The 41,294-nt window shown below is 63.3% G+C and carries 33 protein-coding genes; 14 read left to right on the forward strand and 19 right to left on the reverse strand.

The window, feature by feature from the left end; translation table 11 throughout:
• Window positions 1-148 precede the first annotated feature (148 nt).
• From P1U55_RS10640 to P1U55_RS10665, 6 genes are all read right to left on the reverse strand, one after another.
• Window positions 149-1,054: a DMT family transporter gene (locus tag P1U55_RS10640; RefSeq protein WP_301047556.1), complete on the reverse strand. Its 906-nt coding sequence runs from the start codon at window positions 1,052-1,054 to the stop codon at window positions 149-151.
• Between the two features lie 139 nt (window positions 1,055-1,193).
• Window positions 1,194-1,535 carry a hypothetical protein gene (locus tag P1U55_RS10645; protein ID WP_301047557.1) on the reverse strand — a complete coding sequence of 114 codons (342 nt, stop codon included), beginning with the start codon at window positions 1,533-1,535 and terminating at the stop codon, window positions 1,194-1,196.
• Between the two features lie 92 nt (window positions 1,536-1,627).
• On the reverse strand, window positions 1,628-2,494 hold the full coding sequence (locus tag P1U55_RS10650) for a 50S ribosomal protein L11 methyltransferase (protein ID WP_301047558.1): 867 nt from the start codon (window positions 2,492-2,494) through the stop codon (window positions 1,628-1,630).
• Between the two features lie 122 nt (window positions 2,495-2,616).
• The gene (locus tag P1U55_RS10655) at window positions 2,617-3,159 is read right to left on the reverse strand and encodes a sugar O-acetyltransferase (RefSeq protein WP_301047559.1); all 543 of its coding nucleotides are present in this window, start codon (window positions 3,157-3,159) and stop codon (window positions 2,617-2,619) included.
• Between the two features lie 10 nt (window positions 3,160-3,169).
• Complete coding sequence (gene msrA, locus P1U55_RS10660) at window positions 3,170-3,817, reverse strand: peptide-methionine (S)-S-oxide reductase MsrA (RefSeq protein ID WP_301047560.1); 648 nt, start codon at window positions 3,815-3,817, stop codon at window positions 3,170-3,172.
• Window positions 3,818-3,907: 90 nt separating this feature from the next.
• Window positions 3,908-5,137 (reverse strand): MFS transporter, encoded by a 1,230-nt coding sequence (locus P1U55_RS10665; RefSeq protein ID WP_301047561.1) that lies wholly within the window; start codon window positions 5,135-5,137, stop codon window positions 3,908-3,910.
• Window positions 5,138-5,430: 293 nt separating this feature from the next.
• Here P1U55_RS10665 and P1U55_RS10670 point away from each other — a divergent pair, with 293 nt between their 5' ends.
• From P1U55_RS10670 to cobA, 11 genes are all read left to right on the forward strand, one after another.
• Complete coding sequence (locus P1U55_RS10670; protein WP_301047562.1) at window positions 5,431-6,015, forward strand: ANTAR domain-containing protein; 585 nt, start codon at window positions 5,431-5,433, stop codon at window positions 6,013-6,015.
• The gene (locus tag P1U55_RS10675; protein ID WP_301047563.1) at window positions 6,012-7,196 is read left to right on the forward strand and encodes an ABC transporter substrate-binding protein; all 1,185 of its coding nucleotides are present in this window, start codon (window positions 6,012-6,014) and stop codon (window positions 7,194-7,196) included. The genes P1U55_RS10670 and P1U55_RS10675 overlap by 4 nt, the downstream gene beginning before the upstream one ends.
• A 241-nt stretch (window positions 7,197-7,437) precedes the next feature.
• A complete protein-coding gene (locus tag P1U55_RS10680) occupies window positions 7,438-8,805 on the forward strand; it encodes a CmpA/NrtA family ABC transporter substrate-binding protein (RefSeq protein WP_301047564.1) in 1,368 nt (455 codons plus the stop codon).
• A 57-nt stretch (window positions 8,806-8,862) separates the two neighbouring features.
• Window positions 8,863-9,939, forward strand: a complete 1,077-nt coding sequence (locus tag P1U55_RS10685) for an ABC transporter permease (RefSeq protein ID WP_301047565.1) — start codon at window positions 8,863-8,865, stop codon at window positions 9,937-9,939.
• A gap of 5 nt (window positions 9,940-9,944) precedes the next feature.
• Entirely contained in the window at window positions 9,945-11,645 is a 1,701-nt protein-coding gene (locus tag P1U55_RS10690) for a nitrate ABC transporter ATP-binding protein (protein ID WP_301047566.1), read from the forward strand.
• Window positions 11,645-12,583, forward strand: a complete 939-nt coding sequence (locus P1U55_RS10695; RefSeq protein WP_301047567.1) for a GAF domain-containing protein — start codon at window positions 11,645-11,647, stop codon at window positions 12,581-12,583. The genes P1U55_RS10690 and P1U55_RS10695 overlap by 1 nt, the downstream gene beginning before the upstream one ends.
• 11 nt (window positions 12,584-12,594) lie before the next feature.
• Window positions 12,595-15,024: a nitrite reductase large subunit NirB gene (gene nirB, locus P1U55_RS10700; RefSeq protein WP_301047568.1), complete on the forward strand. Its 2,430-nt coding sequence runs from the start codon at window positions 12,595-12,597 to the stop codon at window positions 15,022-15,024.
• Window positions 15,021-15,362 (forward strand): nitrite reductase small subunit NirD, encoded by a 342-nt coding sequence (gene nirD / locus P1U55_RS10705; RefSeq protein ID WP_301047569.1) that lies wholly within the window; start codon window positions 15,021-15,023, stop codon window positions 15,360-15,362. The genes nirB and nirD overlap by 4 nt, the downstream gene beginning before the upstream one ends.
• Window positions 15,362-17,992, forward strand: coding sequence for a nitrate reductase (locus P1U55_RS10710; RefSeq protein WP_301047570.1), 2,631 nt, complete (start codon window positions 15,362-15,364; stop codon window positions 17,990-17,992). The genes nirD and P1U55_RS10710 overlap by 1 nt, the downstream gene beginning before the upstream one ends.
• Complete coding sequence (locus P1U55_RS10715; protein WP_301047571.1) at window positions 17,989-18,903, forward strand: glycosyl transferase family protein; 915 nt, start codon at window positions 17,989-17,991, stop codon at window positions 18,901-18,903. Before P1U55_RS10710 ends, P1U55_RS10715 begins: the two co-directional genes overlap by 4 nt.
• A 15-nt stretch (window positions 18,904-18,918) precedes the next feature.
• The gene (gene cobA, locus P1U55_RS10720) at window positions 18,919-19,950 is read left to right on the forward strand and encodes a uroporphyrinogen-III C-methyltransferase (RefSeq protein WP_301047572.1); all 1,032 of its coding nucleotides are present in this window, start codon (window positions 18,919-18,921) and stop codon (window positions 19,948-19,950) included.
• 10 nt (window positions 19,951-19,960) lie between these two features.
• Here the strand turns inward: cobA and P1U55_RS10725 are convergent, their stop codons facing one another.
• The 12 genes from P1U55_RS10725 to P1U55_RS10780 form a co-directional block, all read right to left on the reverse strand.
• Window positions 19,961-21,748, reverse strand: coding sequence for an SLC13 family permease (locus P1U55_RS10725; protein ID WP_301047573.1), 1,788 nt, complete (start codon window positions 21,746-21,748; stop codon window positions 19,961-19,963).
• A 118-nt stretch (window positions 21,749-21,866) separates the two neighbouring features.
• The gene (locus tag P1U55_RS10730) at window positions 21,867-22,688 is read right to left on the reverse strand and encodes a TIGR00282 family metallophosphoesterase (protein WP_301047574.1); all 822 of its coding nucleotides are present in this window, start codon (window positions 22,686-22,688) and stop codon (window positions 21,867-21,869) included.
• A 199-nt stretch (window positions 22,689-22,887) separates the two neighbouring features.
• Entirely contained in the window at window positions 22,888-23,679 is a 792-nt protein-coding gene (locus P1U55_RS10735) for a methyltransferase domain-containing protein (RefSeq protein WP_301047575.1), read from the reverse strand.
• 213 nt (window positions 23,680-23,892) lie between these two features.
• Entirely contained in the window at window positions 23,893-24,513 is a 621-nt protein-coding gene (locus P1U55_RS10740; protein ID WP_301047576.1) for an SDR family NAD(P)-dependent oxidoreductase, read from the reverse strand.
• On the reverse strand, window positions 24,510-25,622 hold the full coding sequence (gene mraY, locus P1U55_RS10745) for a phospho-N-acetylmuramoyl-pentapeptide-transferase (protein ID WP_301047577.1): 1,113 nt from the start codon (window positions 25,620-25,622) through the stop codon (window positions 24,510-24,512). Before mraY ends, P1U55_RS10740 begins: the two co-directional genes overlap by 4 nt.
• A 16-nt stretch (window positions 25,623-25,638) precedes the next feature.
• Window positions 25,639-27,069 carry a UDP-N-acetylmuramoyl-tripeptide--D-alanyl-D-alanine ligase gene (gene murF / locus P1U55_RS10750; protein WP_301047578.1) on the reverse strand — a complete coding sequence of 477 codons (1,431 nt, stop codon included), beginning with the start codon at window positions 27,067-27,069 and terminating at the stop codon, window positions 25,639-25,641.
• The gene (locus P1U55_RS10755) at window positions 27,066-28,550 is read right to left on the reverse strand and encodes a UDP-N-acetylmuramoyl-L-alanyl-D-glutamate--2,6-diaminopimelate ligase (RefSeq protein WP_301047579.1); all 1,485 of its coding nucleotides are present in this window, start codon (window positions 28,548-28,550) and stop codon (window positions 27,066-27,068) included. The genes murF and P1U55_RS10755 overlap by 4 nt, the downstream gene beginning before the upstream one ends.
• Before the next feature lie 27 nt (window positions 28,551-28,577).
• A complete protein-coding gene (locus P1U55_RS10760; protein ID WP_301047580.1) occupies window positions 28,578-30,359 on the reverse strand; it encodes a penicillin-binding protein 2 in 1,782 nt (593 codons plus the stop codon).
• Window positions 30,356-30,709 (reverse strand): cell division protein FtsL, encoded by a 354-nt coding sequence (locus P1U55_RS10765; RefSeq protein ID WP_301047581.1) that lies wholly within the window; start codon window positions 30,707-30,709, stop codon window positions 30,356-30,358. The genes P1U55_RS10760 and P1U55_RS10765 overlap by 4 nt, the downstream gene beginning before the upstream one ends.
• Before the next feature lie 6 nt (window positions 30,710-30,715).
• Window positions 30,716-31,720 (reverse strand): 16S rRNA (cytosine(1402)-N(4))-methyltransferase RsmH, encoded by a 1,005-nt coding sequence (rsmH, locus tag P1U55_RS10770; RefSeq protein ID WP_301047582.1) that lies wholly within the window; start codon window positions 31,718-31,720, stop codon window positions 30,716-30,718.
• Window positions 31,721-31,723: 3 nt separating this feature from the next.
• Window positions 31,724-32,230 carry a division/cell wall cluster transcriptional repressor MraZ gene (gene mraZ, locus P1U55_RS10775; RefSeq protein WP_301047583.1) on the reverse strand — a complete coding sequence of 169 codons (507 nt, stop codon included), beginning with the start codon at window positions 32,228-32,230 and terminating at the stop codon, window positions 31,724-31,726.
• Window positions 32,231-33,295: 1,065 nt separating this feature from the next.
• On the reverse strand, window positions 33,296-34,408 hold the full coding sequence (locus P1U55_RS10780) for an Mrp/NBP35 family ATP-binding protein (RefSeq protein ID WP_301047584.1): 1,113 nt from the start codon (window positions 34,406-34,408) through the stop codon (window positions 33,296-33,298).
• Between the two features lie 88 nt (window positions 34,409-34,496).
• Between P1U55_RS10780 and P1U55_RS10785 the strand changes: the two genes are divergently transcribed.
• Complete coding sequence (locus P1U55_RS10785) at window positions 34,497-34,859, forward strand: DUF1127 domain-containing protein (protein ID WP_301047585.1); 363 nt, start codon at window positions 34,497-34,499, stop codon at window positions 34,857-34,859.
• Window positions 34,860-35,304: 445 nt separating this feature from the next.
• The gene (locus P1U55_RS10790) at window positions 35,305-36,195 is read left to right on the forward strand and encodes an NAD(P)-dependent oxidoreductase (RefSeq protein WP_301047586.1); all 891 of its coding nucleotides are present in this window, start codon (window positions 35,305-35,307) and stop codon (window positions 36,193-36,195) included.
• 145 nt (window positions 36,196-36,340) lie between these two features.
• Here the strand turns inward: P1U55_RS10790 and P1U55_RS10795 are convergent, their stop codons facing one another.
• On the reverse strand, window positions 36,341-38,716 hold the full coding sequence (locus tag P1U55_RS10795; protein WP_301047587.1) for an ATP-dependent helicase: 2,376 nt from the start codon (window positions 38,714-38,716) through the stop codon (window positions 36,341-36,343).
• Between the two features lie 294 nt (window positions 38,717-39,010).
• Between P1U55_RS10795 and P1U55_RS10800 the strand changes: the two genes are divergently transcribed.
• Window positions 39,011-41,294, forward strand: a 2,284-nt coding sequence (locus P1U55_RS10800; protein WP_301047588.1) for a pyruvate carboxylase, incomplete at its 3' end; no start/stop codon positions are given.

Genomic DNA, 41,294 nt, shown 5'->3' on the forward strand with positions numbered 1-41,294 from the left:
ATGGGGGGCCAGCCCCCCACACCGCGCCATCCATGGGGGGCCAGCCCCCCACACCGCGCCATCCATGGGGGGCCAGCCCCCCACACCCCCCGGGATATTTCTGGAGCATTGAGAGACAAAATAGGCGCGCCCCTTTTGGGGCGGTGTGTCAGGCTGCCGCGACGAGGGTGATGATTGAGGCGATCAACAGGGCGATGCCTGTGAGTTCGCGCCGGGTGAGATGCTCGGAGAAGATCCGTGCGCCGATGATCATGGAAAACAGAACTTCGATCTGGCCCAAGGCGAAGACGATGGCGGCGGTTTGGAGTGCGAAGGCCGCGAACCAACAAAAGCTGCCGCCAAAGGAGGTGACGCCAACCAGCAGTCCGGGGCGCCATGCGGCGAGCACCCGGCGGATTTCCTGCCGGTCGCGCAGGGTGAGCCAGACCAGCATCAGCAGCGCTTGCAGCGTGACCACGAAGGCCAGCGCGACACCGGCGCGCAGCAGCACATCGTTGCTTTCAAGCTGGAGGGTGGCACCGCGGTAGCCCACACCGGAGATGGCAAAAAAGAGGCCCGAGGCGAGGCCCAGCCCGATAGAGCGGCTATCAAACTTCAGCCCGGATTGGGCAGGTGCGGAGAGCAGCAGGATCGCCGCCATCCCCACCACCATGGCCGCAAACCCGGCCCAACCCGGCACCTCGCCAAGCACCAGCCAGCCAACGGCGGCGGTGAGCAGCACTTCCGATTTCTTCAGCGTGATGCCCACGGCGAAATTGCGGCGGGCAAAGAGCTTCACCACGTAGACGGTGGCAAGGATCTGGCTCGCCCCGCCGATTGCGGCATAGGCCCAGAAGGCGGGCGTGGTGGCGGGCAGCGTGAGGCCACGCAGGGTGATATATCCGGCCAGCGCCACCGCGACCATTGGCCATGAGTAGATGAACCGCGCCCAAGTGGCGCCGGTGGCGGTGAGCCCGGCCTGGGCCATTTGCTTTTGCACCATGAAGCGCACCGCTTGGATAAGAGCGGCGGTGAGGGCGAACGCGATCCAGAGCCAGGAGGGGTAGGTTTCCATTGCGGGACTGGAGCATGGGACGGCGGCAAAGGGAAGCCCGGCAGCGCAGGCCCGGCCACAAAGGTAGAACGGGCGCTCGGGAAAGCCCGAACGCCCGTCACCTGGAACCGGTTGGAGGAAAGCTGGTTTTAAGGTGGTTTTAGCGCAGCAGCGGTTTGATCCCTGCGGCGGCGGCATCGGTGATTGGATCAATCGCCATGAAATGCGCGCCAATTTTCTGCACGGTGCCGCCGGTTTGCAGCGCCTCAAGGCGGGCGGTGTAATCGGCGGTGCCGAGATGGGCCAGGGTGAGCGCCTTGAAGCAGATGAACAGCACCAGCGCCGTCAGCGCGGGGCGCAGGATCGGGCGGCGGGTTTTGGTGCGGCGGGTGTAATAGCTTTGGCCGAGCGTGCCGCTGGCTTCAAACCCGCCACCACGGCGATGGGTTTTGGCGATGCGGCGCAGGCGTCCGTCAAATTCTTTGTAGGATGTATCGGCCACGGGTCGTCTCCACGCGTTTCTGTCGTTTTTACGGCACCCCTACCAAGGCCTAATTTGCGCCTTGATTGAGGCGAATTTTAGGCGACCTTTCCCTATTTTTGGAGACAAAGCGTTGTCCATTCGCCGATTTCGGCGGAACTGACAACAGTAAGGCCCGCCGCAACGTAAGCCGACGCCACATCAAGGCTTTGTTCGTTCAAAAGCCCCGACAGAATCGCATAGCCCCTGGGGGCGAGCGCACCGGCGATATCGGGGGCCAGATCGATCAGCGGGCCCATCAGGATATTGGCGAAGATCAGGCCATATGGCGCGGCCTCGGCCAGCACCGGGTGATCAAACCCGGTGGCCTCGATGCAGCGCACCTGCCCGGTGAGACCGTTGGCCGCCAGATTGGCCTCGGCCACCTCAACGGCGACCGGATCAATATCGGAGGCAATGATATCGGTGTCCCAGACCCGTGCCGCCGCCATGGCCAGCACCGCCGTGCCGCAGCCGATATCGGCCACCGGGCAAGGGGTGAGGCCCTCGTTCAGCAGGGCGTCAAACATTTGCAGGCAGCCAAGCGTGGTGCCGTGGTGGCCGGTGCCAAAGGCCATCGCGGCCTCGATCAGCAACGGCTCCACATCGGTGGGCACCTTGTCGGCATCATGTGAGCCATAGACAAAGAAGCGCCCGGCGACGACGGGCGACAGCTCGCGGCGCACCTTGGCAACCCAATCGGTTTCGGGCAGTTCCGACACGGTGAAGGGCTTGGCCGCAAAGGCCACAGCGAGCAGCGCAAGGCCCGCCTCATCCGGTGCTTCGATGAAATAGGCGCCCACTTCCCAGAGCCCGCTGTCATCCTCAACCTCAAATACGCCAATGCCGGTTGGCTCGGGGGTGAGCCGCTCAAGCGCTTCGCCAAGCGCCTCGGCGGGGGCTTTTCCGGTGAGGGTTGTGAGGGCGGTATAGGTGGGCATGGCGGGCGCTCCGGGGCTGATGTGCGTGCTCCCCGCGCCTAGGCGGTTCGGCTGCGAGGGTCAAGGGAGCCACGCAGGCCCGGGGAGTGGTGGCACGGGGGGGCACTGGCACGGCGCGCGCGCTAGATCACCCGCGCGGGCACCCCGGCCACCTTTGCCCCGGCGGGCACATCATGGCGCACCACCGCGCCAGCGGCCACGATGGCCCCGTCGCCAATGCGCACGCCCGGCAGGATGGTGGCGTGGCCACCGATCCAGACATCGCGCCCAAGGCTCACGGGCAGCGCGCGCTCCAACCCCTCGCGGCGCTTCGCAACCTCGTGGTGGTGATCGGCGCAATATATATGCACCCCCGGCCCCAGCATGGCGCCTGCCCCAATGTCGATGCGGGCGGTATCAAGCAGGGTGCAAAAGGCATTGAGGTAAACGTCATTGCCGAGGTGCAGATTGGAGCCATAGGCCAGGTGGAGCGGCGCCTCGATAAAGCAGCCCTCCCCAAAGCGGCCCATCAGCGCTTGCAGGCGCGGGCCGCAAGCCCCACGCGCCGCAGGGTCCATCGTGGCGTGTTGGTGACAGGCGGCGCGGGCATCGTCACGCAAGCGGCCCAGCGCTTCGGTGCGGCAGCTATACCAGCGGCCATCCTCAATGCCGGGGAGCGCGTTCACCCCCCGCCCCTCAGGCGACGCCAACCGGGCAGGTCACGCCGGTGCCGCCAAGGCCGCAGTAGCCCGCCGGGTTTTTGGCGAGGTATTGCTGGTGGTAATCCTCGGCAAAATAGAAGGCGGGAGCCTCGGTGATTTCGGTGGTGATCTGGCCAAAGCCCTTGGCGGTGAGCGCCCGTTGAAACAGCCGCTTCGAGGCTTCGGCTGCGGCTTGCTGGGCCGCATTAAAGGTGTAGATCCCCGAGCGATATTGCGTGCCCCGGTCATTGCCCTGCTGCATGCCCTGAGTCGGGTTATGGCCCTCCCAGAACACGGCGAGCAGATCATCATAGCTCACGCGTGTGGGATCAAAATGCAGGCGCACCACCTCATTGTGGCCGGTTTTGCCGGTGCAGACTTCCTGGTAGGTGGGGTTGGGGGTGTAACCGCCCGCATAGCCCACCATGGTGAGGCGCACGCCCGGATACTTCCAGAACACCCGCTCGACGCCCCAGAAGCAGCCCATGCCAAACATCGCCACCGACTCACCCGGCTCTGGCGTGGTGGTGAGCGCTTTGCCGGTGACAAAATGCGTGGCTGCGGTGGCAATCGGCTCTGCCCGGCCGGGCAGCGCCTCGTCCTTGGAAATCATTGCGGTTTTGTCCTGACCAAATCCAAACATCTGGATCCCCCTCCTAACGCTTCGGCTCGAAGCTTTGGGAGTAGATGTAGTTTGTAAATGCAAGTTTAAAGGTCACGCAACGATACGCCTTTATTCTGCGGCAGCGAAACGCCCCCGTGACAGGCGGGTTTCATAGCCCGGGCGAGGGTGGCGCGGGATCAGCAGCGCCAGCCCAAGCGACACCGCCGCGATGCAGGAGGCAAGGGCAAACACCGCGCCCGGTGCCAGCACCCAAAGATAGCCCAGCAGCGCCGGCAGGAAGACCGCCGCGATATGGTTGATCGTGAAGGCCACGGCGGCGGTTGGGGCCATATCAGCCGGGTCGGCGATCTTTTGGAAATAGGTCTTGAGCGCCAGCGCCAGAGCAAAGAACATATGGTCGATCACATAGAGTGTGGAGGCCAGCACAACGCCCCAGCCAAACCAGTAGATGCCGCCGTAAAGTGTGAACACGCAGATCAGCCCGGTATATTCAAAGATCAGCGCGCGCCGTTCGCCCCAGATCGCCACCGCCCGGCCTAGCAGCGGGGCAAAGGCCATGTTGGCGACGAGGTTGATCAGAAACAGCGCCGTAACCTCATGCACCTGAAAGCCAAACCGCTCCACCATCATGAAGCCCGCAAACACCGTGAAGATTTGCCGCCGCGCGCCCGCAAAGAACTGGAGCGCGTAGTAAAGCCAGTAGCGGCGGCGCAGCACCATGCGGGTGTTCTGGCGGTGCTCGCCCTCAAAGCGCGGATAGGCCAGCAGGCAAAACAGCGCGACGGCGGCGCAAAACCCGCCCGACGCCATATAGACGAAGTTGTAGCTCAGGTCGAAGGCTTCCCATGTCAGCACGATCAGCACATAGGCCACCAGCGTTGCCGCCGATCCGGCTGCCATGATCCAGCCCAGCATTTGCGGGGCGCGCTCGATCTTGAGGAATTGCAGCTGGAGCGATTGGTTGACGGTTTCGTAGTAGTGAAAGCCGATCGAGCTGAGCATGGTGATGGTCAGAATGCCGCCAAGGCTGGGGAACTGCGCCGTAAGGGCGGTGGCCACGCCAAGCATGATGAGCGCAACCAGCCCCAGCACCTGCTCGCGGATAAAGATGATCAGCGCGATCACCCCGATGGCAAGGAAGCCCGGAATCTCGCGCACCGTATGCAGCCAGCCAATGTCACGCCCGTCAAACCCGGCGACCTCGATCACGAAGTTGTTGAGCAGGGCCGACCATGTGGCAAAGGCCACAGGCATGGCGATGGCCATGGCAAAGAGCAGCGTGATCGGCTGGCGCCAACGGGGGAGGGTATGAGCCTCGCGGAGGGGGACTGTGCGCATGGATGTGCTTTACGCCTCGTTTCGGGGTGTGAAAAGAGGGGAGATGACGGGAGCGAGGGGCCAGCCCCGCGCGCTCCCCGGGATATTTTTGGCAAGAAAATGGGGCGCGGTCTGGCGTGAGGCATTGGAGCGCCCCCTGCCCTGCTCTCAGGAAGTTGCTCCGCGCCGCCATCCCCAGCGATCTGCACAATCCTTGGGCGTTTTGCCTATTGGCTAATCGAAACCCGGTTGAGCCCGGTCCGATAGCGCCAATCGCCCTTGCCAATCCGCAGCATCGCTTGCAGGTCGACGCTATGAACAGGGAATTGAAGATCGTTGTCGTGGAGGAGGATCGGGATCGCGCCATTGCGATTGTTGATGCGCTGACCGATGCCTGCCCCTGCGATGTGGTGGTGATCGGGGATCACAGCGGGCTGTCGCGCCAGATTGCGGCGCATGGGCCGGATATCGTGCTGATTGATGTCAACAACCCCACCCGCGACATGATGGAAGAGCTTACGCTGGCCTCCGGCCCGCTGGACCGCCCGGTGGCGATGTTCGTTTCGGGCAATTCCGACGGCCTCGCCGAGGCGGCGATTGAGGCGGGCATGTCGGCCTATGTGGTTGACGGGCTGTCACCAGAGCGGATCAAACCGGTGATGGACACGGCCATTGCGCGGTTTTCGATGGTGCGCCAGATGCGCAACGAACTGGCCGAAACGCGCCGCGCCCTCGAAGAGCGCAAGGTGATTGACCGCGCGAAGGGCCTGTTGATGAAGGCCCGCGGCATAGATGAGCAAGCCGCCTATGCGCTCCTGCGCAAAACCGCGATGGACCAGGGGCGGCGCGTGCCCGACGTGGCCGAAGCCCTGGTGACAGCGGCGGGACTGCTGGGATGAAGGCGGTGCAGATCTCCGTCGCCTATATGCCGCTGGTTGATGCCGCGCCCTTGATCGTGGCGCAGGAGATGGGCTTTGCCGCCGCCGAGGGCATTGCGCTTGATCTGATCGCGGCACCTTCGTGGTCATCGGTGCGCGATATGCTGGCCTTCGGGCGGGTGGATGCGGCGCATATGCTCTCGCCGGTGCCACTGGCCATGGCAATGGGGCTGGGCGGGGTGTCCTCGGCAATTTCGGCGGTGTCGGTGCTTTCGGTCAATGGCAATGTTATCGGCGTGGGCAATGCGCTGGAGGCCAAGCTGCATGACGCGGGATACGCCTTTGATTTCGCCGATCCCTACGCCGCCGCCGACGCGCTGGCCGGGATCAGCGACGGGCCCATCACCTTTGGCGTGCCCTTCCCCTTTTCGATGCACGTCGAACTGCTGCGCTACTGGGCCGATGCAACCTCGCTCGGCACCCACGGGATCAACATTCGCACCGTGCCGCCGCCGCTGATGGCGCAGGCGCTGGCGGCGGGTGAGGTGGATGCCTTTTGCGTGGGCGAGCCCTGGGGCTCGGTTGCGGTAGAATCCGAGGCGGGCGCGCTTTTGCTACCGGGCAACGCGATTTGGGCCTTTGCGCCCGAAAAGGTTTTGGCGGTGCGCACCGATTGGGCCGAAACCGAGCCAAGCCTGCTCGGTCGCCTGATGCGCGCCGTCTGGAAAGCCGGGCGCTGGCTTTCAGACCCGGCGGTGCGGGCCACGGCGAGTGGCTTGCTGTCGCGCACAGCCTATCTTGATGTTTCAGCCGAGCTGATCGACCGCGCGCTTTCAGGCCACCTGATCCTGTCGCGGCGGGGTGAGACCCGGCAGGTTGAACGGTTTCTGGAGTTTCACGACGGTGCGGCCACTTTTCCGTGGCGCAGCCAGGGCCAGTGGATCGCCCAAAGGCTGCAACGCACCTATGGCGGGGCCGGGTTGAGCGACGCGCAGTTTGATCAGGTGATCCGGCCAGACCTGCACCGCCAGCACCTCACCAAGGTGGGCTACGACCTGCCCGGCGCTTCGGCAAAACTGGAGGGGGCGATTCTGTCTCCCACGCCGGTTGCCTCGGCCTCTGGCGAGATCACATTGCAGCCTGATCGCTTTTTTGATGGTCAAATCTTCGACCCCGACACCCGAAACACGATCAAAAACTAAGCAAACCAGAATTTAACGGCGCTCTCGCTGCACTTGCACCTCGCTATCCATTCTGCGGCGCGGCAAACCTTGGATGTGGCTTGCAATGGCGCGCGCTGCACCGAATTTCGTCCCACTGACAGGGAAATATCTGAGCAAGGTCGCTCACTTTCCGCCGGACCCTTCCGGAGGCAAGTGATCGGCCTTTTTTCGTTTTCGCTCGGTGTCCTTTTCAGGGGCCGGGCATTTCAAGAGGTCAAACATGAAGAAACTGCTTCTTTCTCTCGCAGCCACAACCGCGCTGGCATCCCCGGCCCTTGCCGAACTTCTCGATCTGGAAAAAGACGAGCTGACCTTTGGCTTTATCAAGCTGACGGATATGGCACCGCTCGCCGTGGCCTATGAGCAGGGGTATTTTCTGGATGAGGGGCTGTTCGTGACCCTTGAGGCGCAGGCCAACTGGAAGGTGCTGCTGGACGGCGTGATCGACGGGCAGCTTGACGGCGCGCATATGCTGGCAGGCCAGCCGCTGGCGGCCACCATCGGCTACGGCACCGAGGCGCATATCGTCACCCCCTTCTCGATGGACCTGAACGGCAACGGCATCACCGTTTCCAACGAGGTGTGGGAGATGATGCGCCCGCATATCCCCTCGATGGACGATGGCCGCCCGCAGCACCCGATCTCTGCCGAGGCGTTGGTGCCGGTGATCGAGGCGTTCAGCGCCAAGGGCGAGCCGTTCAACATGGGCATGGTGTTTCCGGTTTCCACCCACAACTATGAGTTGCGTTACTGGCTGGCGGCCGGCGGGATCAACCCCGGCTACTACAGCCCCGAAAACATCACCGGCCAGATTGACGCCGATGTGTTCCTCTCCGTCACACCGCCGCCGCAGATGCCCGCAACGCTGGAGGCCGGCACGATCCATGGCTACTGCGTGGGCGAGCCGTGGAACCAGCAGGCCGTGGTCAAGGGCATCGGCGTTCCGGTCATCACTGACTATGAGCTGTGGCGCAACAACCCCGAAAAGGTGTTTGGCCTGACGGCAGAGTTCACCGAGGAAAACCCCAACACCACCAAGGCCCTCACCCGTGCGCTGATCCGCGCCGCGATGTGGCTTGATGAAAACGACAACGCCAACCGCGAAGAGGCCGTGGCGATCCTGGCGCGCCCCGAATATGTGGGCGCGGACCCGGAGGTGATTGCCAACTCGATGACCGGCACCTTTGAATACGAGCCGGGCGATGTGCGCGAAGTACCTGATTTCAATGTGTTCTTCCGCTATAACGCAACCTACCCCTACTACTCCGATGCGATCTGGTATCTCACCCAGATGCGCCGTTGGGGCCAGATCCCGCAGGCACAAACCGATGCCTGGTACATGGAGGTCGCCGAAAGCGTTTACCGCCCCGATATCTACCTCGCCGCCGCGCAGTCGCTGGTGGATGACGGGCTGGCCAAGGCAGAAGATTTCCCTTGGGACAGCGATGGTTACAAGGCCCCGACCCCGGCTGACGATATCATTGACGGCATCGCCTACGATGGCCGCGCCCCCAACGCCTACCTCGAAAGCCTGCCGATTGGCCTGAAGGGCGAACAGGCTGTCGTTGGTGACGAAATTCAGGGCTAAGCGCCCGATGCGCGGGCCCAGCTGCGGCCCGCGCCCCCCCATTCAGGAGACCGTTTCATGAGCACTGCCGACCCGAACTTCGAGGCCGACGCCGCCCGCGAGGCCCGCCGAGAGCGCCGCTTCACCCGCATCAATGCCGCTGACAAGTGGTTTCAGGTGTTGGGGCTGGCCTGGATCACGCCGATCCTGAAGGCCATCGCCGGTGACAACCCCAAGGCGCAGGTCTCCGAGATCTGGCGGCTGGCGGGTGTGCCGCTTTTGGCCATCGCGGGCTTTTTGGCGCTTTGGGCGGCTCTGGCCCCCACCGTGCAAACCTCGCTCGGGGCCATCCCCGGCCCGGTGCAGGTGTGGCATGAGGCCGTGAACCTGCATGAAGACGCGCAAGACAAGGCCGCAAGCCGCGCCAAGTTTCAGGAGCAGGTTGCCACCCTCAATGAACGGCGCGCCGCCCAGGGCCAGGAGCCGATCCAGCGCGCCTATACCGGCGCCCCCAGCTATTACGCGCAGATCTGGACCTCTATCAAAACGGTGTTCTTTGGCTTCCTGATCGCCAGCATCGTGGCGATCCCGCTGGGCATCATGGCGGGCCTCTCGCCCACCGCAAATGCCGCGCTGAACCCGATCATCCAGATCTTCAAACCGGTCTCGCCGCTGGCGTGGCTGCCGATCGTGACCATGGTGGTCTCTGCCGCTTACGTCACCCAGGACGGCTGGTTTGCCAAAAGCTTCCTGACCTCGGCGATCACCGTCACGCTTTGCTCGCTTTGGCCCACGCTCATCAACACCGCGCTTGGTGTGGCCAGCATCGACAAGGATCTGGTGAATGTTTCCAAGGTGTTGAAAATGAACACCTATACCAAGATCACCAAGCTGGTGCTGCCCTCGGCCCTGCCGCTTATCTTTACCGGTTTGCGCCTGTCGCTCGGGGTGGGCTGGATGGTGCTGATCGCGGCGGAAATGCTCGCGCAGAACCCCGGCTTGGGCAAGTTCGTGTGGGATGAGTTCCAGAACGGCTCGTCGTCGTCGCTCGCCAAGATCATGGTCGCGGTGCTGACCATCGGGATCATCGGCTTCCTGCTGGACCGGGTGATGTTCGCCCTCCAGTCGCTCTTTACCTTCACGAACAATCGGTGATCGGCATGGGTATTCTGACACTCGACAACGTTTCCAAAAGCTTCGGCTCCGGGGTGCATCGCACCGATGTGCTGAAAAACATCAGTCTTGATGTGCAGGAAGGCGAATTTCTGGTCCTGCTCGGCTTTTCGGGCAGCGGCAAGACCACGCTGATCAACATGATGGCCGGGCTGGATGGCCCGACCAGCGGCACCGCCACCTTTCGGGGGGCGCCCATCAAGGAGCCAAGCCCCGAGCGCGGTGTGATCTTTCAAAGCTACTCGCTGATGCCCTGGCTCACGGTGAACGGCAATGTGCGCCTTGCGGTGGATACGGTCTTCTCCAAGCTCTCCGCCGCCGAGAAGGACAAAAAGGTTGCCCATTACGTTGATATGGTGGGCCTTGGCCACGCGGCCACCCGCCGCCCGGCCGAGCTTTCGGGCGGGATGCGCCAGCGGGTCAACGTGGCGCGCGCGCTGGCGATGAACCCCGATATGCTGCTGCTGGATGAGCCGCTTTCGGCGCTTGATGCCCTCACCCGCGCCAACCTTGCCGATGAGATCGAGCGCATCTGGGACGCTGACAAGAAGACCTGCGTGCTGATCACCAATGACGTGGATGAGGCGATCATCCTGGCGGACAGGATCATTGCACTCAACCCCGATGGCACGCTTGGGGAGGAGTTCACCGTTGATATCCCCCGCCCCCGCGACCGGATGGAGATGAACGTCAACGACGCGTTCAAAACGCTGCGCGCCAATGTCACCAAATACCTGATGGACGTGGGCATTGAGGCCAAGGTTGAAGGCGCGCGCCTGCTGCCTGACATCACGCCGATCCACGGCATGCCCAGCGCCGTTATCGACGCCCAGAAAGGGCTGATCGACAGCCGCTTCCTCGACTTTTCGCAACTGCACAAAATCTACCCCACCCCCAAGGGGCCGCTCACCGTGGTGGAGGATTTTGATCTCAAGATCGACCGGGGCGAGTTCATCAGCCTCATCGGCCACTCCGGATGCGGCAAATCCACGGTGCTGACCATGGCGGCGGGGCTGAATGACATTTCCAAAGGCGCGATCAAGCTCGATGGTCGCCATGTGGAAGGCGCCGACCCCGAGCGCGCGGTGGTGTTTCAATCGCCCAACCTTTTCCCGTGGCTGACGGCGCGTGAAAACTGCGCGATCGGGGTCAACAAGGTTTACCCCCGCGCCTCGCAGGCCGAGCGGCAGGATGTGGTTGAGTATTATCTGGAGCGGGTCGGCCTTGCCGATGCGATGGACAAGCCCGCCTCGGCCATGTCGAACGGGATGCAACAGCGGGTTGGCATTGCCCGCGCCTTTGCGCTTTCGCCCAAGCTGCTCCTGCTCGATGAGCCTTTCGGGATGCTGGATAGCCTGACCCGCTGGGAGCTTCAGGAAGTGCTCATGGAAGTCTGGTCACGCACCAAGGTGACGGCGATCTGCGTCACCCATGATGTGGATGAGGCGATCCTGCTGGCCGACCGGGTGGTGATGATGACCAACGGGCCACAGGCCACCATCGGGCGCATCGTTCAGGTTGATCTGCCGCGCCCGCGCACCCGCAAGGCGCTGCTCGAACACCCCGATTACTATTCCTACCGCGAGCAGGTGCTGAGTTTCCTTGAGGAATACGAACACGGCGCCAAGGGCAAGTCCGAAGAGGCCGAAACGCCCAAATCCGCCTCCAGCAAGAAGGAAGCCGCGTAATGGAGACGCTGATTGATACCGAAACCCGCACCTTTATCCAGGTCACCGAATACTGGGTGCCCGAAGATGGTAAACTGAAGCTGGCGGGCGGCAATTATGGCGATCTGGAGGGTTTTGCCTCTGCCTCCGGCCAGACCAGCTTTGAAAAGGGCGAGGGCCTGCCCGGCCGGGCATGGGCCGAAGCGCGCCCGGTGGTGTTCAAAAGCCTGACCGCGCCGGAATTCCTGCGCGCCGACGCCGCCAAGGCCGCCGGGCTGACCTCTGCCGTGGCGGTTCCGCTGTTTGACGGCGAGACGCTGAAATCGGTGCTGGTTGTGCTGTGCAGCGACAGCGAGGAGCGGATCGGGGCGATCGAAAGCTGGCGGGCCGACGACGGCTTGCTGATGCTCGACGACGGTTACTATGGCGCCGCGCGGCATTTTGAGTTTGTCTCCCAGCACACCCATTTCCCCACCGGGCAAGGCTTGCCGGGCGGGGTGTTCGCCGCGATGACGCCGATCCTGATGCGCGATCTGGGGGCCTCCTACGCCTTTGTCCGCGCCGAAAGCGCCGGGCGGGCCGGGCTGACCACGGGCCTCGGCCTGCCGATCCCGGTGCCCACCGGCGCGCCCTATGTGCTGACGCTGCTCTCCGCGCGCGGCACCCCTATCGCGCGGCGTTTCGAGATCTGGGACGCGCGCGATGCAAAGGTCGGCAAGGCCAACGAAGCGGAACTGATCGACGGCATTTGCGCCCGCGACGGCCCGCTTTGGACCGCCGAGGGCGACCCGCCCCGCCGCGTTGCCGCCTGGCAGGGGCTGATCGGCCGGGTTCTGGGCACCGGCCTGCCGGTTGTCGAAAAGGGCGCGGCGGGCATTCCGGGTGGCTATGACTCCATGGTCGCCGTTCCGATCCATTCCAAGGGCGAGTTGTCACACATCGTCGCCTGGTATTCCTGAAAGGACGCAGCATGAAAAAACTCGTCGTAATCGGTGCGGGCATGGCCTCTGGCCGGGTGCTGGAGCACCTGACAGACGCAGACCCGGACGCCTATGAAATCACCCTGTTCAACGCGGAAACCCGTGGCAACTACAACCGGATCATGCTCTCCCCGGTGTTGTCGGGCGAAAAGACCTATGCCGAAATCGTCACCCACGACAGCGATTGGTACGCCGCGCGCAATGTGGATTGCCGGTTTGGCGAACAAATCGTCGGCATCGACCGCGAGACCAAAACGGTCATGGGGGAGCACGGCCCCGTACCCTATGACAAGCTCATCATCGCCACCGGCTCGGCCCCCTTCATCATTCCGGTGCCGGGCAAGGATTTGCCGGGCGTCATTTCCTACCGTGACCTCGACGACACAAACGCCATGATCGAAGCCTCCGCCAAGGGCGGCAATGCGGTTGTCATAGGTGGCGGGCTGCTCGGGCTTGAGGCGGCGGCCGGTTTGGCCCTGCGCGGCATGTCGGTGACGGTGGTGCACCTGAACGGGCACCTGATGGAGCGCCAGCTTGATGAGGCCGCCGGCTACCTGCTGCGCAAGGATCTGGAGGCCAAGGGGATTTCGGTAAGGACCCAGGCCACCACCCGCGCGATCATCGGCGATGGCCGCGCCGAGGCGGTGTTGCTGGAAGGCGATGAGACCCTGCCCGCCGATCTGGTGGTCATGGCCGTGGGCATCCGCCCTGAAACGCGGCTCGCCACCGATGCCGGGCTGGAGGTGGCGCGCGGCATCGAGGTGAACGCGCAGATGCAAACCTCTGACAGCGATATCTACGCCGTGGGCGAATGCGTGGAGTTTGACGGCAACCTCTTTGGCCTTGTCGCCCCGCTTTACGATCAGGCCAAGGTGCTGGCCCATGCCCTGCTTGATGAGGCTGATGCCTTTGTCGTCAAGGATGTGGCGACCAAGCTCAAGGTCACGGGTTGCGATCTGTTCAGCGCCGGTGATTTTGCCGAAGGTGAAGGGCGCGAGGATATCGTGTTTCGCGACCCTGCGCGCGGTATCTACAAGCGCCTCGTGATCGAGGGCGACAAGCTGGTTGGCGCGGTAATGTACGGCGACACCGCCGATGGCACCTGGTTCTTCGGTCTGATCAAGGACGAGACCGAGATCGACGACATGCGCGAAACCCTGATCTTTGGCCCGGCCTTTCAGGGAGGCGACACTGCGGACCCTCTCTCAGCCGTTGCAGCATTGCCGCGTGATGCGGAAGTTTGCGGCTGCAACGGCATTTGCAAGGGCACCATCACCGACGCCATCGCGAACGGCGCAACTGATCTGGCCGCAATCCGCGCCACCACCAAGGCCAGCGCGTCTTGTGGCACATGCACGGGGCTGGTCGAGCAGGTGTTGCAGGTCACGCTGGGCGATGAATTTGTGCTGCCCACGGCGCAGCCGGTGTGCGGTTGCTGCGACCTCACCCATGAAGACGTGCGCCGCCTGATCAAATCGCAGGAGCTGAAAAGCCAGGAGGCCGTTTGGCAGGAGCTGGGCTGGAAAACCCGCAACGGCTGCCACGTGTGCCGGCCCGCGATCAACTTCTACCTGCTGGCCGATTGGCCGGTCGAATACCGCGACGATCCGCAAAGCCGCTTCGTGAACGAGCGCAAGCACGCCAACATCCAGAAAGACGGCACCTTCAGCGTTGTGCCGCGCATGTGGGGCGGGATCACCAACCCCGATGAGCTGCGCGCCATTGCCGACGCGGCCGACAAATACAACGTTCCCACCGTGAAGGTAACGGGAGGACAGCGGATTGATCTGCTGGGCGTCAAGGGCGAGGATCTGCCCGCCATCTGGGCTGATCTGAACAAGGCCGGGATGGTTTCGGGGCATGCCTATTCCAAGGGGCTGCGCACCGTAAAAACCTGCGTGGGCACAGATCACTGTCGGTTCGGCACACAAGACAGCACCGGCCTTGGCATCAAGCTTGAACAGGTGCTTTGGGGCTCGTGGACGCCCCATAAGGTGAAGCTCGGGGTGTCGGGCTGCCCGCGCAACTGTGCCGAATCCACCTGCAAGGACGTGGGGATCATCTGCGTCGACAGTGGCTACCAGATCGGCGTTGCCGGCGCGGCGGGCATGGACCTGATGGAAACCCAGCGGCTGTGCGATGTGGCCACCGAGCAGGAGGCGATTGATGTGACCGTGGCCTTTGTTCAGCTCTACCGCGAAAACGCCAAGTATCTGGACCGGACCTATAAATGGGTCGCCAAGGTGGGGCTGGATTGGGTGCAGGAGCGGATCGCCGACCCGGCAGAACGCGCCCGCCTGATCGCCGCCTTTGAGCTGAGCCAATCCATCTACCGCAAAGACCCCTGGGCCGAGCACGCACAAACCCAAGCCGCGCAGTATCAGCCGCTGGCAGACCTGACCCTGGAGGCCGCAGAATGAGCTGGATCGACATTGGCCACATTGATGACATCCCCCTGCGCGGCGCCCGCAAGATCAAAACCTCGCATGGCTGCGTTGCCCTGTTTCGCACCGGGGTGGATGAGGTGTTTGCCGCCTCCGATGCCTGCCCGCACAAGGGTGGCCCGCTTTCCGAGGGCATCGTGCACGGGCAATCCATCACCTGCCCGCTGCACAACTGGGTGTTTGATCTCAACACCGGGCAAGCCAAGGATCTGGCCCCCGGCGAAGAGGGCCATATCGCCACCTACCCCGTGCGTCTGGATGAGGGGCGCATCCTGATCGAAGGGGCCAAGCTCGCCTCGCGGAGTGCGGCGTGATGGATGGCACCACCCTGCCCGAAACCCGCTCCACCTGCCCCTATTGCGGGGTGGGCTGCGGCGTGCTGCTGCGCCCCGATGGCGAGGGCGGGCTTGTGGTGCGCGGCGATCCTGACCACCCGGCCAACAAGGGCCGCCTCTGCTCCAAAGGCTCGGCCCTGGGCCAAACCGTGGGGTTGGATGGCAGGCTGCTCGCCCCGCGTGTGGGCGGCGAGGATACCGATTGGGACAGCGCCCTTTCCACCGTTGCCGATACCTTCACGCGCACCATCGCCGAGCATGGCCCCGATAGCGTGGCCTTCTATGTGTCGGGCCAATTGCTGAGTGAGGATTACTACGTTGCCAACAAGCTGATGAAAGGGTTCATCGGCTCGGCCAACATAGATACCAACTCACGCCTCTGCATGGCCTCCTCGGTGGCCGGGCATAAGCGCGCCTTCGGGTCAGATACCGTGCCCGGAACCCATGAAGATATCGAAGAGGCCGATCTGGTGGTGCTCACCGGGTCCAACCTCGCGTGGTGCCACCCGGTGCTTTACCAGCGCCTGCTCGCCGCCAAAAAGGCCCGTGGCACCAGGATCGTGGTGATTGATCCGCGCCGCACCGCCAGTTGCGATGGCGCTGATCTGCACCTGCCGCTAGCGCCGGGCAGCGATGTGGCCCTGTTCAACGGGCTGCTGGCCGAAATCGCGACGCGCGGCGCGGTGGATGCGCCCTACGCCGCCCAGCTGAACGATCTGGACGCCGCCCTTGCCTCTGCCAGGCTCGATGATCCTTCCGTCACCGGGCTTTCGCAGGCCGATCTCATGGCTTTCTATGACCTTTGGATCGGCACCAAAAAGGTGGTGACGATCTATAGCCAAGGCGTCAACCAATCCACATCCGGGACCGACAAGGTCAACGCGATCATCAATTGCCATCTGGCCACGGGCCGCATTGGCCTGCCCGGCACTGGCCCCTTCAGCGTCACCGGCCAGCCCAATGCGATGGGCGGGCGTGAGGTGGGCGGATTGGCCAATATGCTCGCCTGCCATCTTGATCTGGAAAACGCCGATCACCGCAGCGCCGTGCGGGATTTCTGGGGCGTACCTGCGGTGCCTTCTGCGCCCGGCCTCAAGGCGGTTGAAATGTTCAACGCGGTGGGCGACGGGCGGATCAAGGCGCTCTGGATCATCCACACCAACCCGGCGGTGTCCATGCCCGATGCCCGCGCCGTGCGCGCCGCAATCGCCGCCTGCCCCTTCACCGTGGTCAGCGATATCACCGCAAAAACCGATACCGCCCGCCTTGCCGATGTGCTGCTGCCCGCCGCCGCATGGGCCGAAAAGGACGGCACCGTCACCAACTCTGACCGCACCATCAGCCGCCAGCGCGCGGCCCTGCCCCCTCCCGGCCACGCCCGCGCCGATTGGGATATCCTCGCCGACGTGGGCCGCCGCATGGGATATGAGCGCGCCTTTGATTACACCGGCCCCGCCGAGATTTTCCGCGAATATGCCGCGCTTTCGGGCGTCGCCGGGCAGTTCGGGCGCGACTTTGATATCTCGGGCTTCACCGATCTCAGCGATAGCGGCTATGCCACCCTCGCCCCCACCCGCTGGCCTTTTACCGCCACCGCCAAGGGCGGGCGCTTTTTTGCCAAGGGCGGGTTCTTTCACCCAGATGGCAAGGGGCGGCTGGTGCCGGTAACGGCGCAAATGCCCGCCTCGGCCCCCACCCATGATGCGCCCTTCCGCCTGAATACGGGCCGCCTGCGCGACCAGTGGCACACGATGACCCGAACCGCACAATCGCCGCGCCTGTCGGCACATCTGCCCGAACCCTTCGTTGATATCCACCCGCAGGACGCCGAGGCCCTCAGCCTCTCGCCCGCCGATCTGGTGGAGGTCTCCAACACCCATGGCCGGGCGATTTTGCGCGCCCGCATCACCGATGCCGTCCAGCCCGGCCAGCTTTTCGCCCCGTTCCACTGGACGGGCGAAACCGCCCCCGCCGCCCGGATTGACGATGTTGTTGCGCCAAGGACCGATCCCATCTCCGGCCAGCCCGACAGCAAGGGCAGCATGGTCTCGCTCAAGCGGTTCAAGGCCGCCTGGTATGGCTTTGCGGTTGGCCGCGAGCGGATGGAGCTCACCTCAGCCTATTGGGCGCTCGCCCGCACCGAGGCAGGCTTTCGCGCCGAGCTGGCAGGCAAGGCCCCGGTCACCGATTGGGAGGCCGAGGCGCGGGTGATCTTCAACGCGCCAGAGGCCACGGCGGCCTCCATGATCGACGCGAGGCGCGGCACCTCCCGCGTGGTGCTCTACGCGGGCACCATCCTGATCGGCGCGGTTTTCGTGGCGCCCAAGCCAGTCGCCGTGATGCGCGATTATCTCGCAACCCTGCCGGGCAGCGAGGCAAATGATGTGCTGACAGGGCAGGTTCCGGCCTCGGTGCCAAACCCCGGCCCGGTGCTTTGCTCCTGCTTTGGCACCGGGGTCAACACCATCGTCGAAGCCATTGAAACCAAAGGATTGCTTAACGTCGAGCAAATTGGCGAGGCGCTTGGCGCGGGCACAAACTGCGGCTCCTGCCGCCCTGAACTGGCGCAAATCCTGGCCCGTGTCACCCTGCGGGAGGCGGCAGAGTGAGCCTCGCCCAATACGTTCGCATCCTTGGGCGCGGCCCCGGTCGCTCTCGCTCGCTCACCCAGGATGAGGCGTTTGACGCCATGACCCTGATGCTGGCGGAAGGCACCGCCCCCGAGGCCATTGGCGCGGTTTTGATGCTGCTGCGGATGAAGGGTGAAACGGCGGAAGAGATCGCCGGGTTTGCCGCCGCCGCCCAGGCCGCGCTGCCCGCCTTGCCGCAGGTGGATCTCGATTGGCCAAGCTACGCCGCAGGCCGCACCCGTGGCGCGCCGTGGTTTCTGAGCGCCGCCAAACAGGTCGCCACCACCGGGCCGCGCGTGCTGCTGCACGGCTGGAACGGGGCCGACCCAAAAGTGCGCGCGGGCCTTGCTGATCTGGGCATCGAGGTGGTCACCACCGCCGATGCCGCAGCCACAGCGCTTGAGCGGGATCGCATCGCCTATCTGCCGCTCGAAACGGTGCACCCAAAGCTCTTTCACCTGCTCTCGCTGCGCAGCGAGTTGGGCCTGCGCTCTTGCGTCAACACCGTTTGCCGCATGCTCAATCCCGCCGGTGCCACGGCGAGCGTGCAGGGGGTGTTTCACCCCTCTTACCGCCTGTTACAGGCCGATGCCGGCGCCCTTTTGGGCTGGCGCAGCCTGACGGTGATCAAAGGCGGTGGCGGCGAGTTTGAGCGCAATCCGGCCAAGGATATCTCGGCCTTTGGCCTGCGCAATGGCCAGCCGTGGGAGGCAACGCTCCCGGCGCTGGTGCCCGATACGCGCCGCCTCGCCGAGCCAACCGGCGCAGCCCTTGGCCCCAACTGGGAGGCGCAAACGCCCGATGCCTTCGAGGCTGCCATCATTACCGGCACCGCCGACGCGGCCCTTGGCACAACCGCCGCCCTCCACCACCCCGAATCCGCCGCCTGACCAAGAGGATATGCCATGAAAGCCCTTCCCATCTTCGCCCGCCCCTCCGGTCGCAAACCTGTGTTTGCAGGCGGCCCCGCGCAGCCCGCGCAAGGCCTCGCCACCTTGGCCGGGTGGCTGCGCCCCGGCCTCGCCCGCCAGCTCGCGCGTGACAGTCACCGCGCCTTCCGGGCCTGGGCCTTCAAGGGCGCGGCCCGCAGCCAGCCGATGCGCAGCGCCAAGCGTGACGCGGCCCGCGCGATCAAGGCGGCCAGCAACGCGGCGCACGCGCCCCGGCAAGGCCGCGCTGGCCATATCTCCCTTGTCGGGGCCGGGCCGGGGGCGCGGGATTTGCTCACCCTGCGGGCCGTCAAGCGGCTGCAAGAGGCCGATGTGATCTTTTATGACCGCCTCGTTGATCCAGAGGTGCTGGAGCTGGCCCGCCGCGGCGCCAAGCGCGTTTTCGTGGGCAAACACGTGGGGGCCCATGCCGTTCCGCAAAGCAAAATCAGCGCGATGATCGTCACCGAGGCGCTAAAAGGCCGCCGGGTTGTGCGCCTCAAATCCGGCGATCCGGGCATTTTTGGCCGCGCCAGTGAAGAGCTTGAGGCCGCCCACGCGGCGGGTGTTTCAATTGATCTTGTGCCCGGCGTCACCGCCGCCTCTGCCGCCGGGGCCTCGCTTGGCCAAAGCCTCACCGCGCGCGGCGTGGCCGATACCTTCGTCATCGCCACCGGCACCGGCAGCGCAGAAAACCCCCTGCCCGATTGCACCCGCCTCTCCGGCCCCGGCACCACCACGGCGTTTTACATGTCGGTCCGCCAGGCGGGGCGCATTTCGGCGCGGCTGATGGAACAGGGCCTGCCGCCCCATGCCCCGATTCACATTTGCGTGGATGTGTCCAAAGCCGGCGAGCGCCATATCGCCACCACTCTGGGCAATCTGCCCGCCGCCGTTGTGGCGCAAAAGGTTGAAGGCTGTGCGATCATTCTGGTGACCTGGCCACAAAGCCTGGCCGAAGCCCTGCCAGAGCCGCGCCATCACGCGCCCCGGCTCGTTTCGGCCTAGCTGGGCAAGGTCAGTCGACCAGCGGCCAGATCAGCGGAATGAGGGCCGAGGCGAGCAAGCCAACCGTCAGGTTGAGCGGGATGCCGACCTTCATGAAATCGGTGAAGCGGTAGCCGCCGGGGCCATAGACCAGCATGTTGGTCTGGTAGCCGATGGGGGTGGCAAAGCTGGCCGAAGCGGCGACCATTACCGCAATCACCAAGGGGCGCGGATCAAAGCCCAGCGCCGTGGCCAGGCCAATGGCGACAGGCGTTACCACCACCGCCACCGCGTTGTTGGACACAAGCTCGGTGAGCACCGAGGTCAGCAGGTAAATCGCCCAGACCACAAAGAACGGCGGCAGCCCCTCCAGCGCGGGGGCCACGGCGGTAACGATGAGCGTCACCGCGCCCGAGCTTTCCAGCGCCGCCCCCACCGCCAACATCGAGAAGATCAGCGCCAGCAAGCGCCCGTCGATAAAGGAAAACGCCTCGTCGGCATCAATGCAGCGGGTGGCGAACACCACCGCAATCGCAAGCACCGCCAGCGCGAGGATCGGCGCCACCCCAAAGGCCGCCAGCCCCACAAGGCCAAAGATCGCCGCCACCGCGATCGGTGCCTTCTGGCGGCGATAAGCCCGCCCCGAGGGGCGAGACACATCCACTAGGTCCATGTCGGATGCGAGGCGGTGGATGTCTTCGGGGGCGCCTTCAAGCAGCAGCGTATCGCCCACCCGCACCACCAGATCATCCAACTGGCGCCCGATGTTCTGGTTCCGGCGATGCACCGCCAGCGGATACACACCATATCGCCGCCGCAAACGCAGGTTGCCAAGGCTGCGGCCCACCATGCGCGCGCCCGGCGTGATCAGCACCTCAACGGTGGAGGTTTCGACCGAGGAGAGCTTGTCGATCATGCGGACCTGCTTGCTTTCCTGCAACGAAAGCAGCTCAGACATTTGCGAGCGCAGCACCACCCTGTCGCCTGCCTCCAGCACCACGTCAGAGAGGTCGCGACGCAGCGAGGCATCGCCGCGCAGCACATCAACCAGCCGCACGCCCTCGCGCTTGAACAGATCGACCTCGCTCGGATTCTGGCCAATCAGCGGGCTTTCCTCGGGCAGCGCCACCTCGGTGAAAAACTTGCGCTTGGACCCCGAGCCAGAGAGCAGCGATGCCATGGAAGAACGCTCGGGCAGGATATGCGGGGCGATGAAGTAAAGGTAGGCCATGCCATAGATCACCAGCACAATCGCCAGCGGCGTGACCTCGAAAATACCAAAGGGTTCCAGCCCGTTGGCGCGCGCCACACCGTCCACCAGCAGGTTGGTGGAGGTGCCGATAAGGGTGAGCGTGCCGCCCAGGATTGCCGCATAAGAGAGCGGCATCAACAGTTTGGAGGCCGAAACCCCCATGGTGTTGGCAAGCTGCACGAACACCGGGATCATCACCACTACAACCGGCGTGTTGGACACCACCGCCGAGGAGAACACCACAAAGACGATCAGCCCGCCAATGGCCAGCGCGGGCCGCGAGGCGGCGTTGCGCTCCGCCACCTGAGTGAACCAGTCCAGCGCGCCCGTGCGCACCAGCGCGCCCATCACAAGGAACATCGCCGCAATCGTCCAGGGCGCCGGGTTGGACAGCACCTCGCGCCCCGCTTCATAGGGCAACACCCCCGAAACCAGCAACAGCGCCACACCCAACAGCGCCACCACCTCGGGGGGGAAGCTTTCACGAACGAACAGGAAAAACATCACCGCCACGACGACCAGCGCGAAGATGGCGTCATAGGGCGGGGCCAAAGAGATCAGATCCATCGGGGTCTCGGGTTGCCCATATCAAGGGGAGTGTAACCGCAGCGCGGCGCGAGGCAAGCGGCGATTGGCAGCGCCCGTCCGGGACGGCTGGCAGGCGCTTGCGCCACGCCGCCGCGCGTCATCCAGCCTCGGGGCCGGATTGCGAAAGGCAGCCGCCATGGCGCACCTGCACCACCGATTTGGCCAGCCCGGTGCGATCATCGGTTTGCACATAAACCCCCGAAAGCGTGGCCTCGCCCATCGCGGGCTGAAAGCGGCCCTTGCTCATGCCGGTAATAAAGCGGCGCATCGGTTCGGCCGGCTCCATCCCGATGACCGAGTTGTAATCGCCGCACATCCCCGCATCGGCCTGAAAGGCAGTGCCCTTGGGCATGATCTGGGTGTCGGCGGTGGGCACATGGGTGTGGGTGCCAACCACCAGCGAGGCGCGGCCATCACAAAAGTGGCCCATGCCCATTTTCTCCGAGGTCGCCTCGCAGTGCATATCTATCAGCGAGGCCTGCACCATCCCGCCGGGGGGATGGGCCTTCAACACCGGCTCAATCGCCGAGAACGGATCATCAAAGCAACGCTTCATGAAGACCTGCCCCAGCACCTGCGCCACCAGCACCTTGCGCCCGCCCGGCGCGGTAAAAACCCGGTGGCCCCGGCCCGGCGCGTTCTTGGCAAAGTTGATCGGGCGCAGGATGCGCGGCTCGCTCTCGATAAAGCCCTGCATCTCGCGCTGATCAAAGGCGTGGTCGCCCAGTGTCAGCACATCGGCCCCCGCATCCAGCAGCCCCTTGGCATGGGCAATGCTGAGGCCCGCGCCAGAGGTCGCGTTCTCACCGTTGACCACCACAAAATCGAGCCGCCACGCCTCACGCAGGGCGGGCAGCCTTTCAGCCACCGCCTTGCGGCCTGCGCGGCCCATCACATCACCTAGAAAGAGTATTCGCATGGATTTGGCCTAATGGGAGATCGGCCGTGGGGCAAGGGGGGATGGGGGAGTGTGTAGAAATGTCTGGAATGCGCAGACAGTGACCTTTGCAAAGTTCGGTCCGTTTCCCGATAGCGGACCTTCGTGCCGCGTGTGCCGAAAGCTCACTAAGAGCCCATTTTGACCAGACACAAACCTCCGTAGATTGTAGAAATTCTGACTATTTCCACCCTGCGACAACATTAACGGCATCCGGGTAAACAATCTGATTACCGACGACTAAGCCTCTTAACCTATCGGCGACGTCAGCAATAAGTGCTTCTTTTTCTGCGTCAGGAAGGCTCTGAAAAGCGTTCGCTATTGGCATCGATCCAAGGTGCAACGGAACGAATTCCGTGGCCAAGGGGACTTTCATCGCCAATTCTTGGCGAGTCACAGTAACATCACGAAATCCGGCATCGGAAACACTCGAAATCAACCTATCTGCTGACGGTGTTTCTCTCTGGCCGCGTTGCTTATTGGCAATCTCCGGCGAGATGAATTTTTCGACCGCCGAGCAGAGGGCTTTGGTATAGGCACTGTGGCCATCCCATATCGACATTGCGATGCGTCCCGATGGGGCAAGCACGCGATAGAATTCTTTTAAAGCAGCCGGTTGATCAGGAAAGTAGTGATAGCCATGTTGGGATATGACGGCGTTGAAACTGTCCTCTGGCAATCCTGTCTCAATGACATCACTTTCCATCCAAATGATGTCGATGTCGGCGGCCAGTTCACGTGCCTTCGCGAGCATGCCTGCGTTGATATCCAAGCCAGTCACGCGTCCGTCGCTGCCGACATCCCGTTTGGCTATCCGAGTGGTGACACCAGTGCCGCAAGCAACGTCAAGAACCGTTTCGCCGGTTTTCAAGGAAACGGAACTCAAAAGAGTTTCGGCCCAACGTCCGAACCACAGCGGCACCATAGTATTTTCATAAATTTCTGGTGCGCTACCGGAGAGTTGAAATGACATAAGACGTTCCCCCTTACCCACCTTCTCTGACCCCATGGTGCAGTAAGAAGGCACACCTGTAACTTTACGCAGTGGGATCATCCTACGTCAACTTTGTCCGCGTCCTACCAGTTCGTCACCTCCGCCGCCAATGCCAGCTATCGCAAGTTCGCGCCGAGGGCTTTGGGGCCGCTTCGGGCTGAAAGCCGCCACGGATAGCGGCGGCGCTTCCCCCTACCAGTCGATCGGCAGCCGGTTACGAAAGAAGCCGCCGGTCGGCCCGTCCTCTGTCAACGTCGCCAGCCAGATCGCGGTTTCTGCCGCTTTTTCCGGGGCCGCCCCGCCGGGGCACATCGCGTTGACCTTCACGCAATCGGGCAGATCGCGGGGCAGCACCTTTGTGAGTTCATTCAGCGCCGCCGTGGCGACGCTGACCCCATCGCCTGCCTCGCCCGGCGCAGAGGAGAGGTTCACCACCCTGCCCCAGCCCCGCTCTGCCATTCCCGGCGCAAGCTTGCGGATCAGCAGGAAGGGGGCTTCCACCATCACCTGCATCGCCTCAAAAAACCCCTCGGGGTTGACCATGAGCGAGCCTTCGGGATGCACAAGCGCGGCGTTGACCAGAATGTCGAACTCTTCGCCGTCCAGCAGCGCGGCCATATCTTCGGGGGCGGTGAGGTCCATCACGAAAAGGTCCGCGCCCAGCCGGTTTGCCGCCGCCTCCCCTGCCACCTCGCCGCGCGCGGTGATCACCACATCAAGGCCCCGCGCGATCAGCCCTTCGGCAATGGCATAGCCAATCCCCCGGCTGCCCCCGGTCACAAGGGCGCGGCGAGGGGGCGGGGCGCTGGTCACCGCAGTTTGAGCGTGGCCAGACCGATCAGCGCCAGGATCAGCGAGATGATCCAGAAGCGGATCACGATCTGCGGCTCGGCCCAGCCGCGCTTTTCAAAGTGGTGATGCACCGGCGCCATCAGGAACACCCGCTTGCCGGTGCGCTTGAAGTAAAGCACTTGAATGATGACCGAAAGCGCCTCGGCCACAAAGATACCGCCCACAATGGCCAGCACGATCTCGTGCTTGGTGACAACGGCAATCGCCCCAAGCGCGCCGCCCAGCGCAAGGCTGCCGGTATCGCCCATGAACACAGCCGCAGGCGGCGCATTATACCACAAAAAGCCAAGCCCACCGCCAATGAGACCAGCGGCAAAGATCAGCAATTCCCCGGTGCCGGGGACGTAATGCACATCAAGATATTCGGTAAAGTCGACGCGCCCCACCGCATAGGCGATCACCCCCAGCGTTCCAGCGGCAATCATCACCGGCATGATCGCAAGGCCATCCAGCCCGTCTGTCAGGTTTACCGCGTTGGCCGCGCCCACGATCACGATCATCGAGAAGGGCACATAGAAGACCCCGAGGTTGATCAGCACATCCTTGAACACCGGCATCGCCAACTGGTTGGAAAGCCCCTCAGGGTGCAGCCAGGCCGCCGCCCCCCCGGCCAGCGCCGCGATCAACAGGCCAAGGCCAAAGCGCAGCTTGCCCGACACGCCCTTGGTGTTGTTCTTTGACACCTTGGCATAATCATCCGCAAAGCCGATCAGCCCAAAGGCCACGGTGACCAGCAGCACAATCCACACATAGCCCGCGTTATAGGGATCATCCCCGGTGCCATTGCTGATCCGCGCCCAAAGCAGCGTGGAAAGCGTGAGCGCCGACAGGATCAGCAAGCCCCCCATGGTGGGTGTGCCCGCCTTTGTTTCCATGTGGCTCGCCGGGCCATCATCGCGGATCGGCTGGCCGTGTTTTTGGCGCTTCCGCAGCATGTTGATCAGCGGTCGCCCGAAGATGAACCCAAAAATCAGCGCGGTGAAAAACGCACCCCCCGCCCGGAAGGTGATGTAGCGGAAAAGGTTGAAAAAATCACCGCCGTCTGAAAGTTCAGTGAGCCAGTAGAGCATGCCACGCCCCTTTTTATTATCGTTTGTTGGGGCCGGATTGGCCCATTTTTCGGATCGCGTCAACAACCCGCACCAGCCCAATTCCTAGGCTGCCTTTTACAAGCACCACATCGCCTGCATCAATCAGCCTTGAGATCTCGGCCGCCATTTCGGTGCCCCCGTCGGCGTGATAGCCGCGCTGGTCTTCTGGCAGCGCGCTGTGCAGCGCTTGGGACAGAGGGCCAACGGTGTGCACCACGTCAATCGCCTCCATCGCCGGGTGCTCGGCGAGCGCGGCGTGCAGCGCCTCTTCCTGTTCGCCCAACTCCAGCATATCGCCCAGCACGGCAATGCGGCGGCCCTTGCGGGTGTGCCCCACCCCATCGCGCGGAACGCTCACCGAAAGCATCTCAAGCGCGGCCCCCATTGAGGCGGGGTTGGCATTGTAGCTGTCGTCAAACAGGGTGAGATAGCCGCCATTCTCTGCCGGATCGGTGGTGATCTTCTCTTCCGCGCCGCGCCCCTCAAAGGGTTGCCATCTGCTCAAATCGTTGACGGCACGGCCCAGATCCGCGCCCAGCGCCTCCACCACGGCCAGTGCGCCAAGCGCGTTCATCGCAAAATGGCTGCCCGGCGAGGTGAGTTTGAACACCGCCGGTTCTCCGTGAAGGCTGGCCTTGGCAATCGTGCGCCCCTCGCTGAGAGACACCGATTGAAGCGCAAAATCCGCCTCCTTGCCGAAGGTCACAATATGCGCGCCCGCCACCGCTGCGACCTCCATCAGTATCGCCGTGACATCCAGATCGGTGTTGATCACCGCCACACCGGGCGTTGCCAGCCCGTCAAAGATCGCCGCCTTCTCGCGGGCAATCCCCTCAAGGCTTTCAAACGCGGCCAAATGGGCGGGGGCGACGGTGGTGATCAGCGCCACATCGGGCTGGGTGAGGCGGGCCAGCGGGGCGATCTCACCGGGGTGGTTCATCCCGATCTCGATCACCGCGTAATCCACCTCCACCGGCATCCGCGCCAGCGTAAGCGGCACGCCCCAATGGTTGTTAAAGCTCTTTTCGGCTGCATGAACAGTGCCTTGCGCGGCCAGCACCGCCCGCAGCATCTCTTTCGTGGAGGTCTTGCCAACCGACCCTGTAATCCCCGCCACACGGGCCATGGTGCGGGCGCGTGCAGCGCGGGCCAGCGCCTCCAAACCCTCCAGCACGTCCTCAACCAAGAGCAGCGGCGCGCTCTCATCCACTCCTTCGGGGATGCGGGATACCAGCGCCGCCCCGGCCCCCTTTTTCAAGGCATCGGCCACAAAATCATGGCCATCGCGCTGGTCTTTCAGCGCCACAAACATCTCGCCCGGTTCGATCGAGCGGGTGTCGATGGAAAGGCCCGTCACCGCCCAATCGCCGCGTGCCTCGCCGCCAGTTGCCTTTTCCGCGTCGGCGGAGGTCCAAAGCGCTGTCATGAGAGCTGCCCATCGAGTGCGGCCACCGCTACACTGGCCTGCTCTACATCATCAAAGGGAAACACATCATCCCCCACGATCTGCCCGGTTTCATGGCCTTTGCCCGCGATCAGCAGCGCATCCCCCGGCCCCAGCGCATCAACGCCGCGCAGGATCGCCTCGGCGCGGTCCGCCACCTCAATCGCCTCACCGTCCGCCGCCAGAATTGCGGCGCGGATCTCGCCCGGGGCTTCGCTGCGCGGGTTATCATCGGTGACAAAGCGCAGATCGGCGTGGTCGCGCGCCGCCTCGCCCATCAGCGGGCGCTTGCCCTTGTCGCGGTCACCGCCCGCGCCGTAAACCACCACGAGGCGGCCCATCACATGCGGGCGCAGCGCGGTGAGCGCGGTGGCCAGGGCATCAGGCGTATGGGCAAAATCCACAAACACCGCCGCCCCGTTGTCGCGGGTTGCGGCAAGCTGCATCCGGCCCCGCACCGTGGTGAGATGCTCCAGCGCGTTGAACACTTCCAACGGTTCGCTGCCCGAGGCAATCGCCAGCCCTGCGGCCACCATCACATTCTCGGCCTGAAAGCCGCCGATCAACGGCAAACGCACCTGTCGCGGCGTGCCCTCATGCAAAAAGCGCAGGTCTTGCCCGGAGGGGTCAAACCGTTGCGACACAATGCAAAGTTCGTATTCCTCATTGCGCCCCACCCTCAGAACCGGGTGGCCATTGGCATGGGCAATCGACGCCATATCGGGGCCGCGCTCATCCTGCATGTTGATCACCGCTGGCGCCTCCTCGGCCAGCACCCGATCAAACAGCCGCGCCTTGGCGGCGAAATAGGCCTCGAAGCTTTCGTGATAATCCAGATGATCCTGCGAGAAGTTGGTAAAGCCCGCCGCCGCCAGCCGCACCCCATCAAGGCGGCGCTGCTCCAGCCCGTGGCTGCTGGCCTCCATCGCACAATGCGTCACCCCCTGCTCCACCGCCGCCGCGAGGGTGCGGTGCAGGGTGATCGGCTCGGGCGTGGTATGGGCCAGCGGAAATTCCCACGCGCCCTCCACCCCGGTTGTGCCAAGGTTCACCGCCGAAAGGCCCATCGCCATCCAGATTTGCCGGGTAAAACTGGCGACCGAGGTTTTGCCATTGGTGCCCGTTACCGCAACCATCACATCGGGTTGCGCGCCAAACCACAGGGCGGCGGCCATTGCGAGCGCGCCACGCGGATCTTCGGCAATGATGAGGGCCACGTTGTGCTGCGCCAGATCATCAGCGGCAATCTTCGCGCCCTCGGCATCGGTCAATACCGCGCCCGCGCCCATCCTCAGCGCATAGGTAATAAACTCGCCGCCATGCAGGTTGCTCCCCGGCAAAGCCGCAAACAGAAACCCCTGCTTCACGTCGCGGCTGTCTACCGCAAGGCCCGTCACCTGCGCCTCGGCCCCGCCCTGCGCGGTCAGGCCCAGCTCTGCCAGCGATTTCCTTTTGCCCGTCATGCTCATCGCCAGCGCCCTCACATTACCCTAGTTCGACGCTTTTATTATTGCAGCTTCCACCGTGGGTTCAACGCTTGGTCTGAGGCCCAGCAGCGGCGCGGTGCGGCGGATCATCTCGGCGGCCACCGGCACCGCCGTCCAGCCAGCGGTGCGGCGCGGTTTTGGCCCCGAAAGTTCCACCGGCTCATCAAGGCTGACCACCAGCACATACTTGGGATCATGCGCCGGGAAGACGCTGGCGAACGTGGCGATCACCTTGTCATCATAATAGCCGCCGCGCGGTTTGGGCTTGTCGGCGGTGCCGGTCTTGCCGCCCACCGCATAGCCCTCAACCTCGCCAAAGCTGGCGGTGCCCTCGGCAACAACCTTGCGCAGCATGGTGCGCGCCTGCGCCGAGGTGCGCGCGCTCACCACGCGCGGGCCGGGCTGGGGTTGCTCGCGCTTCAGCAGCGTCGGGTAAATCCGCGTGCCGCCATTCAGCAGCGAGGCATAGGCCGTGGCCAGATGCAGCGGCGAGGCCGAAAGACCGTGGCCATAGCTGATCGTCATCGTCGAAATCTCTGACCAGTTGCGCGGCAGCAGCGGCCTGCCGGTAGGCGCTTCGACCAGTTCCACCGGCACCGGCTCAAGGAAGCCGAGGCTATCAAGAAACCCGCGCTGGCGCTTTTCACCGATCTGCATCGCAAGCCGCGCGGTGCCGATGTTGGAGCTTTTCACAATTATCTCTGTCACCGACAAGGCATTGCCGTAGTTATGAAAATCCCGAATGCGATGCTTGCCCCAGGCCAGCGGCCCCTTGGTGTTGATCGTCGTTTCCGGGTTCACCAGGCCGAGCTCAAGCGCCTGCGCGGCGGCAAAAATCTTGAAAGTCGAGCCAAGCTCATACACTCCCTGCACCGCGCGGTTAAACAGCGGGCTGTCGGCTTGGTCACCCGTCGTCAGCGGGCGCGGGCGGTCATTCGGGTCAAAGTCGGGCAGGCTCACCATGGCGATGATCTCCCCGGTGCGCGCCTCCATCAGCACGGCGGCGGCGCCTTTGGCGTTCATCAGCTTCATGCCGCCATAAAGCACATCTTCGGCGGCGGCCTGCACAGTGAGATCAATCGACAGTTGCAGCGGCTCGCCGGCGCGGGCCGGATCGCGCAGCGCCTCGTCAAACGCCTTCTCGATCCCCGCCGTGCCGATCACCTCGGCCGAATGCACCCCCTCGCGGCCAAAGCTGGCCCCGCCAAGGATATGCGCGGCGAGCTTGCCATTGGGGTAAAGGCGCATCTCGCGCGGGCCAAACATCAGGCCCGGCTCGCCAATATCATGCACCGCCTGCATCTGCTCGGGGCTGATCTTTTTCTTCACCCACACAAACTTGCGGTCCCCGGTAAACTGGCGCTCAAGCCTTTTCACGTCGATGTCGGGGAAGATCTTGCCAAGCTCCCGCGCGGCGCGCTTGCGATCCACCATCATCGGCGGCTGGGCATAAAGCGAGTGAGTCGAAAGATTGGTTGCCAGCACCCGCCCACGCCGGTCGGTGATATCGGCGCGGGTGGCCGAAATCAGCTCTGCACGGCCAATCGAGCGCGGTTCTGCCGGATCAGACGAGGCCAAATGCCCCATCCGCACCCCGATCACCACGAAGGCACAAAAGAAGCACACCCCCAGCACAAAAAGCCGCCCCTCGGCGCGGCCGCGCAGCTTGTCTCGCTGCACTTCGTGGCGTTTGCGCAGGTTCTCGCGCTCAATGCAATCGGGGTTCTGGCCACTGGCACGGGCCGAAAGGATACGCGCCAGCGGGCGCAGCGGTGTGCGTGTCATGGATTGCTCTCCTCGGTGAGTTCTCCAACGATATCAACAGGATCGGTGATCGGCTCCAGCACCGGCGCCGGAAAGGACACCTGATCCACCCGGCCAAATTGCTCGGCCCCAAAGGGCAGCAGGCCAAGGCGGCTGAAGTTAAGCTCCGCCAGTTCGGCCAGCCGCTCGGGGCGGTTCAGATAGGCCCACTCGGCGCGCAGCATGGCGCGGGTGTCGTAAAGCGCACGAATTTCCTCGCGCAGCTGCGAAACGGTCTTTTGCGCGTGCTGGGTTTCATAGTTTTCCCGGTAGGCCCAAAAGGCCAGCCCCATCACCGCCAGCGCCGAGATGACATAAAAGAAACCGCGCATCCTCGCCTACCCTTTCCACCAGTGTTTCGGGCCCGGCAGGCCCAGCTTGGCCCTGTCGACCGGCCCGCCGTCCATGCCCGTGCGCCGCGCCATCCGCAGCTTGGCAGAGCGGGCGCGCGGGTTGGCCTCCACCTCATCCTTCGAGGGGGCGACGGCCTTTTTCGTGATCGCGGCAAAGGGCGCGGGGGCCTCCTCCACCTCGGGCGCATAGCGGCTGCCACGCGGGGCCGCGCCGGAGCGGGCCTGCAAATAGCGCTTCACCACCCGGTCTTCGAGCGAATGAAAGGTGACGACCGCCAGAATACCGCCCTCGCCCAGCAGCCCCTCGGCGGCCTCAAGCCCGGCGATCAGCTCGCCAAATTCGTCGTTCACCGCAATGCGGATGCCCTGAAAGCTGCGGGTCGCCGGGTGCACCTGCCCCTGCTTTGGCCCCGGTTTGGGCTTTGGCAGGCAGCTTGCCACCACCTCGGCCAACTCCAGCGTGCGGGTGAAGGGCCGCGCCTTGACAATGGCACGCGCAATCCGCCGCGCCGCCCGCTCTTCGCCGTAAAAGTGAATGATATCCGCCAGATGCGCCTCATCGGCCTGGTTGACCAGATCCGCCGCCGTTGGTCCCTGCCCGCTCATCCGCATATCAAGCGGCCCATCCCGCATGAAGGAAAAGCCGCGCTCGGCCTGATCAATCTGCATCGAGGAAACGCCAAGATCGAGCACCACGCCATCCACCGGGCCGTCCACAAGTTCGCTCATCTGCGAAAACGGCCCCTCAACCAGCGCGATGCGCCCCTCAAACGCGGCGCACAACTCCGCCGCCCCGGCGATCGCCGTTGGGTCCCGGTCAATCCCCGTCACCTTTTCTGCGCCCGCCTCCAGCAAACGGCGGGTGTAGCCGCCTGCCCCAAAGGTGCCGTCAACCCAATGGCCGTGCACCGGCGCAGCGCGCTCGATCAGCGGATCAATCAGAACGGGAACGTGCGGGGGTTCAGGCGAAAGCATCTTGGCTGCCGCCATGGCTCAACCCTCCGCCTGTTTGCTTTCGAGGAATACCAGCGGATCAAAGTCGTCGCCCATCTCATCGAGCCACGCCTCATCTTCCACGCCGAATTTCTCGTTATAGGTTTCGGGCTTCCAAATCTGAAAGCTGTCGCCGGTGGCGATAAAAAACGCCTCGCCTTCAATGCCGATCTTCTCGCGCAGCTTTGCGGGCAGCACGAGGCGCCCGGTTTCGTCTACCGATGTCGGCAGCGAAAGGCCGCTATAGAGTCGCTCAAGATAGCGCCGCTCCCTGGTGCCGCGCGGCATTGCTGCAATCTGCGCGTCGATCTCGTTGATCGCGTTGACGGTGTAACATTTGAGGTGATCCTGGCGATGATCGCCGTAAACGATCACAAGGTTGGGGGTGCCGCCCTCTTGGCACTCCGGGTCTTCAGCCGCCAGCACATGGCGAAACAGGGCCGGGATCGAGACCCTGCCCTTCGTATCCACCTTGTGGTGGCTTTCGCCTCTGAACCTGCGACCCAACCTGCCGCTCCTTCACCTGTCTGTCCCCGTCAGCGGCCCCTCCCCGGTTTGGGGCCCTGAAATGAAAACGGCGGACTGAGCTACTGCCATGTGCCCAATCCGCCGCCCTCGTCCCATCTCTGGGTGTCCGGCTGCGCGCGCCACCTGGGGGGATGTCTGCTCGCCCGCGCGCCGGATCTCTTAATTAGATGAAAGCGGGTGCCTGTATGAAACCTGACTTGGGAGTTTGCGATCTTGCGCCGCTTTTTGTTCCCGTCTTCATCTTGAAACAGGTATGCCATGGGAAATCGTGGGAAGCAACACCGCTGTATGGGCATTTAGGGGGTTTGGTGTGCTCACGGGCTTGGATGACAAGGGCAAATCACCCAATTTTGACTGATTTTTGAGAAGGTATGGTGTGAGAAGCCGGAAATACCCCTAGATATGGTGCCCTCCGGACGAGCCAGGTTTTCCCGCGATTTCCCTAAAAAAACTGCCCGCGAAGAGGTTAGAGGCCGGTATTGCCCGCAAAATCCGCCCGAATCAACCCCATTTCCCCCGGTTCCCAAGGTTCACGCCCGCTTGATTCGCCGCGATTCCGCCATCGGACCATGATTTCCCATACCCCATCCCATAGGATCCCATGGGCGACATTGCCGGACATGGAACGACGGCTGCAAAGGCCTCTCAGCCTCCCCGCCCAACCTCAAGCCGGTCAAGCGCCTGCCCGTGGGATGGCGCACACCAGTCGTTCGAAAGCCCTTTATGGTTGCCAGGTCCTCTTCCGGTCATTCGGCGCGCCAACGGCAAGGGAACGCCAGCCCGCCGGGACGGGCAGGCGCTCGACCGGCGCCTTCGGCTTGGCTCCGGTCGGGGTACGCAACCCGAGAGCGGCATTCCATTGGGCGCGGAGCCGATTTACCTTAAGGCCCAAGCGCCCAGCCGCCAGATGGGCGACGGCAGCCACCTGTCCGGAAATGGCGCTCATTCTTGTCATTTGCCAGTAGAGCGACGCAGCCCCTCGGCCCGCCACCCCTCGCTACACTATATATAGAGTCTCCGCTGTATATAGAGTCGCCGCTGCGCTCAGCCCATGCCGCCCTGCACCAGCCCGGCGGCCAGGTTGGCATAGGCTTCAGCCGCCGCGCCCTCGCCCGCGGCCACCGGAATGCCCGCATCACCCGCCACGCGGGTTTCCAGCTCCAGCGGCAATTGCGCAAGCAGCGGCACGCCCAGCGTTTCGGCCTCTGCCGCCACGCCGCCATGGCCAAACAGATGCGCCTCATGCCCGCAGTTCGGGCAAACATAGGTCGACATGTTCTCGATCAGCCCCAACACCGGGGTCTTCAGCTTGCCGAACATATCAATCGCCTTGCGCGCATCGAGCAGCGCCACGTCCTGCGGGGTGCTCACCACAATCGCGCCATCAAGCCGGTAGCGCTGGCAAAGCGTGAGCTGCACATCGCCGGTGCCGGGGGGCAGATCAACGAGCAGCACATCCAGCTCGCCCCACTGCACCTGCCCCATCATCTGCTGCATCGCGCCCATCAGCATCGGGCCACGCCACACCACCGCCTCGCCCTCTGGCACCATGAAGCCGATCGACATCAAGGTGACGCCATGGGCGTGCAGCGGCAAAATCGTTTCACCGTCCGGGCTGGCGGGCTTGCCCGAGGCCCCCATCATGCGCGGCTGCGACGGCCCATATATATCGGCGTCCAGCAGCCCCACCTTGCGGCCCTGGCGCGCCAAGGCCACCGCAAGGTTGGCCGAAACGGTGGATTTACCCACGCCACCCTTGCCCGATCCAATCACCACAATCTTCTTCACGCCCGGAATGCCCGCCTTTTCCTGCCCCTTCTGCGGGGTCGGATGACGGCCCACCTTCAGATTGGGCGGCGCAGCGGCCGGAGCGGCGGGTGCAGCCTTTTCGGCCGGGCCATGCGCGGTGAGCACGACAGACACGCTCTCAACCCCCGCAATCCCCTCTGCCGCGGCCTTCACCGCATCCACCACGGGCGACAAGGCGCGCGCCTCGGCGGGGCTGGCCGCCTCGATCACAAAGCTCATCGCGCCGCTTTCGCTGATTTGCACCGCTCGAATCATATCGCGGGAGATCAGGTCTCCCCCGCCCGGAATCGCAATTTTTGCCGCTTCTTGCCTCAAAGCGTTTTGGATTTTTGCCGCATCCACAGCCATTTTGCCTCCTTTCAAGCCCCCAAACGCCGGTTTTATGACGCTGGGTCACTTTTTTCACGTCCTAAAGTAAAATAGTAAACCACTGTTTTTGCTCACCATCCCACCTATTCGCCCCGTGCATAGCCGCATTGCAGCATTAGGGGTGTTTGCAGGTGCAGCATTCACCTATCTTGAAGTCAACAACGAGGCCAGAACAGACCTCACCACAGGTAACGCACTAGGAACAGCGACAATGGCATATACCACCGCACACTCCTCCGCCGCTCACGCTGGCATCATCGGCCGCATCGAGGCTTTCATTGAAGCGCGCCGCGAAGGCATGGCCAAGCGCCACGTCTTCCGCAAGACGCTAAATGAACTTCACGCGCTGAATTCCCGCGATCTGGCTGACCTGGGCATCTGCCGCTCGCAGATCCGCGCCATCGCATATGAGGCTGCCTACGGCGCCTGACCGAGATCGGAGCGCCCTCTCCTCCTCCCTGGGCGTTCTGTACTGGCGGCGATATCACCTCCTCCCGATATCGCCGCCGCTTACCCCATCTTAACCATGGGGATGATATAACGAGATCAGATCGTCCTACCTCCTCCCAGGGCGATCTGTGATTAGGCGGCGGCGCCCACCTCCTCCCGGGCACCGCCGCCACAAGATACCGAGTTTCGAAACACCCGTCCTCCTCCCTGGGTGATTTCGGAAGCTTAGGGGGCCGGCGTCCACCTCCTCCCGGATGCCGCCCCCGCCCATTACGCGAATTCAGTCGCCCGACCTCCTCCCTGGGCGTTCTGAGTATAAGCGGCGGTGTCCACCTCCTCCCGGGCACCGCCGCTATCCTTTTTGGGGCATTGCAATCGGCTAGGGTGGCCCCCATCCTGCCGCCCAATCCCAGTGGAGGCTCCTCATGCGCATTCTTTTTACCGGCGGGTCAGGCAAGGCAGGCAAGCACGTTTGTCGCTACCTGCTGGATCAGGGGCACCGGGTGCTCAACGTGGATCGCACGCCCTGCGGGGTGGCGGGCGCGCTGGAGCGCAGGGCCGATATCACCGATGCGGGCCAGATGCATGATGTCATGCAAAATTGGGCCGATTTTGATGAGCTGGAGCCGGGAGCCGGCGTGCCCGCGTTTGATGCCGTCGTCCATTTTGCGGCCATCCCCCGCATCATGGTCACCAGCGATACCGAGTGTTTTCACACCAACACCATGGGCACCTATAATGTGATCGACGCGGCCCTGAAGGCCGGCATCCGCAAGGTGATCTTTGCCAGCAGCGAAACCACCTATGGCATCTGTTTCGCCAATGGCGAGCGCAAGCCCGCGTATATCCCGGTGGATGAGGCCCACCCCACCGAGCCGGAAGACAGTTACGCCATGTCAAAGGTCTGCAACGAGGCCACCGCGCGGGCCTTTCAACGGCGCAGCGGGGCCGATATTTACGGGCTGCGGATCAACAATGTGATCGAGCCGCATGAATATGCCACCCTCTTCCCCGGTTTCATCCATGATCCCGCGCAGCGCCGCCGCAACATTTTCGCCTATATCGACGCCCGCGATCTGGGCCAGATGGTTGAGCGATGCCTGCGCACCGATGGGCTGGGCTATGAGGTGTTCAACGTCTCGAACAACACCAATTCCGTCGCCGCCCCGGTGCCCGAGCTGATCGAACGCTTCTATCAAGGCGTGCCGCAAACCCGCGAGATGGGAGCGTTTGAAACCTTCTATTCCAACGAAAAGGCCAAGCGCCTGCTCGGCTTCGCGCCGCAGCATGATTGGCGCGACGAGTTGGAAGGCTAGGCAGCACCGCGCGGCGAATTCATGAATGCCCGATTTGTCAGATGACATGCGCATCCCTTGTGCATCGGTTGTGTATCCCTTGTGGCCCGCCCAAAATCACCGTTAACGGCCGGAAACTACCCAACCGGCCGCCGGGAGCGGGCCTCTAAAACGGGATGTCATCCGCCGCGCTCGCCGCAGGCACAATGAACTTTGCCACCACCTTCTTGACCCCGGATTTTTCAAAGGCAATCTCCAGCTTGTCGCCTTCAATCCCCACGATCGCGCCATAGCCAAACTTCTGGTGAAACACCCGTTCCCCCACCGCATGTGAGCTGATCGCCTCGGCATCAATCACCATGTTGCGGCTCTCTCGTGGCTGGCTCATGCCGCGCTGCTGGCTGCGCATTTGCAAGCGTTTCCAACCGGGTGAGTTATACCCGTCGGCATTTGCCGCATCCTCATGCAGGGTCGAGCGCACCGCACTCGGGGCCGCCGCCCCAAAGCCGCCGCCGTAAAGGCCCGGTGGGGTAAGCACATCCACATGCTCTTGCGGTAATTCATCAATAAAGCGCGACGGCAGCGCCGATTGCCACTGCCCGTAGATCCGGCGGTTGCCCGCAAAGCTGATCGTGCAAAGCTCCTCGGCCCGCGTGATCCCCACATAGGCCAGCCGCCGCTCCTCTTCGAGGCCCTTCACGCCGCTTTCGTCCATACTGCGCTGCGACGGAAAAAGCCCATCTTCCCACCCCGGCAAAAACACCGCCGGAAACTCAAGGCCCTTTGCCGCGTGCAATGTCATGATTGAAACTTTCGGACCTTCGTCCTCTTGCTCATTATCCATGATAAGCGCAACGTGCTCCAGGAAACCTTGCAAATTCTCAAAATTTTCAAGGGCTTTCACCAGTTCCTTAAGGTTCTCCAGCCGCCCCGGCGCTTCGGGGGTCTTGTCATTTTGCCACATCTCGGTGTAGCCGGATTCATCAAGGATCTGTTCGGCCAGTTCGATGTGATCATGCTGCTCATCCAGCACCATCCCATGCCAGCGCCCAAAGCCGCGCAGCAACTCTTCAAGCGCGCCCTTGGCCTTGCCACGCAACTCACCAGAGGCCACCAAAAGCCGCGCGCCTTCAAACAGCGAAACCCCGTTGGAGCGCGCCGCCACCTGCATTTTCTGGATCGCCTTCTCGCCCAGCCCGCGCTTTGGCACGTTGACGATCCGCTCAAACGCAAGGTCATCATCCGGCGAGATGGTGACGCGGAAATAGGCCATCGCATCTCGGATTTCCATCCGCTCATAAAACCTCGGTCCGCCGATCACCTTGTAAGGCAAACCAATGGTCAGGAAACGATCCTCAAAGGCGCGCATCTGGTGGGAGGCCCGCACCAGAATGGCGCATTCATCAAGGCCAATGGGCCGCATCCCGCGCGTGCCCTGCCCCATCGCTTCCAGCTCGTCGCCAATCCAGCGGGCCTCTTCCTCGCCGTCCCAATGGCCGATGAGGCGCACCTTTTCGCCCTCTTCGGCCTCGGTCCAAAGCTCCTTGCCAAGCCGCCCCTTGTTGGCGGCAATCACCCCGCCGGCGGCGCCCAGAATATGCGGTGTCGAGCGGTAATTCTGCTCCAGCCGCACCACATGCGCGCCGGGAAAATCCTTTTCAAACCGCAGGATATTGCCCACCTCAGCCCCGCGCCAGCCATAGATCGACTGGTCGTCATCGCCCACGCAGCAGATGTTCTTGTGCTTTGCCGCGAGCAGCCGCAGCCAGAGATATTGGGCGACGTTGGTATCCTGGTATTCGTCCACGAGGATGTATTTGAACCGATGCTGATACTGCGCCAGCACGTCCTCATGGTCCTGGAAAATCGTGACCATGTGCAGCAGCAGATCGCCAAAATCCACCGCGTTCAGCGCCTTCAGCCGCGCCTGATACGCGCGGTAGAGCGCAACGCCCTTGTGATCAAAAGCCGAACTCTCGGCAGCCGGCACTTTATCGGGCGTCCAGGCGCGGTTTTTCCACTGGTCGATGATCCCCGAAAGCATCCGCGCAGGCCAGCGCTTATCGTCGATATTGGCGGCTTGCAGGAGCTGTTTCAGCAGCCTGAGCTGATCATCGGTATCAAGGATGGTGAAGTTGCTTTTCAGCCCGACAAGCTCGGCATGGCGGCGCAAAAGCTTCACACAGATCGCATGGAACGTGCCCAACCAGGGCATCCCCTCCACCGCCTCGCCCATGTGACGGCCAACGCGGTTTTTCATCTCGCGGGCGGCCTTGTTGGTAAAGGTCACCGCCAGAATCTCGTTGGTGCGGGCCCGTTGGGTCATAAGCAGGTGGGCGATGCGGGTGGTCAGCGCCTTGGTCTTGCCAGTGCCCGCGCCCGCCAACATCAAAACCGGGCCATCAAGCTGCTCAACGGCCTCGCGCTGCGCCGGGTTCAACCCATCCAGATAGGGTGCCGCCCGCGCGAGCATGGCTTGCTGCGACAGCGGCGTGCGCGCGGCGGCGGCCTCAAAGGCCTCATCATCGGAATAACTGCTCATGGGGCCTAACCTAGCGCGGACGTGCTCCCTTGAAAAGCATGTGTTCGCGCTATGTTCTTAAGTATGTTTCAAGATATTTGCCGCCGCTGCGAAGGGAGCTTGCCTACAGGTCGCCGGATCCTCGCGCAGTGGCGTTTCACCGTTGAATTAACTCAATTTTTCCGCCCTGCCGCATCTCCGAAGGCCACGCGGCCCCGTACAACCCAAAGCGTGGCCAGCCACATCTTGCAGTTTACACTCGTCATTTAATCTTCATAAATGCTGCAACTGCAAAATTATCGCGGAGCGCATGAAATGGCTGAATTCGGCAAGATTCTTATCGCGAACCGGGGCGAAATCGCCATTCGCGTCATGCGGGCTGCCAATGAGCTGGGCAAGAAAACGGTCGCGGTTTATGCCGAGGAAGACAAGCTTAGCCTGCACCGGTTCAAGGCGGATGAGGCCTATCGCATCGGTGAAAATCTGGGGCCGGTTGCCGCCTATCTTTCGATCGAGGAAATCATCCGGGTCGCCAAGATGTCAGGCGCGGACGCGATCCATCCGGGCTATGGGCTGCTCTCAGAAAACCCAGCCTTTGTAGATGCTTGCGAGGCCGAGGGCATCAAGTTTATCGGGCCGAGAGCCGAGACGATGCGCGCCCTTGGCGACAAGGCCAGTGCCCGCCGGGTTGCCATTGAGGCCGGCGTTCCGGTGATCCCGGCGACCGGGGTGCTGGGCGACGATATGGACGACATCGCGCGCCAGGCCGAAGAGGTTGGCTACCCGCTGATGCTCAAGGCCAGTTGGGGCGGCGGCGGGCGCGGGATGCGGCCGATCTACGGCCCCGATGAATTGAAGGACAAAGTGCTTGAAGGCCGCCGCGAGGCGGAAGCCGCCTTTGGCAACGGCGAGGGCTATCTCGAAAAAATGATCACCCGCGCCCGCCACGTTGAGGTGCAGGTTCTGGGGGACAGCCACGGCCAGATTTACCACCTGTGGGAGCGCGATTGCTCGGTGCAGCGGCGCAACCAAAAGGTGGTAGAGCGCGCGCCTGCCCCCTATCTCTCTGAAACCCAACGTGAAAAACTGTGCAACCTCGGCAAGAAGATTTGCGAGCATGTGCATTATGAATGTGCGGGCACCGTTGAGTTCCTGATGGATATGGAGAGCGGGGATTTCTACTTCATCGAGGTGAACCCCCGCGTGCAGGTTGAGCACACCGTCACCGAAGAGGTGACCGGCATTGATATCGTGCAGGCCCAGATCAAGGTGGCCGAGGGCAAAACCCTGACCGCCGCCACCGGCATCGCCTCGCAGTATGATGTGCAGCTACACGGCCACGCGCTGCAATGCCGCATCACCACCGAAGACCCGCTGAACAATTTCATCCCCGATTATGGCCGCATCACCGCGTATCGTGGGGCCACCGGCATGGGCATCCGGCTCGATGGCGGCACCGCCTATTCCGGCGCGGTGATCACCCGTTACTACGACTCGCTGCTCGAAAAGGTCACCGCCTGGGCCCCCACCCCCGAGGCCGCGATTGCCCGGATGGACCGCGCCCTGCGCGAGTTTCGCATTCGTGGGGTGAGCACCAATATCGCCTTTGTCGAGAACCTGTTGAAGCATCCGACCTTCCTCAACAACGAATACAGCACCACCTTTATTGATGAAACGCCCGCGTTGTTTGATTTCAAGCCGCGCCGTGACCGGGCCACCAAGATCCTGCGCTACGTGGCCGATATCAGCGTCAACGGCCACCCGGAGGCCGCCCCCGAAACCCGCCCCGCCGATACCAAGCCTCCGGTACCGCCCGCCAGCCGCGCCGAGCCTGCGGTCGGCACGCGCAACCTGCTGGAGCAGAAGGGGGCCAAGGCCGTGGCCGATTGGATGAAGGCGCAAAAGCAGCTTCTCATCACCGACACCACCATGCGCGACGGCCACCAGAGCCTGCTGGCAACCCGGATGCGCTCAATCGACATGATCCGCGTGGCCCCGGCCTATGCCGCCAACCTGCCGCAGTTGTTCTCGGTTGAGTGCTGGGGCGGCGCGACCTTTGATGTGGCCTACCGCTTCTTGCAGGAATGCCCCTGGCAGCGCCTGCGCGATATCCGCGCCGCCATGCCCAACATCATGACGCAAATGCTGCTGCGTGCCTCCAATGGCGTTGGCTACACCAATTACCCCGACAATGTGGTGCAAAGCTTTGTAGCCCGCGCCGCCGCCAGCGGGGTGGATGTGTTTCGAGTGTTTGACAGCCTCAACTGGGTGGAAAACATGCGCGTCGCGATGGATGCGGTCGGCGAGTCGGGCAAGATTTGCGAAGGCACGATCTGCTACACAGGCGATCTGCTCAACCCCAACCGCGCCAAGTATGATGTGAAATACTACGTTGAAATGGCCAGGGATCTTGAGAAGGCTGGCGCACATGTGCTGGGCCTCAAGGACATGGCCGGCCTGCTGAAACCCGCCGCCGCCTCGGTGCTGATCCCGGCGTTGAAGGATGCGGTTGATCTGCCCATCCATTTCCACACCCACGACACGGCGGGCATTGCCTGCGGCACCATCCTTGCGGCCTCGGCGGCCGGGGTTGATGCGG

It is taken from the genome of Vannielia sp. (assembly GCF_029212645.1).
GTDB lineage: Bacteria > Pseudomonadota > Alphaproteobacteria > Rhodobacterales > Rhodobacteraceae > Vannielia.

Excerpts from the sequence above, each read along its gene's own strand:
- P1U55_RS10640 (WP_301047556.1), bottom strand. The coding sequence starts at position 1,054 with ATGGAAACCTACCCCTCCTGGCTCTGGATCGCGTTCGCCCTCACCGCC.
- P1U55_RS10650 (WP_301047558.1), bottom strand. The coding sequence starts at position 2,494 with ATGCCCACCTATACCGCCCTCACAACCCTCACCGGAAAAGCCCCCGCC.
- msrA (WP_301047560.1), bottom strand. The coding sequence starts at position 3,817 with ATGTTTGGATTTGGTCAGGACAAAACCGCAATGATTTCCAAGGACGAG.
- P1U55_RS10665 (WP_301047561.1), bottom strand. The coding sequence starts at position 5,137 with ATGCGCACAGTCCCCCTCCGCGAGGCTCATACCCTCCCCCGTTGGCGC.
- P1U55_RS10670 (WP_301047562.1), top strand. The coding sequence starts at position 5,431 with ATGAACAGGGAATTGAAGATCGTTGTCGTGGAGGAGGATCGGGATCGC.
- P1U55_RS10675 (WP_301047563.1), top strand. The coding sequence starts at position 6,012 with ATGAAGGCGGTGCAGATCTCCGTCGCCTATATGCCGCTGGTTGATGCC.
- P1U55_RS10680 (WP_301047564.1), top strand. The coding sequence starts at position 7,438 with ATGAAGAAACTGCTTCTTTCTCTCGCAGCCACAACCGCGCTGGCATCC.
- P1U55_RS10685 (WP_301047565.1), top strand. The coding sequence starts at position 8,863 with ATGAGCACTGCCGACCCGAACTTCGAGGCCGACGCCGCCCGCGAGGCC.
- P1U55_RS10690 (WP_301047566.1), top strand. The coding sequence starts at position 9,945 with ATGGGTATTCTGACACTCGACAACGTTTCCAAAAGCTTCGGCTCCGGG.
- P1U55_RS10695 (WP_301047567.1), top strand. The coding sequence starts at position 11,645 with ATGGAGACGCTGATTGATACCGAAACCCGCACCTTTATCCAGGTCACC.
- nirB (WP_301047568.1), top strand. The coding sequence starts at position 12,595 with ATGAAAAAACTCGTCGTAATCGGTGCGGGCATGGCCTCTGGCCGGGTG.
- nirD (WP_301047569.1), top strand. The coding sequence starts at position 15,021 with ATGAGCTGGATCGACATTGGCCACATTGATGACATCCCCCTGCGCGGC.
- P1U55_RS10710 (WP_301047570.1), top strand. The coding sequence starts at position 15,362 with ATGGATGGCACCACCCTGCCCGAAACCCGCTCCACCTGCCCCTATTGC.
- cobA (WP_301047572.1), top strand. The coding sequence starts at position 18,919 with ATGAAAGCCCTTCCCATCTTCGCCCGCCCCTCCGGTCGCAAACCTGTG.
- P1U55_RS10725 (WP_301047573.1), bottom strand. The coding sequence starts at position 21,748 with ATGGATCTGATCTCTTTGGCCCCGCCCTATGACGCCATCTTCGCGCTG.
- P1U55_RS10730 (WP_301047574.1), bottom strand. The coding sequence starts at position 22,688 with ATGCGAATACTCTTTCTAGGTGATGTGATGGGCCGCGCAGGCCGCAAG.
- P1U55_RS10735 (WP_301047575.1), bottom strand. The coding sequence starts at position 23,679 with ATGTCATTTCAACTCTCCGGTAGCGCACCAGAAATTTATGAAAATACT.
- mraY (WP_301047577.1), bottom strand. The coding sequence starts at position 25,622 with ATGCTCTACTGGCTCACTGAACTTTCAGACGGCGGTGATTTTTTCAAC.
- murF (WP_301047578.1), bottom strand. The coding sequence starts at position 27,069 with ATGACAGCGCTTTGGACCTCCGCCGACGCGGAAAAGGCAACTGGCGGC.
- P1U55_RS10755 (WP_301047579.1), bottom strand. The coding sequence starts at position 28,550 with ATGACGGGCAAAAGGAAATCGCTGGCAGAGCTGGGCCTGACCGCGCAG.
- P1U55_RS10760 (WP_301047580.1), bottom strand. The coding sequence starts at position 30,359 with ATGACACGCACACCGCTGCGCCCGCTGGCGCGTATCCTTTCGGCCCGT.
- P1U55_RS10765 (WP_301047581.1), bottom strand. The coding sequence starts at position 30,709 with ATGCGCGGTTTCTTTTATGTCATCTCGGCGCTGGCGGTGATGGGGCTG.
- rsmH (WP_301047582.1), bottom strand. The coding sequence starts at position 31,720 with ATGGCGGCAGCCAAGATGCTTTCGCCTGAACCCCCGCACGTTCCCGTT.
- P1U55_RS10780 (WP_301047584.1), bottom strand. The coding sequence starts at position 34,408 with ATGGCTGTGGATGCGGCAAAAATCCAAAACGCTTTGAGGCAAGAAGCG.
- P1U55_RS10790 (WP_301047586.1), top strand. The coding sequence starts at position 35,305 with ATGCGCATTCTTTTTACCGGCGGGTCAGGCAAGGCAGGCAAGCACGTT.
- P1U55_RS10795 (WP_301047587.1), bottom strand. The coding sequence starts at position 38,716 with ATGAGCAGTTATTCCGATGATGAGGCCTTTGAGGCCGCCGCCGCGCGC.